Raw genomic sequence first — 55,625 nt, forward strand, 5'->3', positions numbered from 1 at the left:
CGCCGGTGCGGATCACCGCCATCGTCGGCGTCATCTGCGCGGTGCTGGCCGGGTTCGTGGACTTCGGCACCCTGGAGGAAATGGTCAATATCGGCACGCTGTTCGCGTTCGTGCTGGTGTCCGTCGGCGTGGTCGTGCTGCGCCGCAGCCGGCCGGATCTGAAGCGCGGCTTCCGGGTGCCGCTGGTACCGCTCATCCCGATCCTGTCGGTCATCGCCTGCGCCTGGCTCATGTTCAACCTGTCGGTGGAGACCTGGCTGCGGTTCGTCATCTGGATGGCGCTGGGCCTGATCGTGTACTTCGCCTACGGCCGACGGCACTCGGTGATGGCTCGCGCGGAGGCGAAAACCGGTAGCTGATCGGGTGCTCGAGTTCGGTGCTGGTGGTGTGTCTTCCCTACGCCACCTCGTGGAATGCGGTTCAATTGCTCTGAATATTGAGAGTTGTGCCACAAGTTCGGCCCATCAGCACCGTCTCAGCATCCCGAGAGGAACCGATCGTGAGCATGCTCCTCGCTGTGCATGACGCCTACACGACGGTTGTCGCGCAGATCGGCAACCCGACCCCGGAGACCCCACCCGTAGCGGACAAGCTGATGAAGCTGGTCCGGTACTTCACCTGGTTCACCATGCTGTCCGGCGTCACCGCCATCACCTACGGCGGTGGCCGGTTCGCCTGGGAGAAGTGGAGCGGCGGCGGCCTCGAATCACCGAAGATGATCGCCGGAGCGATGATCGGCGGCGCCACCGCCACCAGCGCCGGCACCATCATGAACACCGTCATCGGAAACTAGAACAACTCCCGTAACTCGCGGCCATACCTCCCAAGGCCGTGGGTTTCGCCTCTGAATCCCTTTGGGAGAGCGAGGCTTGCGGGTGCGCCGGAAACCGGCGCACCCGTTGGCTTCTTACTGCTGGCTCTGGCCCAGCATGGTGTTCATCTGGGTGATCTCCTGCTGCTGGGCGGCCACGATGGACTGCGCCAGAGCCTTCGACTCGGCGTTGGAGCCCTGTGCCAGTTCGGTATTCGCCATGGTGATCGCGCCCTGATGGTGCTCGATCATCATCTGCATCCACAGCTTGTCGAAGTCCGGGCCGGACAGGCCCGCCAGCTCGGCCATCTGGTCCTTCGACATGATGCCGGGCATGTCGTGACCCATGTCGCCGCTCGGCGCGGGCTTGCCGAAACTCTGCAGCAGCGTGGTGATCTGCCGCATCTCCGGCGACTGCGCCTGCTCCACGGCCGTGGCCAGGGTGATCAGCTGCTGGTTCTGCGAGCGGGTGGGCACCAGCTTCGCCATCTCCACGGCCTGCGCGTGATGCGGGTACATCATCTGCAGGAACGTGACGTCGGCGGCGTTGAAGTCGCTGCGGGTGGCCGCCGGCGCCGAGGTGCCGGTCGCGCCGTGATCCATGCCGGGCATGCTGCCGTGATCCATGGCCGTGGTGGTCGAGGACGGCGCGGCCTTCGAGGTGTCGCTGTCATTGCTGCTGCAGCCGGCGGCGATCAGGGCGGTGGCCGCGGTGCCGGCGATCAGGGCGAGCTTGATCCGGGTGCTGAACATGGTCGAACTCCTTGGTGGGTACTGGTGAATCGGGAAATGAGCAGGCGAAAACCCGCGTCCGCGTGGGGGATACGCGGCCGCGGCGGCCCATCAGATCCGCAGGATCGCCAGTTCGGCCAGGGAGAGCACCGTCCAGGGTGGTGGACGGGCGTGATGCGCGCGCGGGTGGCGCGGTGTCGAGGCGGCGGCGTCGCTCCGGCCGATGCCGACCCAGGCCAGCACGGCCAGACCCAGTCCGAGCAGCAGCGCGGCGAGCACGAACAGGCAACCGTGCATTCCGGCGTGGCCATTGCCGCAATCGCCGCCACAGCCGGGCATGGACATCTCGTGGTCCTCGCCCGCGGCCATCGCGATCGGGGCGATACCCGCCATGGGCAGAACGGCGTCGTGCAGGTGCTCGGTCATGACGGTCGCCGCGCTCCCGGCGTGGTCGCCGGTCATGCGGTCGTGGCTCATGCCGAGGACGAGCGCGTGCATGGCCACCAGCCCGGCCAGCAGGGCGAGCAGCCCGAAGGCCCGGATGAACCGGGTGCCTCTGGGCTGCTGCTCGATCACGGCGGCCATTCTACGGACCTGCCGCTGCCCCGTGCCGGATACCCCCTGTCGGTATCGTCATGGGACGCGCCCGGCTCGCCATCGCGAGGATCGGCGGGGTGGGCGGTAGCCTGACGGCCGTGTCACAGCGCGAACTGGTCATTCTGGGGACGGCCAGCCAAGTACCGACCAAACAGCGCAATCACAATGGCTACCTGCTGCGGTGGGACCGCGAGGGGTTGCTGTTCGACCCCGGCGAAGGCACCCAGCGGCAGATGAGCTTCGCCGGTGTGGCCGCCAGCGGGATCACTCGCATCTGTATCACCCACTTCCACGGGGACCACTGCTTCGGCCTGCCGGGTGTGCTGGGCCGCATCAGCTTGGACGGGGCGCTGCATCCCGTGGACGTCTACTTCCCGGCATCCGGCGAGGTCTACTACGAACGGCTCATCGATTCCTCGGCGCACAACCGCCGGGTGGAACTGCACCCGCACCCGATCACCGACGCCGGTGAACTGCCGCCGCCGGGAGCCGATTTCACCCTGCGCGCGGAGCGGCTGTCCCACCCGGTCGAATCGTTCGGCTATCGCCTCGACGAGCCGGACAGCCTGCGCTTCATTCCCGAGCGTTTGCGCGAACTGGGATTGTCCGGACCGGTCGTGGGTGAATTGCAGCGGCGCGGCGAAGTCGAGATCGGCGGGCGCACCGTCAGGCTCGACGAGGTGAGCGAGGCGCGGCCGGGACAGAGTTTCGCGTTCGTCATGGACACGCGGCTCTGCGACGGCGTCCACGACCTGGCCCGGGGCGTGGACATGCTCGTCATCGAGTCCACCTTCATCGATGCCGATGAGGACCTGGCGGTCGAATACGGTCATCTCACGGCCGGGCAGGCGGCGCAGGTGGCGGCGCGGGCGGGGGTCCGCACCCTGGTGCTGACCCACTACTCGCAGCGCTACCGCACCCTGGACCAGCATTTGGCCGATGCCCGTGCCCATTTCGACGGTGAGATCGTGGTGGCCGAGGATCTGATGCGCATTCCGGTTCCGCCACGCCGCTGACATCGGAGAAGAAGGCCATAATGGTTCGCGGCCCGTCTCGTTCTGGACTGAGCGGAGCGGAGGAGCGAAGCGGGGGAGCGCAGGGAGGGAAGAACGAGACCTCCAGGCCGCGAACCCGCCCGGAGCGAAGCGGAGGGCAAATTGAACACAGCGCACGAGGAACTCATCGCACTCGCCGACCGGTACTGGGACGCCATGCTGGAGTCCGCGCCCAGCGAGGCGACCCTGTTGGGGGACAGGCGATTCGACGATCGCATCGAGGATCTGTCGGTCGCGGCGGAGGAACGGCTGCTGGGTACCTGGCGGGGGCTGCTGGCCGAGGTGGATGCGCTGGATCCGGCGCGGCTGGGTGACGAGGACCGGACCACGCGGAGCCTGCTGCGCACCGAATTGGCTTCGGCGGTCTCGCATCTGGAGTGGCGGCCCGTCGAGATGGCCTCGGATCAGATGACCGGCGTGCACGCCGGGATGCTGACCATGGCTCCCCTGGTGAACGCGCCCGAACCGGAGAACGCGCAACGGCTGGTGCAGCGCTACCGGCAGTTCGGCACCCTGATGAACCAGGCCGTGGAGCGCTTCCGGGCGGGACTCGCGGCCGGGCGCACCCCCGCGCACATCACCATCGAGCGCTCGCTCAATCAGCTGGACGGCTACCTGGCCTCGGATCTCGCCGACGACCCGTTCGTCACCCTGGCCGGCCCGGCGGGCTGGGATGGCGAAACCGACTGGCGCGCAGAGCTGGCCGAGGTCGCGCGGGAGGTCATCCGGCCCGCGTTCGCCGCCTACCGGGCGGTGCTCGCCGCCGAGCTCGAACCCGTTTCGCGCCCCGATGACCAGCCCGGCCTCTGCTGGCTCGGCGACGACGGCGCGGACATCTACCGCCGCCTATTGCGCCACCACACCACATTGCCCGACCTGGGCGCGGACGAGATCCACCAGCTCGGGCTGGACGAATTGGCCCGCCTGCGCACCGAATACGAGGAGGTGGGCGGCCGCCTGTTCGGCCTCGCCGAGCAGACCGCCATCTTCGCCCGGCTGCGCGAGGATTCGGCGCTGCGCTACGGCGACGGTGCGGAGATCATGGCGGACGCCCGGGCGTATCTGGCCGCCGCCCAGGCGGAGATGGGCAACTGGTTCGGCCGGCTGCCGCGCCAGTCCTGCGACATCCTGCCCGTCCCCGATTTCCTGGCCGCGGACGCGCCCGCGGCCTACTACTTCACGCCCGCGGCCGACGGCTCCCGCCCTGGCGCCTACTACGTGAACCTGCGGGAACCCAAGAGCCGCAACCGCTACGAGACCGCCGCGGTCGCCTACCACGAGGCCATCCCCGGCCACCACCTCCAGCTCACCATCGCCAACGAGCTGGACCATCTGCCGCGCTTCCAGCGCATGTCCTTCTCCAATACGGCCTTCGTCGAAGGCTGGGCGCTCTATACCGAGCGCCTCGCCGACGAAATGGGCCTGTACCCCGACGATCTCACCCGCGTCGGCATGCTCGCCGCCGACTCCTGGCGCTCCTGCCGCCTGGTCGTGGACACCGGCCTGCACGCCAAGGGCTGGACCCGTCAGCAGGCCGTCGACTTCATGTCCGCCAATGCCCCCGTCGGGCTCGAGGAAATCCGGGTGGAGATCGACCGCTACATCGCCATGCCCGGCCAGGCGGTCGCCTACAAGGTCGGTCAGCTGGAGATCCGCCGCCAGCGCGCCCTGGTCACCGACCGCCTCGGATCCGCCTTCGACATCAAGGCTTTCCACGACACGGTGCTCGGCTCCGGCTCGGTCAGCCTCCCGGTTCTGCGCGATCTAGCCGACTCGCTCTGACACGCTGTGGCGGGCAGGCCGGTGGGCGTGGCTCACCGGCCTGCCCACTCGGTGACAGATCGATCAGTGGCAGATCTTGTCCGCGACATCGGCAGGAACGCCGATCTCGGTGCAGTGCAGGGCGCTGCCGAGGTTCACCGGCTTCCAGCCGCCTTCGGCCGCCACGTAGTGGAACAGGACCTGCGCCCGGTTGACCGTGTTGTTGTGGGTTCCGCTGTGGGCCATCGCCCAATCGCCCGAGCAGTCGATTCGATCCTCGAGTTCGACCGGCTGCGCCAATCGTGACTCGATGTCGGTGCCGTGCAACGCCTGGAGCAGAACGGATTTGGTGACCGGGCACACCGGCGGGGTGCCCGCTGAACTCGGATCGGTCACCTCGGCCGGGAAGTCACGATCCGGGGTGACGGTGTGATCGTCGGCGCCCAGGGTGAGCGTGACGGTGACCGGCCCGCCCGAGGGACAGCAGCTGGCGTCCTGACCAGCGAGCCACCGGTACTGGACCTGGACACTGCGATCGGACGAGCCGACCACCTGGGTGTAGGACGTCGACTTCTTGGTCGCGGTGCCCAGATAACCCGCGTGGTTGAACAGCATCACGTGCCACGGTGAGCTGGCCGTGCCGTGCGGAGTCCCGGCCAGCACCCACAGCAGGGCGGGGCAGGAGCCGACGGCGGCATCGGTACCGCTGTCCGCGTAGTAGCCGTCACCGCCGACACCGGAGCCGAGTCGGCCCAGCGCGGCGGTGACCACCGCCGACTTCAGATCGACGCATCTGCCGTTTCCGGCGGTGGCGGGAGCGCCGTCACCGGCGGGCTGTGTGGCGCCCGGCGACTGCTGAGGGGCGGGAGACTGAACCGTTCCCGGTGCGGTCACGGTGGCGGAGCTCGGCACCGACGCCCCGCTGGTCGCAGGTGTCGAACCACCGTCCTGACATGCCGTCGCCAGGGCCACCGCGGCGACCGCCGCGATGATGCCAACGATCCTCTTCATGAAAAATCCCTCCCACTCGGTACTACCGAGCACGTCGAGTCCCGGACGCAGATCGTTGCGCCCCCGATTTCATGGGCACGCCGGTTCGCCGTCGGCGCGACCGCGTGCCGGCCGTTGCGAACCTTCGTGTTTCGCGTCCCGCACGAGCCGGCGCAACCGCACCGGGAATAGCGGCCCGGATGGCGTGTTCGACAGTGGTGGTGAGTTGTGTTGAGGGAAGGGGCTGCCGGTGACGGCTACGGATGTGACGTCGTCGATCGGGTTGCGGTCGGAGCGGGGGCCGATTCTCGCGGCGATCATGTTGTCGACGTCGCTGGTGGCATTGGACTCGACCATCATTGCCACCGCGGTGCTGACGATCACCGATCAGCTCGGTGGGTTCGCGCAGTTCCCTTGGCTTTTCAGCATCTATCTGCTGGCGCAGGCGGTGACGGTGCCGATCTACGGGAAGCTGGCCGACATGGTCGGGCGGAAACCGGTGATGCTGTTCGGGATCGGGGCCTTCGCGGTGGGGTCGCTGCTGTGCGGGCTGGCGACGAGCATGCCCGCGCTGATCGCGTTCCGCGCGGTGCAGGGCATCGGGGCGGGCGCGGTCAGCCCGATCTCGATGACCATCGCGGGCGACATCTACACGGTCCCGGAGCGGGCCAAGGTGCAGGCGTATCTGGCCAGTGTGTGGGCGACCTCGTCGGTGCTGGGGCCGCTGCTCGGCGGCGTGTTCTCCGAGTACATCAGCTGGCGGTGGATCTTCCTGATCAATCTGCCGCTGGCGGCGCTGGCGGCCTGGATGATCCTGCGGAACTTCACCGAAAGCACTCCGCGGCAGAGCCATCGGGTCGACTACCTCGGCGCCGGATTGCTCACCGTCGGAGCCGGGGCGCTGATTCTGGCTCTGCTCGAGGGCGGCCAGGCCTGGGCCTGGGGCTCACCCGCGAGTCTCGCGCTCTTCGCTGGCGGCGGGGTGATGCTGGCGGTGTTCGGGCTGGTGGAGCGGCGGGCCGCGAATCCGATTCTGCCGCTGTGGGTTTTCACCCGGCGCATCGTCGTGGCCAGCAGCCTGGCCTCGCTGCTGGTCGGCGCGATCCTGCTGGGTCTCACCTCGTACGTGCCGACTTTCGCGCAGGGTGTGCTGGGCAGCGGGGCGCTGATCGCGGGTCTCACCGTCGGCGCGCTCACGCTGGGCTGGCCGGTGTCGGCGTCGCAGGCCGGAAAGGTATACCTGCGCATAGGTTTCCGGGCGACGGCGGTGGTCGGCAGTCTGTTCGCCGTGGTGGGCGCGGCGTCGCTGCTGGTGGTGGACGCGCGTTCGAGCCTGTGGCAGTTGGCGATCGGCTGTTTCGTCGTCGGCATGGGGATGGGCCTGGTGGCCAGCCCGACCCTGATCGCCGCCCAGGCGAGCGCCGAATGGTCGGAGCGGGGCGTGGTCACCGCCACCAATATGTTCGCCCGCTCGCTGGGCAGCGCGGTGGGCGTGGCCGTGTTCGGCGCGCTGGTCAATGCCCGGCTCGGGAAGGCCGGCCAGCCGGCCGCGTCGGACCTCGCGCCGGCGGTGCACCTGGTGTTCCTGGGCGTGGCCGCCATGGCGGTGGTTCTCATCGGTGCGGCGGCCGTCATGCCCCGGCGAAGCGCGGGCAACTCGGAAATCCATGCGGCGTGAACACGATCGACATGTGATTTGCGGAATCGCAGATTAGCGCCGGGATCGGTTAATTCCGCAAAAAGGCCGCCGACCGTGCCGAATGGAATCCTTCGGCAATGATCTAGCACACTGTAGGTGTGGTTGAGGTCGAGGACGTATTGGGCCGGTTACGGCGGTATCCGGATGTCGAAGCGGTGAACCTGTACGCGGTCGATGCCGCCGACCGTCTCATGCTGGATGTCGCCGCGGATTCGCTGGCCACCGCCGGGGATGGGCGGGTGGCTGTGATCGACGACGGCTACGGGGCGTTGACGCTCGGGGCCATCGCCGCGCACGACCTGCACGGGGTCCGGGTGCATCAGGATTTGCTCACCGGTGAATTGGCACTCGCCAGCAATGCCCGAATTGTCGGTCTAGCCGATCGCTTTTCGACCCGCGAATTGGGTGCGGGACTGCTCTCCGATGTCCGCGTGGTGCTGTGGCGGCTGCCGCGCGCGCTGTCCGGCCTGGCCGAAACCGCCGAGGCCATCGCGCGCTGGGCCGCACCCGATGTCGAGGTCTTCGCCGGCGGCCGCGACAAGTACCTGACCCCCGCCATGAACGAGGTGCTCGCCGAATCCTTCGGCTCGGTGCGCGCCACCCGCGGCCGCCAGAAATCCCGCATCCTGCTCGCCGCCGAGCCCAAAACCATTGGCGAGCCCCGTTTTCCGATCCGCAACCGGCTCGACGAGCAGGGCTTGGAAGTGGTGGCCCACGGTGCGGCCTTCTCCGGCCCGCGCCTGGACATCGGCACCCGCTTCCTGCTCGACCACCTGAAGCGGATGAAGCCCGATGCCCACGATGCCATCGATCTGGGTTGCGGCACCGGCATTCTCGCGGTCGCACTCGCCAAGGCCCGCCCCGGCATCCGGGTGACGGCGACCGACCAGTCCGCGGCCGCGGTGGCCTCCACCCGCGCCACGGCCGCCGCCAACGGCGTCGCCGACCGCGTCACCGTGCTGCAGGACGACGCCATGTCCAGCGCCCCCGACAACAGCGCCGACCTGGTGCTGTGCAACCCGCCCTTCCATGTCGGCGCGGCCGTGCACACCGGCTCGGCCATCAAGATGTTCCAGCAGACCGGCCGGGTGCTGCGCCCCGGCGGCGAGCTGTGGACGGTCTACAACACCCACCTCAACTACCGGGGCGTCATGGAGCGCATGGTCGGCAGAACCGATGTGATGGGCCGCAATCGCAAGTTCACCGTGACCCGCTCGGTGCGTCCCCTGTGACCCGCTGGGATCCGCCCACTGTGACCCGCTGGGTACCCGGCCCGCGCGACGTCGAATAATCGGGCGCATGGGACGAATCGATCTTCGAATCTTCACCGAACCCCAGCAGGGCGCGTCCTACGACACGCTGCGCACCGTCGCCAAGACCGCCGAGGACCTCGGCTACGACGCCTTCTTCCGGTCCGACCACTACCTGAAGATGGGCGACGCCGACGGTCTCCCGGGCCCCACCGACGCCTGGATCACCCTGGCCGGCCTGGCCCGCGAGACCCGCCGCATCCGGCTGGGCACCCTGGTCACCTCGGCCACCTTCCGCCACCCGGGCGTGCTCGCCATCGAGGTGGCCCAGGTCGACGCCATGTCCGGCGGCCGCGTCGAATTCGGTTTCGGCGCGGGCTGGTTCGAGGCCGAGCACGCCGCCTACGGCATTCCCTTCCCGGCCCGGAGGTTCCCCCGCTTCGAGGAGCAGCTGGCGATCGTCACCGGCCTGTGGTCGACGCCGGTCGGCGAGACCTTCTCCTTTGCCGGCGAGCACTACACGCTCACCGATTCCCCGGCGCTGCCCAAGCCCGCGCAGCCGCGTATCCCGGTCATCATCGGCGGCATGGGCGCCGAGCGCACCCCGCGCCTGGCCGCGCGGTACGCGACCGAGTTCAACGCGCCGTTCCAGTCGGCCGAGGCGAGCGCCGAGCAGTTCGAGCGAGTCCGCATGGCCGCCAAGGACACCGGCCGCGATCCGCAAGACATCACCTTCTCCAACGCGCTGGTCGCCTGTGTCGGCGCGAGTGATGCCGAGGTGGCGCGGCGCGCGGCCGCCATCGGGCGCGAGGTGGACGAGCTGAAGGCCAACGGCCTGGCCGGCAGCCCGGACGAGGTGGTCGAGAAGATCGGCCGCTATGCCGAGATCGCCGGTACCAGCCGGGTTTACCTGCAGATTCTGGATCTGTCCGATCTGGATCACCTGGAGCTCATCGCAACTCGCGTGATGAGCCGGCTGGGCTGAGACCAGCTTGCGGCGCGGCCGGACCGCGGCTTATCGGGCGGCGCATTCAGTAAAGCTAAGGTAAAGTCCGGTTCGTCCGACCTGTGGGGGTTCGGGAACTCCGGGCCCCCACAGCGCGTTGGACGAGTAGCTTCAATGGCCACGACCGACGTGAGCCGCGACTCCAGAAAGGGACGCACGGAAATGCGCTCCACATCCAACCCGGTCTTCCGGAACTTGCAGCCGCAGCAGGGCGGCTACGCCGGCTTCGGCTCGGCGCCTGGAGCCGGACAGTTCCCCAGCAACCCGTACGGTCAGCAGCCGCAGTACCCGGGCTACCAGCAGCCCTACCAGCCGGCCGTACCGACCACCCGCCCGATGACCATCGACGATGTGGTGCAGAAGACCGGCATCACCCTCGGCGTGGTCACCCTGACGGCGATCCTGTCCTACGCGCTCACCTCGGCCAACCACGGCCTGGCCGTGCTGTTCCTCGCGGTCGGCGGCCTCGGCGGCTTCGCGCTCGCCATGATCATGACCTTCGGCCGCAAGCAGGACAACCCGGCGCTGGTGCTCAGCTACGCGGCGCTGGAAGGCCTGCTGCTGGGCTCGTTCTCGTTCCTGTTCACCAATGTTCAATTCGGTGGCGTCGGCGGATCCGGCCTGATCGCGCAGGCGGTGCTGGGCACCTTCGGCGTCTTCTTCGGCATGCTGGTGGTCTACAAGACCGGCGCGATCCGCGTCACCCCGCGCTTCACCCGCATGATCGTGGGCGCCATGATCGGCATCCTGGTGCTCATGCTCGGCAACCTGGTCGCCAGCTTCTTCACCGCCGACGGCTTCGGCCTGCGCTCGGGCGGCACCCTCTCGATCGTGTTCAGCCTGGTGGTCATCGGTGTCGCGGCCTTCAGCTTCCTGCTGGACTTCGACGCCGCCGACCAGCTCATCCGGGCCCAGGCTCCGGAGAAGGCGGCGTGGGGCGTGGCGTTCGGCCTGACCGTCACCCTGATCTGGCTGTACCTCGAAATCCTGCGCCTGCTGAGCTACTTCCAGGACAGATAGTCGAACAGCCGCTTCGCGGCTGAGAGAGATTTTCGGGGGCCAGGCCCCCGAACCCCCAGTTCGTCCGAGACGAAAAGAGTGGGCGGGCATCGGAATCCGGTGCCCGCCCACTGCTGTGTAGCCAGCCTGAGAGCGTTCAGTCGTTGGTCACCACCTCCTTCAGAACGTCGGTGGCGACGTGATTCTCGCCGCAGTCCGCGGCGAGAACTCCGACGCTGGAGCAGTTGCGCAGGCGCAGCGGCAGGATCTCCTGGTAGGCGGCCGACTCGTACCAGTCGGTCACGGCCTGATAGTCGGGGAACTCGATGACGATGACGATCGCACTGGCCGGACCCTCGATCACCCGCTGCGTGCCGCCGTGCACGATGAACTTCCCGCCGTAGGGCGCCAGCGTGCCGTCGATGCGCTCCAGGTATTCCACGATCTCGGCATTGATGTCGACGTCCCACAGATTGGCTATGGCGTAGGCGGGCATTTCGGGCTCCTCGGTCGGATTGCTTTGCTGCCCTTGATATTTCCGCCTGCGGGGAACGAAGTCGATTACTCGCCAGGTAAAGCCGGCTCCTGAGGGGGTGTGGCCCGCCTTCCCCCAAACGAATTGGGCCGCCCGACCGTGAGGTCGAGCGGCCCTACTAATGCCGTAGCTCAGCTACGGGTATCTCGTGCCTCAGCTCAGGCGCTCGATGATCATCGCCATGCCCTGGCCGCCACCGACACACATGGTCTCCAGACCGAACTGCTTGTCGTGGGTCTGCAGGTTGTTGATGAGGGTCGCGGTGATGCGGGCACCGGTCATACCGAACGGGTGGCCGAGGGCGATGGCGCCACCGGAGACGTTCAGCTTGTCCAGGTCCATGTTCAGCTCACGGGCGGAGCCGAGCACCTGTACGGCGAAGGCCTCGTTGATCTCGTACAGGTCGAGGTCGTCGATGGTCATGCCCGCGGTCTTCAGGGTGTTGCGGACCGCCTGGATCGGGCCGAGGCCCATGACCTCCGGGGACAGGCCCGAGACGCCGGTGGCCACGATGCGGGCCAGCGGGGTCAGGCCCAGCTCGCGCGCCTTGACGTCGGACATGACGACCAGGGCGGCCGCACCGTCGTTCAGCGGGCAGGCGTTACCGGCGGTGATGGTGCCGTCGGCGCGGAAGACCGGCTTCAGCTGCGAGATCTTCTCGTAGGTGGTGCCGGCGCGCGGGCCGTCGTCGGTGGTGACGATGGTGCCGTCGGGCAGGGTGACCGGGGTGATCTCCCGCTCGAAGAAGCCGGACTTGATGGCCTCCTCGGCGCGGTTCTGCGAACGCACGCCCCAGTGGTCCTGGTCCTCGCGGGAGATGCCGGTGTAGGTGGCGACGTTCTCCGCGGTCTGGCCCATGGCGATGTAGACGTCCGGGAGGATGTCGTCGTTGCGCGGGTCGGTCCAGGTGGCGTTGGACTCGGCGGTCGCCTTGGTGCGGGCCTCGGCCTCGGCGAACAGCGGGTTGTGCGAGTCCGGCCAGCCGTCGGCGGTGCCCTTCGGGAAGCGCGAGACGGTCTCGACGCCGGCGGAGATGAACACGTCGCCCTCGCCGGCCTTGATGGCGTGGAAGGCCATGCGGGTGGTCTGCAGCGAGGACGAGCAGTAGCGGTTGACGGTGACGCCCGGCAGGGAGTCGTAGCCCAGCTGCACGGCCACGGCGCGCGCCATGTTGAAACCGCCCTCACCGGCGGGCTGGCCGCAGCCCAGGTGCAGGTCGTCGATGTCGGAGACGGCGAGCGAGGGCACCTTGTCGAGGGCGGCGCGCACCATCTGCGCGGCGAGGTCGTCCGGCCGCATGCTCACCAGAGAACCCTTGCCAGCGCGGCCGATGGGCGAGCGGGCGTACGAAACGATGACGGCCTCAGCCATGAGGACTCCTTTTTTGCTGGGGTGATCCTCTTCGAATTTACGACGGGTGTGTTCCGGCTCAAACATCCGGTATGCCCGTATCCCAACTACTGAACTGTGGGATATCGCTCACTCTCGCGGCTCTCGCGCCGCGCTGCCTGCCGGCAGCGCGGCACAGACCGGGTGAGAACGCGGCACAGACCGGGTGAGAACGCGGCACGGACAGGGTGAGAACGCGGCACGGACAGGGTGAGAAATGGGGCAGCGCAGCGATGAAGTTGGCTCACCAGGGCAGGTCGAGGCGCGATATCGGGCGGATCAGGATCTTCGGCAAGTCGATGAAGGTGGGTCACCCGGGGACGTCGAAGGCGCTGTGCGCCGGGATGTTCGGCATGTCGGTGTAGACGGTGACGATGATGTGCCCGGGCCCGGTGTCCTGGAACAGGGCGTAGTGCTCGCTGCCGTAGAAGCCGGCCAGCACGGGAACTCGATATTCGCCGGCCGCGCCGGTGTCCATGTTCCGCCACGCGACGGTGGCCACGGTGATGCACTGCGGGGCGAAGCTGTACTCGCCCGGATCGAACCCGGCGACCGGCAGCGCCTGGATGCTGATGATCGCCCGGCCGGGCCACTGCGGGCCGATGTCGGCCCAGGATCGGATATTGCCGCCACAGATCAGCGCATCGTGATAAACGCTCGGGACCTGCGGGAATTCGACGGTCGCGGCCTCCGCGGGCGCGGCCGCGACGATCATGGTCGCGAGGCCGGAGGCGGCGAGCAGGGAGGCGGCGGGCACGCTCGTCGGCATCCACATAGGGCCGATCGTAGTTCGCGGCGCCGTGATATCTCCGACGTGCGCGTGGGCGCGGATCTCCTTTCTGCAACGATAAGGGGTATGCGCATCGCTAACCATGTCGTCGATCTGATCGGAAACACCCCGCTCGTTCGGTTGAACTCCGTGGTGGGTCCGAACTCGGGACTGGTGGCGGCGAAGGTGGAATACCTGAACCCGGGCGGCAGCTCGAAGGACCGCATCGCCGTCAAGATGATCGACGCCGCCGAGAAGGCCGGGCTGCTGAAGCCCGGCGGCACGATCGTCGAACCGACCTCCGGCAATACCGGTGTGGGCCTCGCCCTGGTCGCGCAGCAGCGCGGCTACAAGTGCGTGTTCGTCTGCCCCGACAAGGTCAGTGAGGACAAGCGGAACGTGCTGCGCGCCTATGGCGCCGAGGTCGTGGTCTGCCCGACCGCGGTCGCGCCGGAGGATCCGGACAGCTACTACAACGTCTCCGACCGCCTGGTGCGCGAGATCCCGGGCGCGTGGAAGCCGGACCAGTACTCCAACCCGGGCGGCCCGGAATCGCACTACGAGACCACCGGCCCGGAGATCTGGCGCGACACCGAGGGCAAGATCACACACTTCGTGGCGGGCGTCGGTACCGGCGGCACCATCACCGGCACCGGCCGGTACCTGAAGGAGATCTCCGGCGGCAAGGTCAAGATCGTCGGCGCGGACCCGGAGGGCTCGGTCTACTCCGGCGGCACCGGCCGCCCCTACCTGGTCGAGGGCGTCGGCGAGGACTTCTGGCCCACCGCCTACGACCCGGCCATCCCGGACGAGATCATCGCCGTCTCCGACGCCGACTCCTTCGAGATGACCCGTCGCCTGGCCCGTGAGGAGGGCCTGCTGGTCGGCGGCTCCTGCGGTATGGCCGTGGTGGCGGCGCTCAAGGTCGCCGAGCGCGATCCGGACGCCGTGGTGGTCGTGCTGCTGCCGGACGGCGGCCGCGGCTACCTGTCCAAGATCTTCAACGACCAGTGGATGAGCTCCTACGGCTTCCTGCGCACCCGCCTCGACGGTGCGGACACCGAGGTGCACGTGGGAGACGTGCTGCGCGGCAAGTCCGGTGAGCTGCCGGACCTGGTGCACACCCACCCGCAGGAGACGCTGCGCGACGCCATCGAGATCCTGCGCGAGTACGGCGTCTCGCAGATGCCGGTGGTCGGTGCGGAGCCGCCGGTGATGGCGGGCGAGGTCGCGGGTTCGGTCACCGAGCGCGATCTGCTGTCGGCCGTCTTCGAGGGTCGAGCCAAGCTCACCGACCCGGTCGCCAAGCACATGAGCCCGGCCTTCCCGCTCATCGGCGCGGGCGAGCCGGTCGCGGCCGCCACCAAGCTGCTGGAGTCCACCGACGCCCTCATGGTCGTCGAGGACGGCAAGCCGGTCGGCGTCATCACCCGCCACGACCTGCTCGGTTTCCTCAGCACCGGCGCCCTCTCCTAGGTCGCAGCCGAGTATTCGCCGCCCGCCGGAACCGCAGCTGGTTCCGGCGGGCGGTCTGCTTTTCGCGGCTGCTCATCTCCCGAATCCGACGGTACGGAACCACCAGAGCGACGCCAGCGTCCATGCCAGCACGAAGCTGGTGAAGACCAGGGCGCCGAGGATCGGCAGCAGCCAGCCCGGCGTCCGCTTCAGCCGCAGCGTCAGCATTTTCGAGGCGAAGGCGCCGTAGAACACCACGCCCGCGACGGAGTGCGCCATGACCCGGCCCGTGACGCCCCGGCCGAACTGGAAGCCGAAACTGTAGAGGCAGTAGAAGGCCACCGGCAGGCTGAGCAGGAAGGCCAGCACGCCGCACAGCCGGTGGTAGAGGTGCACCGATCGCGGCGCGTGGAACCGGTAGATCCAGACGGCGGTCAGCAATTGGCCGCCGATCAGCACCAGCACCACGCTGCTCAGATACGCCTTGAAGATCTGCGGTGCGGAGAAGCCCCAGGTGGGCAGGGGCTGGGCGCCGGGCCAGTAGTGGGTGCCGGCCATCCCGAGCGCGATCGCGACCGCGGCGCCGGCCAGCAGCACCGGCACCGCGATCAGATTGCGCCGAGACGCGGTGAAAACGTCTGTCAGCAAGGACATCTCGCCTCTGTGAATGGTGTAGTCAGAAGGGGCATTGGAGATACCTCGGCGGGTTACAGCCGTCAGGTGCGTCGTCCGCGGTGCGGGCAGCGAGATGCACCGTTGCGGGGTCTTTATATTGCGTGAAGATTGGGACGTATGTGATTTGTGGTAACCAATGTGGATTTGCTGAGCTGTTACTTTTGGAATGTGAAACGCCGATGAACGGCAAGAAATCAGGCAAATATCGGTATATCGCGATCTTGGGGCGATATTTTTCTGTGATCCGAAACACTTTGCGTTTGGAATTGAATCACCAGGTCAGCGCATGTATTAATGCAGGTCCCGGGGCTGCCAGACAGGCCAGTTCACTTTCTGTTCACTTTTGATTCAGGCTGTGTTCACAACACGCAATCAAGCTGTGACCTTGTCGGAAACAGACCGCAAGTCTGAATGGCGCAAGGAGATGTGAACACACATGCGGAACGTGATCACTACATCGGTGCAATGAGGCACCGCGGCCGGAAGGTCGCAAAGGTCTCCACTGCACTCCGCGCAGTGTGCCAAACCCATTGACCCATACCGGGTTTCACAACAGCATCCACAACAGCCCGAGGTACGCAGACGGGGGTCCGTGAGACGCCCGAATGGTCCTGCGCTGCCTTCTTCAGGCCCGCGAGCCCGAAACCGAACAGGAATCCAAATTCGCCATGCCCAAGAATGTTATGACTGCTCTCAGTGACCCTGCTAGACGTAGCAAGGTAGTTGCCACCGCTCGTACGGCCGGCGCCGCCGCCCTCGCTCTGGGCGTCTTCGGCTCCATCATCACCGCCGCCGGCGCCGCCGCCAGCGGAGATGTCCAGCCGGCCGCGCTGAAGGCCTCCCTGGCCGTCGCCGCGCCCGCCGCCGCTCCGGTCAAGGAACAGCCCGCTCCCGCTCCCGCCCCCGCTCCCGCGGCCGAAGTTGCGGCTCCGGCTCCGGCCCCGGCGCCCATGCCGGCCCCGCTGCCCGCTCCCGAGCCGGCTCCGGCCCCCGCGCCGCCCGCCCCCGCCTACGGGGACAACCTGGACGGCTGGATCCGCCACGCGCTGGACATCATGGCCCAGCACGGCATCCCGGGTAGCTACGACGGCATCTACCGCAACATCATTCGCGAATCCAGCGGCGACCCGCAGGCGATCAACCTGTACGACTCCAACGCGGCCATGGGCATCCCGTCCAAGGGCCTGCTCCAGGTGATCGACCCGACCTTCAACGCGTACCACGTCGACGGCACCGCCTTCGACGTCTGGGACCCGGTCGCCAACATCGTGGCTGCCTGCAACTACGCGGCGCACCGCTACGGCTCGATGGACAACGTCTTCAGCGCCTACTGATCCGGTCCGACGACGTACCGGACCACACCGCGATGGCCTGCCCCGTGAGGGGCGGGCCATCGTGTCGTTTCTCGGCTCGCGGTGCCCGTCGCCGGAGTCTCGGCGGCGGTCTTACCGCCATTTAGCTAATCTCAGGCATCTGATTTGGCAACTATTTCGCAAACGAGCGAACTCGACGATCGACCAGGCGTATAACGACCCCGAAGAGCAGTTCCGGCACACGGCCGGAACGGATAGCGAAGGGACGGGGTCATGCACACCTCGAGTTCGGCTATCGATATCCAGATCGGACAGGGGCTCTCGAACGCGTGGAGTTCCATCGCCACGTGGGTGCCCAAATTCGTCGGGTTCCTGGTCATTCTGTTCATCGGCTGGCTCGTGGCCAAACTCGTGGCCAAGCTGGTGACCCGGATCCTGAACCGGGTCGGGTTCGATCGGCTGGTGGAACGCGGCGGCATCAAGGACATGCTGGCCCGCGGCAGTTACGACGCCACCGGCATCATCGCCAAGCTGGCCTACTACGCGATTCTGTTGATCACGTTGCAGCTCGGCTTCGGCGTCTTCGGCCCGAACCCGGTGAGCACCATGCTCAACGGCATCGTGGCCTGGCTACCCCGCTTGGCGGTCGCCATCGTCATCGTCTGTATTGCGGGCGCGATCGCGCGCGTCGTGCAGGACATGGTGTCCAACATGCTGAGCGGTCTGGACTACGGCCGCACGCTGGGACGCATTGCGGCGGTGTTCATCTGGGGCATCGGCATCATCGCGGCCCTCAACCAGATCGGGGTGGGAACATCGGTCACCATGCCGATTCTCATCACGGTGCTGGCCACGATCGGCGGTGTCCTCATCGTCGGTCTCGGCGGTGGCCTGATCCGGCCCATGCAGGAACGGTGGGCGGGCTGGCTCGACGCCATCGAGGGCGAAATGCCCGAGGTGAAGGGGCATGCGCAGGCCTATCAGCGGGGCCGTGAGGATGCGGCCCGCCAGCGGCAGGCGCAGGAGGCGGCCATGTGGGCGCAGCGCTCGGCCACCCGGCCCATGATGGCGGGGCAGGGCATGGGCCAGATGCCTCCGGGCAAGTGGGCCGAGCCCGAAAGCGGCCAGATGGGTTACGGGCAACCGGGATACGGCCAGTATGGCGGCCACGGACCGGGCGGCGGGGGCCAGATGCCGCCGCCGCAGCCCGGCCAGATGCCGCCGCCGCAATCCGGGCAGATGCCGCCGCAGCCCGGGCAGATGCCGCCGCAGCCTGGGCAGATGCCGCCCCAATCCGGCCAGATGCCTGCACAACCCGGCCAGATGCCGCCGCCCGGACCGCCGATGCCGCCCGGACAGCCCCCACGTTCCAGCGGGCAGATGCCGCGGCCCGGCAGTCAGGACCGGGGCGATCGCGACGACATGGGCTGATCCCACGCAGCCGGAAACCGAGCAGCCCCGGGGCTTCCACCCCGGGGCTGCGTCATCGTGAGGTCAGGAGGCGCGGGCCAGCGAGCAGACGCCCGCCAGGCGCAGGTGGAGCCAGTCGGCGTCCTGCCAGTCGAGCAGGGAGTGGGGGAGGACGGCCTCGGCTTCGCGCAGGTCCTCGAGGATGCCGCGGGCGTAGCCGGCCAGCAGGACGCTTGCCGGGACGAGGCCGGAGTTCTCGACGCCGAGGTCGAGGATGTCGCGGATGGCCGCGGCATGCTGGTCGATCGCTGCGGACACACCGGGGAAGACGGCCGCGGCCTCCGCGGCGGGGGCTCCGTGGGTGCGCTGCAGGCGGTTCAGGGTTTTACGCGCCGAAACGACGAGCAGGGCGGAGCCGGGCACAAACACCCGGTGATGCTAGCAATCGACCGGCACCTGGGGGACCGGCTGTGACATATCGCGCAATTCGCCGGAACTGCCGGTCAGCGGAACGCTTTCGCGCCTGTCAGGGCCTCGCCGAGGACGAGCTGATGCACTTCGGCGGTGCCCTCGTAGGTGAGGACGGACTCCAGGTTGTTGGCGTGCCGCAGCACCGGGTACTCGAGGGTGATGCCGTTCGCGCCCAGGATGGTCCGGCACTCGCGCGCGATCTTGATGGCCTCGCGGGTGCTGTTCAGCTTGCCGGCGCTGATCTGCTCGTTGGAGATCTCGTGCCGGTCCTTCAATCGGCCGAGGTGCAGCGCCAGCAGTTCGCCCTTGCCGAGTTCGAGTGCCATGTCGGCCAGTTTGGCCTGGGTGAGCTGGTAGGCCGCCAGCGGCTTGTCGAACACCTCGCGGGTCCGCGCGTATTCGATTGTGGCGGACAGGCAGTCGCGGGCCGCGCCGAGCGCGCCGAAGATGATGCCGAAACGCGCCTCGGACAGGCAGCCCAGCGGCGCGCGGAGTCCGCGGGCCTCGGGCAGCAGGGCGTCGGCGGGCAGCCGGACGCCGTCGAGGGAGAGTTCGGCGGTGATCGACGCGCGCAGCGACAGCTTGTGCTTCATCTCGCGAGCGCTGAAACCCGGTGTGTCCGTGGGCACTACGAATCCGCGGATCACATCCCGCTCACCCTCGCGCGACTGCGCCCACACGACGGCCACATCCGCGACCGACCCGTTGGTGATCCACATCTTCGACCCGTCGAGGATCCAGTCGTCCCCGTCTCGCCGCGCTCGCGTCCGCATGCCGCCCGGGTTCGAACCGAAGTCCGGCTCGGTCAGCCCGAAGCATCCGATCACCCGGCCCGCCGCCATCTCCGGCAGCCACCGCAGCTTCTGCTCCTCGGACCCGTACTTGTGGATCGCGGTCATGGCCAGCGACCCCTGCACCGAAACCATGCTGCGCACACCCGAATCCACGGCCTCCAGTTCCAGGCAGGCCAGCCCGTACGCCGTGGCCGAGGTCCCCGCGCACCCGTACCCGTCCAGATGCATCCCCAGCAGCCCGAGCTTCCCCAGCTCCGGCGCCAGCTCCCGCGCCGGAAACGTCCCCGCCTCGAACCACTCCGCCACGCGCGGCCGCAATCGCTCCGCGGCGAAGGCGCGCACCGTATCCCGGATCGCCCGCTCCTCGTCACTGAGCAGGGAATCGATGGCGAACAGCTCGTCCACGGTGACCATGGGCCCACCCTAGAACCGCCGCCGCCGGACTCACAATGCCGCGCCGGGTCGACAGCGCCGGGCCGGGCGACGGCCGGCAGCGCCGGGTCCGGTGCCGACGGCTCCGGCACCCCGCTCGCTCTGCGGGGTGGACCAGGGGTTTCCGCTCCGAGCAGGGTGTCGGCCGTGGTCGTTCGACGCGCGGGCAGCGGTGGCGGCGGTGCGGGCCCCGACCCGGGGCATGGGCGAATCTGCAGCTTCCTTAGGCTGTTCGCATGAGCGAGCTGGGTTTCTCCACACGGGCGGTGCACGCTGGGTTCGATCCGGACCCTCAGACCGGTGCGGTGAACGTGCCGATCTATGCGAGTTCGACGTTCGCCCAGGACGGTGTCGGCGGGATGCGCGGCGGGTACGAGTACGCGCGCACCGGGAACCCGACCCGCACGGCGCTGGAGGCGAACCTGGCGGCGCTCGAATCCGGTACCTACGGGCGGGCTTTCGCCTCGGGTATGGCGGCCACCGACTGCGCGATCCGCGCGAACCTGCGGCCCGGTGACCACATGGTGATCCCGAACGACGCGTACGGCGGCACCTTCCGGCTCATCGACAAGGTGTTCACCCAGTGGGGGATCGAGTACTCGGTCGCGCCGGTGTCGGATGTGGACGCGGTCGCCGCGGCCATGCGCCCCAACACCAAGCTGGTGTGGGTCGAGACGCCGACCAACCCGCTGCTGAACGTCGGCGATATCGCGGCGCTGGCCGAGGTGGCGCACGCGGGCGGCGCGAAGCTGGTGGTGGACAACACCTTCGCCTCGCCCTACCTGCAGCAGCCGTTGCTGCTGGGCGCGGACATCGTGCTGCACTCGACCACCAAGTACCTGGGCGGGCACTCGGATGTGGTGGGCGGCGCGCTGATCACCGACGATCAGGAGATGGACGCCAAGTTCGCGTTCCTGCAGAACGGTGCGGGCGCGGTCCCCGGCCCGATGGACGCCTTCCTCACCATGCGCGGCATCAAGACGCTGGCCCTGCGCATGGACCGGCACTGCGACAATGCCGAGACCATCGCCGAATTCCTCGCGAATCACCCCAAGATCGCACAGGTCATCTACCCCGGCCTGCCCGAGCACCCCGGCCATACCGTGGCCCAGAAGCAGATGCGCCGCTTCGGCGGCATGATCTCGGTGCGCGTCCACGGCGGCAGGGATGCGGCCCTCGCCTTCTGCGCCAAGACCAAGATCTTCACCCTCGCCGAATCCCTCGGCGGCGTCGAATCTCTCATCGAGCACCCCGGCGCCATGACCCACGCCTCCACCGCCGGCTCGGCCCTCGAGGTCCCCGCCGACCTGGTCCGCCTCTCCGTCGGCATCGAGGACATCAGCGACCTGCTGTCGGACATCGAGCAGGCCCTGGCTTGACCGCCTCCCCGCGCCTTTAGCGGGCGGCCGGGTGCCGTGCTCGGTCACGCACCCGTGCCGGCGGTCTGGATCCGAACCGATTTCGGGGGTACCCGGTGAGTTACCACGGGCCTCCCGAAATCAGCTGTCGCGTTCCGAAAAACAAAGCGCCGCACCATTTTTGGTGCGGCGCTTCGCTGTTCGCGGCCGGTACCGACAAACATTGCGGCCCCGGAGTCCGGGTGGACCGGGGCCGCGAATCCGTCGGTCGTAAATCAGCTGTGGTAGGGCTCCGCGGAGACCAGCGTCACCTTCATGGTGTTGCCATTGGGCAGGGTGTATTCGCGGGTTTCGCCGACCTTGGCGTTGATGAGGGCGCCGCCCAACGGGGAGTTGGGGGAGTAGGTCTCGAGGTCGGCGCTGCCGAGGCCCTCTTCGCGGGTGGCGATGAGGAAGGTCTCGGTGTCGGTCTCGTCGCCGTCGTAGTAGACCTTGACGACCGAGCCGGGCAGGGCGACGCCGGACTTGGTGGGCGCGACGCCAACCTTGGCGTTGTTCAGCAGCTCCTGCAGCTGGCGAATGCGCGCCTCCTGCTGGCCCTGCTCCTCACGCGCCGCGTGGTAACCGCCGTTCTCCTTGAGGTCGCCCTCTTCACGGCGCTCGTTGATTTCGGCCGCGATGACGGGACGGTTGGCGATGAGCGCGCCGAGTTCGCTCGTGAGCCTCTCGTGCGACTCCGGGGTCAGCCAAGTCACGGTCTCAGTCATCTCGATCACTCCCTAGTAGTTGTCCCCGGCAAGCCGGGATTCCCTGATGCCCGCTACCGTGGCCATCCGGAGATGGGCACAGCAGCCAGTGGACAGCCAGAGCGATCCCTGGGGAGAGTCCCGACAGCGCCGGCCGTCAATGCAGCAAACACGGCTCCGAACGTCGGAACCGTGTATCGCGTCATTTTAGCACGATTCGGAAAGGCGCAGGTAGAAGCGTCAAAGCGGGTCGCTTAACGGACGATTCACCCGGCGCGCAGATAGGCCGGCACATGGTCGGTGCACCCGTAGACATTGCCGGCGCCGGCCCGTCGGGTGGTCTTGATCGTGGTGACCACGCGGACGGTGCCGGAGTCGGAGCCGGGCACCAGAATCTCGCGGCGGCCGACCTCGTCGGAGTCGCCGTCCATGGCGCGCACGAAGCAGACGACCGCCTGGCCCGGATCCTTGCGTGTCACTTTGAAATCCACGCTGACCGTGGAGTCGTCGACGATCGTGTAGCCGATCCGATCCGGTTCGATGGCCTGCGGCCCGTAGGTGCGGTAGCCCAGATAGGCGACCCCGAGCCCGGCGAGGATGACGACCGCTCCGAGGGCGTAGGGGAGCCAGCGGCGGGTCTTCCGAGGCGCAATCCCGTACCGGTCAGCCGGTCTTTCACTCATGTCGGGGACGCTCCCGGGGGGTAGGTCGGAACAAACAACGATCGGATGGAACTATAGGGAATGCATATCTGATGCCTGTGTCTGGACTCGGCACGTGCGGTCAGGGTCCGGAGGCGGAAGCTTGCGTACCCACACAGGACCCCTGCACGTGCCAATTGATACAGCTCGACGCTACGAGGTGAAAAACGTGATCGGTGAGGTGAACGAGAAGTGAGTGGTCTTCGCCTCATGGCGGTGCACGCGCATCCCGACGACGAATCCAGCAAGGGCGCGGCGACGACCGCGCGCTATGCCGCCGAAGGCAATGACGTGCTGGTCGTCTCCCTCACCGGTGGGGAACGCGGCGACATCCTGAACCCCGCCATGGACACCCCCGGCATCAAGGACCGCATCACCGAGGTCCGCCGCGAGGAGATGGCCGCCGCCGCCGAGGCGCTCGGCGTCCGCCAGACCTGGCTCGGCTTCGTGGATTCCGGTCTGCCGGAAGGCGATCCGCTGCCGCCGCTGCCCGAGGGCAGCTTCGCGCTGGTGCCCCTGGAGGAGGCCACCGAGGCGCTGGTGCGTGTGGTCCGCCAGTTCAGGCCGCACGTCATGACCACCTATGACGAGATGGGCGGTTACCCGCACCCGGATCACATCATGTGCCACAAGGTGTCGGTCGCGGCCTTCGAGGCGGCGGGCGATCCGGAGCGGTTCCCCGACGCGGGCGAGCCCTGGCAGCCGCTCAAGCTGTACTACAACCACGGCTTCAGCCTCACCCGGCTGGAGGTGTTCGCCGACGAGTACGCGCGCCGCGGCGAGCCCTTCCCCATGCAGGACTGGATGGACCGCATGCGCAAGTACGCCGCCGAGCGCGGCGACATCATGGCGCGGGTCACCACCCAGGTAGAGTGCGCCAAGTATTTCCCGCAGCGTGACGACGCCCTGCGCGCCCACGCCACCCAGATCGACCCCAACGGCGCCTTCTTCGCGATTCCGCTCGAGATGCAGCAGCGACTGTGGCCCACCGAGGAGTTCGAGCTGGCCAAGACCCGGGTCAAGACCGCGATCCCGGAGACCGACCTGTTCGCGGGAATCGACGAGGCCGATTCCGGCTTCGACGCCGCCGACACCGAGGACACCGACCGATGATGCTCACGCTGCTCGCCCAGGGCACCAACTCGCCCACCGGACCCGAGTTCGGCAAGGCGTCCCCGCTGGGTCTGGTCATCGTGCTGGTGCTGCTGGCCGGCACCATCCTGCTCATCCGGAACATGAACAGGCACATCAAGAACCTGCCCGCCGAGTTCTCCCCGGAAAATCCGGAGGCGGACCAGGAAGCCGACGAGGGCACCGAGCACGGCATCGCGGCGCGCGAGGATCACGAGGCCGCGCAGGCGGAGGACACCGAGTCCGAGCCGCGCAGCGAGACCAAGCCGGAAGCCACCAACGGCACCGCCTGAATCCCCTCGGCATCCCACGACCCCGGTCCGGTGACCGGGGTCGTGGCATGTCCGGGGGCCGCCGGAACAAACGGCGAATTGGTGCTGAATCGTGCTGATCCCCGAATTCCTTCGGCCTCACCGCTTTTCGCTGACCCGGCCGGTTTGCCGCTGCTGCTGATCCAGGTCGGCACGGCCGAACTGCTGCTCAGTGATTCCGAGGGCTTCGCGGCCGCCGCGCGGGCCGCGGGCGTCGATGTGACGCTGTCGCCCGGTGAGGCGGCGGCCGCCACCGACGAGATCGCGGCCTTCCTGCGCAAGCATCTCGGCTGAGGCCGGGATTCAGACCAGCGTCCCGGTCTCGTACGCGGGCAGCCGGTAGTCCTCGGCCTTGGGCTCGAACAGCTTCCGGGTCAGCGGGAGCATCGGGCCCGAGGTCATGATCCGCATATTGAGCCGGCCCAGGGCGGTCAGGACCTTCGACTTCGGGAGCATCATCTGGATGCCACCGCCGGGAAGTTCCTTGGCCGCGTCCAGGAACGGGGTCACCCGCTCCTCGTAGCGGGCCAGCGCGCCGGTCAGATCGTCCGGGGTGGCGGCGATTTCGCCGGTCAGGATGTACGCACCCACCAGCGCCATCGCCGTGCCCATACCGGTCAGGGGGGAGCCGCAGTAGCCCGCGTCGCCGGCCAGGGTGACCCGCCCGGCGGCCAGGGTCGGCATGTCGATGCGGGCCAGCACGTCGAAGTAGAAGTCGGGTGCGTCGGGCATGGCCGCGAGCGCGGTGGGCGCGTGCCAGCCGGCCTCGGCGAGCATGTCGGTGATGAGGCGCTGCTGGGCGGTGACATCGCGGCGCAGCGCGGGGTTCTCCGCGGTGCGGAGGGTCAGGATGGCCTTGGCGGTGCGCGGGTCGCGGTCGGGGCGGATGCCGACGGCGGCGCTGGGCACCGAGTGCATGGCGAACCAGCCCGGCTTGGCGTCGGCGGGGGTGGGCATGGTGAAGAAGGCGGTGTAGCCGCCCAGGTACGTGGAGAACTGTTCCTCCGGGCCGAAGGCGAGGCGACGGACCGGCGAGTGCACGCCGTCCGCGCCGACCACCAGATCGAAGCGCCCGGTCGCGCCGGAGCCGAAGCCGACGGTGACGCCGGTGTCGTCCTGGTCGAGGGTCTCGATCCACTCGCCGTAGCGGTAGTCGAGCTTGCCCGGAGTTTCGGCCAGCAGATCGAGCAGCACCTGGTTCAGATCGCCGCGGGTGATCTCGATTTCGGCGATCGGGCCCTTGCCGTCGAAGGCCTCCATCGACAGGGCGGCGTATTCGGTGCCGTTGCGGTCGACCCAGGCCATGCCCAGCTCTTCGAGCTGGTATTTGCGGATGCCCGGCATCAAGCCCATGCGCTCGGCGACCTCCTTGCTGGCGGCGCGCAGGTCGACGGCCTGGCCGCCGGGGCGGGGCGCAGTGGCGCGCTCCACGACGGTGACCCGTGCTCCGGCCCGGAGCAGTTGCAGCGCAACGGCATTGCCGGCGATGCCGCCGCCGGAAACGAGGATGTGCAGCGAGTTGGCGGTGGTCTTCATGGTGTGTCGGGCCCTCTCGGTTGGCTCTAACGTCTAAGACAAATGTACTAAATCGCTGGCACGCTTGTCTAGTACAAATGTCTCAGGCATGCCTACCTGGAGATATGTGCTTCCGGGAAGGTACTCAGCCGAGGGTCGGGGTGTCGTAGACGGTGAACCCGCCCTTGCCGTCGGTGTCCATCCCGAGGAATCGATCCGCGTGGAAGGGGTTGTTGGCCAGCAGCCGCACCACGGTGTCGTCGGGGTCGGCGAGATCCAGGATCGCGCCGTACGGGCCGCGATCGATCACCTCGCCGCGGGTGTACTCCAGTTCGTCGGCGCGGGCGGCGAAGGCGTGCAGGTCGTCGACCGAGTCCACCTCCAGGGCGAAGACATCGAAGCCGCGGAAATCCGGTGTGCCCGCGCAGTATTCGCGCTCCCACAGCGTGATGCCGAAGCCGGACGGGTGCATGAGCTGGGCCCCGCGCAGCTCACCCTCCTCCCGGAACTCGCCCGCCAGGCGCAGATCCAGCAGGTCGCAGTACCAGGCGACACTGTGCGCCAGGTCGCTGACCGGCAGTTTGACGTGGCGGATGCGGACCAATCCGGCCATGGTGCCTCCTGATCGGGGTGCGACGAGCGGGGCATGAACCCCTGAAGGATGCCACTTCACCATGCCGCTGACGCGGAACGGCACTCTCCTGGCGCGAGTGGCCACCGCCCGGATGGGTCGCCGGCTCTCAACCGTTTTTGGTGGCCACGCCCGTGATCAGCGGTCGAACGATCGGGGGCATTGCCCGCCACGGCATTTCCTGGACGTCTTCGAGTTCCAGCCCGGACGCCCGGATCAGTTCGAGGGTGGCGCGGTTGCAGTGGCAGCCCTCGGCGAACCGGCGCCACGGCTCGGCGAGACGGTCTTGCCAAGCGGAAAGTCGCGGCGACTCGGAACGCACGTGCTCGAGAAACAGCAGCTGGCCGCGGGGATGCAACACGCGTTCGATCTCCCGCAACACCGGATCAGGGTCGTCGACAGTGCACAGCACGAGCGTTGAGACGACCGTGTCCACGGTTCCATCCGCGAACGGCAGTTTTTCGGCCGATGCGTCGAGCACGCGTGCGTGATGTCGGCTGCGACGCAGCCTCCGCGCCAACCGCGTCCGCATCGCGGCCTCCGGTTCGGTCAAGATCAGCTCGTCCAGGCCGTCCGGGTAGTACCCCAGGTTGAGGCCGGTGCCGCTGCCGAGCTCGACAGTCCGCCCCCTCGCACGGCTGAGTAAATTTCGCCGGCGAGTGCCCATCCCCGCCCTCTCGCCCATCCACAGCAGAGGGTCGTACAGCGTCGCGAAAGCCCGGGCCCACAGGTCCGAGCCCTCCGCCGCTGCCGCCGGGACGGCGTCACTGCTCACAGACTCGACAGTACGCCGGACGGGCATCATCGCCTATGCCCAGCTCCTCCAGCAGGGCGGTGGCGGTTCCCGATGCGCTTACTCTGCGGGTCGGCGCAAGGGGAATACGTACCGAAAGGTCCGAGTTAACGGGAGTCTCGGCGCAATTCCGTGAGAAGGTGGCAGAGATGGCGACTACGGTCCTGGACCCGTCCGGCAATGCGGTCAATACCGTCTCGTCCCATGTGGTGGGGGTGATCGCGGACGCGGCCCGGCGGGCGGGCGCCGAGACGGAGCAGATCGCCCAGTTGCTCGGTCGTGATCCGGCACTGCTGTTCGACGACACGATGCGTATCCCGACCGCGACGGCGTCGCGGCTGTGGGAGCTGCTGCACCGGCTGGCGGGACCCGAGGCCGGAGTGCTGGCCGCGGACGTGGCCGAGCTGGGGCGGCTGCACGTGTGGGACTACCTCATCGGCAATGCGCCCACACTCGCCGAGGGCCTGCGCGACGCGGCGCGCTACAACAACACCATCTGCGACCGCCGGGTCGATCTGGAGGTGGTGGAGGACGGATCCCTGCTCACCGCACGCTATCTCGATCTGCCGCATCGGGGCGCGGCCGAGGCCGCCAACAAGGAATTCGTCATGGCGGTGATGGTGCGGCGGGCGACGGAGAGCTTCGGCGACGCGGGCCGGCCGGTGCGGGTCGACTTCTCGCACCGGGGTCCCGACCATCGTGCGCACCTGATCCGTGCCCTCGGCACCGGGAACATCCACTTCGGTCAGGACCGGGACGCCATCACCTTCCTCACCACCGCGGAGACCCGTGGCCGGACGAATGATCCTGTCCTGCAGGGGATTCTGCGATCGCACGCGCAGCAGCTGATCGACTCGATCGGGCCCGGACCGGCCTGGCTGGATGTCTTCCGCGCGGCGCTGCACGCGGCGCTGCCGGAGTCCGGCGGCGACGGGGTGGGTTTGGCGGAGGTGGCCACCGCCCTCCGGATCAGCGACCGGACCTTGCAGCGCCGCCTGGCCGAGCACGGCACCAGCTGGCGCGCGGAGCTCGAGATCGTGCGCCGGGACACGGCGATCGCCCTGCTGCGCGACCACACGGTGCCGGTGCGGTCGGTGGCGTTGCGCCTCGGGTACCGCGATCACCGGGTGCTGGCCCGGGCTTTCCGCCGCTGGACCGGGCAGTCACCCGCGAGCTTCCGCCGGGATCAGCCGCGGTGACCGCTGGCGCGGAGGCGCACCGCGGCCCGCTCAGCTCACGTCGGTCCAGCGTTGCTGGGCGCGGCGCAGCGACCTCGGATCGGAGTAGCCGAGGCGGCGGGCGCGCTCGGCCTGGGTGAGGCCCAGCGGCTGGTCGAGAACCTGTCGCCTGCGGGCCTTTTCGAGCTCGTACCGCCAGGAGGTGCGCTCCTCGGCGAGGCGGCGCTGCAGGGTGCGACGGCCGGTCAGCAGCCGGCGGGCCACCGCGTCGATGGTCACCGCGCCGTCGATCAGCATCGACGCCAGCTCCTGCTGCAGCCGGTCGGACCAGGTGGTGATGCGCGGTGGCGCCGTCATCTCGGCCTGCTGCACCAGGATTCGGTTCAGGACCGGGTCGGCGCGCAGCAGCGGCAGCGCCAGATCGGCGTTCCGGAAGGTGACGCGATTGGTGGCCGCCCCGAAATCGATTCGGGGCGTACCGAACAGCTCGGTGAGCGCGGTCAGCTCCGCCCGGCCCTTGGGCGCCCGCTGTCGCAGTCGCACGTCCACCGGCACCACGTGCTGCCCGGTGGCCGTGCGCATTTTCACGATCATCCCGCACAGGCCGGTGTGCATGGCCAGTTCGCTGCCGCGGCCCTCACCCCGGGTCAGGCCGGTGTACACCGTCGTCACACCGTCCGGATCGGCGTCGGCGACCGCCCGGAACTCCCGGTTGGTCGAGCACGCGTCCATGAATCGATCGGTGAGCGCGAGTCCCGCACCCAGGGTGGGTGCGGTGAGCAGCAGGTAGTCGATGATGCCGAGCTGTCCCGGCGTGTACTCGAGTGCGGTGCGGACGGCGATGGCGGGATCCTGGGTTTCGTGTTCGACGAGTTCCCACAGCCGCAGATACCGCTCGCTGGGCACCATGGATTCGGGCGAGGTCAGCAGCCAGCCCGGCAGGTCCGCCGCGAGGGCCAGGCGATGTCGCGTGTCCTCGCACACTCCGATCGTGCTCAGCACATAGCCCGGCAGCAGCACGGTGTCCATCACCTGTGCGTCGGGGTCGAGCCCGGCCCCGGCGGGGGCGTGAATACCGGTGGGGTGGATGGTCATTGGGATCCCGGGAGTGGAGCGTCATCGACGGGCGGTGGCATCGTGTTGCACTCACGGTGCAATGCACGAGGGTCCAAATTAGACTGTGCGGTGCGGTTTTTGAAACAGGACGCACGACGTGGGTGACCTCAGCGTCCGAGGTGACGGCGGGCCGGCCGGTCAGCGGCCGGGCAGCAATGGTCGGGTCGCGGTCCCGAAGGTCCCGTTCAGAAGTAATCGGTGGTCGCTAAGCTGCGGCGATGATCGGCAATACCATTTCGTCGCGGCTGGCGGCCCTGGTTCGGGAGGCGGCGCTGCGGGCGGGAGCGTCGGCGCCGCAACTCTTCAGCGCGCTGGAGCTGGGGGCCGATCAGCTCGGCGATGATCTGGTGCGGGTTCCGACCGGCTCGGCGTGGCGGCTCTGGGAGCTGATCTATGCGGCCGCGGGGCCGACGGGAGGTCTGTGCGCGGCGGCCACGGCCACACGGGGGAGCCTGTCGGTGTGGGATTACCTGTTCTCGAGCGGGCCGACGCTGGCCGAAAGTCTGCGCAGCGTGGTCGAATTGCGCGCCGTCGTCGCGGATCCGCTCGGCGGCGGCCAGGTGCTGGAGAGCGGCGGGTTGCTCGTCGTCCGGGATACGGCGACCGTCGAACCGGGGCCGATCCTGGGGCTGGTCGAGGAGTTCACGCTCGCGGTGATGCTGCAGCGGGCCCGTGAGGCGACCGGGCATCCGCTGGTTCCGGTCCGGGTGGCGTTCCGGCACCGCGCGCCGCGCAATCACCGGCATCTCGTCGAGGCGTTCGGTACCAACCGGATCTGCTTCGAGGCCCCCCACTCCGAGCTGACCTTCCTCGATGCGGCGGCCCTGCCCACCGGGGGCGACCCGAACCTGGGCCGGATCCATCGCGGCTACGCCGAACTGCTGCTCGCCAGTGCGCGTCCCGTGCCCAGCCCGATCGGCAGGATCCGGGAGGTGCTGCTGGAGGCGATGGCGGGCGGCGAACTCGAACTCGATCAGGTCGCCGCCCGGCTCGCCATCAGCCCGCGCACCCTGCAACGTCGTCTGCAGGAGCTGGGCACCAGCTGGCGTGCCGAGGTCGACATGGTCCGCCATGAGCACGCGTCGGATCTGTTGCGCGGCACCGATCTTCCCATGTACGCGATCGCGGCCCGGCTCGGCTACACCGACCCGAGGTCGCTGCGGCGGGCGTTCCGCCGTCGGGCGGGGCAATCCCCGGACGAGTTCCGCCGGTGGGCGGCCACCGGTTCGATATCCGGGTAGCCGGCGGTCGTCAGGGGCGGTCGGTGGTGAGGTGGAGGTAGGCGGTGTCGAGGGGGATGTCGACCGCGAACCAGGCTGCGGGCCGGTCGTCGTCGCGGGGGCACCAGGCGGTCGCGATGCAGAGCCGTGCCACCTCCGTGGTGGCGAGACCGGGTAGCCGCCACTGGATTCCGGCCGGATCCAGGTAGCGCACACCGTATTCGGAGTCGTCGTCATTGCCGTCGGCGGGCAGCTGGTCCGCCCAGTCGGCGGGCATGAGCCGGCCGTCGGCGGCCTGCATGGCCAGCAGTTCGGAATCCGGGCCGCCGATCGACACCGAGAAGCGGTCGTTCTCGGCGGTCACGGCGGCGAGGCATTCACCGGAGTCGGGACCACAGAACGTGTCCGCGGACAGATCGGTCAGTTCGGCCGAGAAGGACAGTGCCGGGACCGCCGAATGCGCCTGCACCTGCCAGATTCCCGCCCACATGGGTACGGCCGCGCCGCCGTCCCAGGCCGGCATCTCGATGCGGCCCAGGAGCAGATCGACCGTGGCGTCCCGGTGCCGCCAGCGGTGCAGGTGCGAGCCGTTCGCCAAGCGCCACACGGCATCCGGACCGGTTGGTACCCGTTCCGAGCCGAGCGCGACAGCGAACACGACGGTGCCGAGCGGCGTATCGATCACGGCGGGATGCCGGTCGACCTGGTGCAGGCGGTCGGTGGGAAGCATGCGCCCCATCATGCACCCCGGCGAATGGGCGCCCGATCTCCGGTGCGGGCGAACGGCCCGGCGGGGTGGGTTCCCGTCGGGCCGTTCATGTTTCCGATCCGGCCGGGTCCCGTCACACTCCGGCCGCGACCGCCCGGGCGCGCCGGGCCGGTGACCGGAAGGTGGCCAGGGCGAGCGCCGCCGCGGCGACCGCGATGACCGCCGCCGCGACGAAGGCCGCGGAGAAGCCGCCGGTCAGTGCGTCCGTATCCCCGAGGCGGTCGGCGCCCGCGTGCGCGGCGATGGCGGTGACCGCGGCGAGGCCGAGCGCGGAACCGATCTGGTAGCCGGTGTTCACGATGCCCGAGGCGAGACCGCCCTCCTGCGGCGGCGCGGCCGAAATGGCCGTCTGCAGGGTGGGAATGAACGCGAGCGACATGCCGAGCGCGGCCACCAGCGAGCCGGGCAGGACGTCGATCCAGAAGTTGCCGTCGGGTCGGATGAACGACAGCCAGACCAGGCCGGCCGCGAGCAGCAGCAGACCGGCGACGGTCATGGTGCGAGCCCCGAAGCGCGCGAACAGTTTCGGCGAGATCGCGATCATGCCGACCATGATCAGCGCGGTCATCGGCAGCAGCGCCGCGCCGGACGGGAACGCCGAATACCCGAGCACCTGTTGCAGATACAGGTTCAGGAAGAACCACATCGGCACCCACGCCGCACCCAGCAGCACCTGCGCGAGATTGGCCGCACCCAGATCCGGGGCCCGGAAGATGCTCAGCGGCATCAGCGGTTCCTTGCGCCGGGCCTGAATCGCGACGAACGCGCCCAGCAGCACGGCGGCCGCGAACAGCACCACCCAGGTCGAGCTCGCGGCCCAATCCGCCCGCACCACACCGAACACCGCGGCGCCCAGGCCCAGGGTGGCGGTCACCGCATCGAGGAGGTCGACCGAGGCGTGCGGCGCCATCGCGCCGTCGGGCACGAGGGCCGGCGCGGCCAGCAGCGCTGCCAGCGCGATCGGGATATTGATGTAGAAAACCCAAGGCCACGAGGCGTATTGGGTGATCAGCCCGCCCAGGAACACGCCTGCGGTGCCACCGGCGGGCGCGGCGGCCCCGTACACGGCGAACGCCTTGGTCAGCTCGCCCGGATTGCTGCCGAACAGCATCATGAGCAGCGTCAGCGCCGACGGGGCGATCAGCGCGGCCCCCGCGCCCTGCACGCCACGCCCGATCAGCTCGACCGCGGCGTTCCCGGCCAGCCCCGCCACCAGTGACCCGATACCCAGTACGCCCCAGCCGATCCGGAATATCCGCCGCGCCCCTGCAATGTCGGACAGCTTGCCGCCGAGCAGCAGCAACCCGCCGAAGACGACGACGTACGCATTGAACACCCACGACAGATTCCCCTGTGAAAACCCCAGGGCACCCTGCATTTCCGGCAGCGCGACGCCGATGATCGAGGTGTCCATGATGACCATGAACTGGGCGAGGGCGATGAGCCCCAAGGCGATCCAGCGTCGCGACGGCGGCGGCGCGGAGTTCCGGGTGGACATAGGAATCACTCCCCTGACAGAGATCTCGGGCGGCCGGTCGGCCGCTGGCAGTTCCAACCCGTCCATTGATACCCCCAAGGGGTATATTGGAACAGCTTTGACAGCTGTGACCTATCCCATACCCAAGGGGGGTATGTGACATCTAGTGCGAGTCCTGCTCGTCGCGAGAAGGTGGGTGGTTGCCCTGCTCGGAAACCAAGGTCCTCTGCGACTGCGGTGTGGCTCGCAAACCCTGATGGGCGACGGTGCGGCCGCCTCATCGCACGGTTGCCGCGATGTAGCCTCGTCCGGCCCTGTCTTGCGTTACCGATATCGAATCGATTTCGGTCTCGAATTTGGCGCTGTTACGATCTCGAATCGTGTTCGAAAATCTGTCGACACCTCGGGCTTCCACCCGCCCTGCTCCGGTCCAGCGCCGAGGAGTCAAGCGTGTGCAGGCCATTCTCGACGCCGCCGAGGCATTGCTCGGTGAGCGGGGCTACGAGGCTGCCACCCTCAAGGCGATGGGCGAGCGAACGGGCATTCCGGTGGCCTCGGTGTATCACTACTTCGCCGACCGGCATCAGGTCGAAACCGAGCTGGCGCAGCGGTATCTGCGCGAACTCGACGAAGGTCTGCGTGCCGCATTGGGTCGCAGCGAGCCGGGCACCCTGCGCGACGCCTGCGATACGGTCGGCGACCTGTATCTCGCGTACATGCGCGAACATCCGAGCTTCGGCGAGCTCTGGTTCTCGGGGCGTAGCTCGTTGCTCAGCGAACTGGCACAGACGTTCGACGCGTCGCAGGCGCGGCACCTGTGGCGCTACCTCACCGAGCAGGCCCTGATTCGTCCCGATACCCCGCCGGTCGTTGTCGAACTCGCCTTCGAGGCCGCCGACAGGCTCTTCGATGTCGCCTTCCGGCGCTCTCCGGAGGGGCATGACGCCACGATCGACGAGGCGCGTCGCCTGGTCGCTGCGTACCTGGGGACATACGCGCCACCGGGCTGAGGCGGAAAGTCCCGACCCTCGCGCACGTCGGCCGGATGTTGACAAGCTCGCGCCACGAGCCATAAAGTCGAATTCGATTCGATATCGAATAGCATCGCGGAGGCTGCCGGCCGCGTTGTGCGAAGTCGCCGTGCACACGACAACACCACGAGGACGGAGTGGCCTGATGGCCAACTGTGCTGACGTCGTAGACATCAGCGATGCCGAGGCGATCGCATGACCGCGCGCTGGGTTGTCCTCATCGGTGCCGCGCGGACCTGTCCCGGTGCCGACGCTGGACGAGAGCGATACGCGCGCAAGCGCTTTCGCGCCCGAGGACTGGGCCGGACCGAAGGCGCTCTACGACGCCGTGGAGCAGGTCGGCACCCCGCGCGCCGAGATCGTCGAGGCCGTGGTCCAGCGGGCCATCCTGTGCCGAATCGGACTTCCCCCAGCGATGACAGAGGAGAGATCACCATGATGTCCGTAGCCGACTCGCGCCGCCGCCCGGAGGCCGCCGAATGACCACCGCGATCATTGAAATAACGCGCTCGCGCAACCCTTTCGACCAATCGGCGTTGACCAGAGACGCGCTGGGAATCGCGCACTACACCGATGTGCCGGCGACGTTGCCGGACATGGTGCGCGCGCATGCCGACGCGCACCCCGATGCCGAGGCGGTTGTCGAGATCGGCGGCGATCGGCTGACCTATGCCCAGCTGTGGGAACGCGCGTCTCGGGTGGCCGGTGGGCTACGGGCGCTCGGCGTGCGGCGCGGGGATCGAGTCGCCCTGCGATATCCGGCCGGTGCGAACTGGGTGCTGGCCTTCTGGGGCACGGTGTTCGCGGGCGGTATCGCGGTGCCGGTCAATACGCGCTCGGCTCGACCGGAGGTGGAGTTCGTGCTCGACGACGCCGATGTGACGGTCGATCTGGCGGCCGATACTCCACTGCCCGACGGTGATCCGTACGTGGCGGAGGGTCTCGACGCCGGTGATGTGGCAGCGCTCTTCTACACCTCGGGTACGACCGGACACCCGAAAGGCGTTCCGACGACACACGAGGCATTCATCACCAGCGCCGAGAACATGATTCGCTGTTCGGGCATCTCCCGTGACGCCGGCCCGGACCTGCGCACCCTCATCTCCGTGCCCCTGTTCCATGTGACGGCCTGCAATTCACAGCTGCTGGTCGCCGCGTACGCCGGCGGCACCTCGGTGATCCTGCCCGCACTCGACCTGCCCGCCTTGATCGAAGCTATTGCCGCGGAACGCATTTCCTTCCTCGTGACGGTGCCCGCGGTGTACTCCCTGCTGCTCCGCCATCCGAATTTCGCCGACGCGGACGTGTCCCGGGTCCGCATAGTCGGGTACGGTGGCGCGCCGATCGCGCCGTCGCTGGTACAGGCGTTGCAGGCGGCGTTCCCCCAGGCGACCGTGATGAACGGCTACGGCATGACGGAGACGGCGTCCTTGATCGCCGTGCTGCCGGACCGGGACGCGATCGAGCACGCCGATTCGGTCGGCTACGCGGTGCCGTCGGTGGATCTGGGCATCGTGCCGATCGACGGTGAACCGGGCACGGGAGAACTGGTGGTCCGAGGTCCGAATGTCACTGCGGGATACTGGAACCGAGCGGAGGCGACCGCGGAAACGATGGTGGACGGCTGGCTGCGCACCGGCGATGTCGTCCGGATCGATGATGCCGGACGCGTGCGCATCATCGACCGGATCAAGGACATCATCAACCGCGGCGGCGAGAACATCTCGAGCGTGGAGGTGGAGGCGGTACTGCTGTCCGCTCCCGGTGTCGCCGACGCCGCGGTGCTCGCCGTACCCGACGACGTGATGGGGGAGAAGGTCGGCGCCGTCCTGTTCGGAGACCGGGCGCCGATCGATATCGCCGCCGTGCTCGCGCATTGCCGAAACCATCTCGCCGACTTCAAGATTCCGCAGTACGCCACGGTTGTCACCGAGGCGCTACCGCGCAATGCCGGGGGCAAACTGCTCAAGAACCATCTGCGCCGGCAGGTGCGGTGGGGTGCTCCGTTGCGATGAAGACCCACCGGGACCGACCAGTGGATCTTGTGGTTGCGCCGGGCGAGATCGCTACCGGCGCAACCACATAGGGCTGTCAGGATGCGGGAGCCGGTGCGTTCTCCATCTGGAAGAACTGGATCGCCGAGGCGATGCCCACCGGCACGCCCAGCAGGATGATGCCTGCCGCCGCCCCCAGCGCGGTACCGATCGCCGCGCCGGCGATACAGCTGCCGACCCAGCCGGGGACGAAGATCGGCGTCATCAGGGCGGCGCCGACCACCGCGCCCAGGATGCAGCCACCGCCGAGTCCGACGATGGTGCCGAGGAGGGTCCCGACGCCCGTGGCCAGGCCGAACTGGGCAGCGGCGCGGCCCAGATCGGCGTCGAACTGGGCATCGACCGGCTGCAGCGGATCGGCGGGCAGGGTGATCATGTCGACCGGGGCGGCCGCGGCCGGGTCGGTGCTCGGGGTCAGGGTGGCGGTATTGCCGTCGATCTTCGCTGCGATCGGGAACCGCAGGCCGCGTATGTCGTAGCTCAGTGGCAGACCGGCGACGATCTTTCCGGTCGAGTCGAGGACCTGGAACTGGCCGCCGTCGGTGGCCAGTGAGCCCAGATCGGTCGTGACGACCACGGAGTCGCCGACGCGGTCGGCGGTCCAGCGGATACCGGACTGCTGTGCATCGACCGGACCGGCCGGGGCCGGGATCGGCTGCGCCGGAACGGCATTGGAGTCGGGTATATTGCAGATGAGCACGCCGAGTGTGACGGCGGCGGCGACGGTGTAGGCGGTGATCTTCCTCATCGGTGAACCGAACCTTCCAAGAAACGCGAATTGAACAGTGCCGCAGGGTTATCGAGCGGCAACACTGGGGTCGTCGTTGGTTCTGCTGACTTGTTTGCCGACTAGATTTGGTAGAGCGTTGGAACCTCCGTTCCGCTGAAGCCCCCCGCAAATGAAGGGCTTTCAGCTGCTGCCGCAGCGGCTCGCCGACGAGTGGGTCGGCAAGTGTCAGAGCGTGGTGAGGGCCTCGGTCACGGCGCGCTCGGCCGCGCGGACGGCGCCCTCGAGGTAGCCCTCGAACTGGGGTGCGGCCTCGGTGCCGGCCCACTGGAGGTTGAGCGCGCGCCCGCCGACACGCTCACCGGCCTCGAGGACCGCCACCGAGCGCCCCTTCCGTACCAGCTGGTGGGCGGCGGTGAGGCCGGAGAGTCCGGCGCCGACGACGACAACGTCGATGTCCCGTACCTCGCTGTGATCGGCTGCCATGACCTTCTCCGTTCCGGCCGCTCATCGAGTTGAAATGGAACTCGACTCGAATTCGACTTTATGAAGAAGTGTGATCTATGTCAATGGGGGAGGCGTCGGGATCTGAATGAAGGATCGAGGAGTGCGCAGCCGGTCGGATCCCGGGTTCGGCGCATCGTCAGCGCGGGAGGTCGTGGCCTGACGGGGGGTAATCGGGGCGCGACTTCGGACCGCGAGGCGTTACCTGGCTCCAGGCCGCCGCGCGGTGTGAAAGGTGGTCGGATCTTGCCGGCAGGTCAGTCGGACTTCGGGGCGTACGACTCCAGATAGAGACCGAGCAGGCGGCGTGCCTCGGCGATGGTGGCGTCGTCGCCGGTGTTCGGTGTCCGGCGGAATGCGACGTCGAACAGGCGGTTGCCGACCTCGAAAGCCAGCTGAATCACCAGCGGGGGCGTGTCCGGCCGGAGCAGTTCGCGTTGGACGCCCAGCTGAAGCGTTCGCTCGGCAGTCGATTCGTCGAAGGACTGCACGAGTTCGGCCACCGCGTCGCTACGCCCGGAGAACCACAGCTGAACGCAGCTCGGGTGGGTACGAAAATAGGTGAGCATCGGATCGATCACCGCATCGACGACATCCTGTACCGAGTCCAGCCGGACATCGCCGTCGAGCGAAGTCGAGAGCTGCTGATCCAGTTCGGCAATGTGGCGACCGATGATCTCGGTGTCGACCTGGTGGCGGTCCGAGAAGTAGTGATAGACCGACGCGATCGGGATGCCGGCCCGCTCGCCGATGGCCTTGAGGGTCGCGGCCTCGTAGCCTTCTTCGGCGAGCAGACTCTCCGCCGCGTCCAGGATGGCCTGGACGCGTTCGGCGCCGCGGCGCTGCAGGACGGCGTCCGGGCGTGCGGGTGCCTGGTGCTTGTTCGCGCGGATGCGATCGGCCGCCGGCGCGGCCTTCGCGTTCGGCTTCCTGGTCGAAGCCGAACGCTTGGGGGAGCGGGCAGTCTCAGCCATGGATACTGCCCTCAGCCGGAAAGTCGATCACAATTCGACACATTATCAGCGGAGCACCCGGCCGAAGAACTCGAGCTGATCGGCGAGCGCACGTCGTTGCCACACACCGTCATAGACATCGAAGTGATCGACCGGGTACTCCTTGACGACAGCGTGATCGCCGAGTTTCCGCGCCATGCGATGGGCCGCGGCGACCGGGACGACACGGTCGGCCTCGCCGATCTGGACGAGTACCGGGCAGGTCACCTGTTCGGCGTAGATCGTCGGTCGGTTGCGGGCGACCTCCAGCGCATGGCGGGCACCGATCTCGTTGCGCCACGTGGGTCCGGCGAACGATGTATAGGCCTCCTTCGCACCCGTCACGGTGATCATCGCCGTGCTGCCGGGTTGTCCCACGATGGGCACCATGCGCGGCCGGCCGCCGGTGATCACGGTCGCCGCATCGGCGAGTCCCCGTGCTGCGAGGCGAGCCAGGCGGCCGACCCCGTCCTTGCGCGCGATCAAGGCGAGGCCGGCCAGGCCGTCGGTTGCCGGTGTCAGCGAGACCACGGCCGCGATCCGACGTGACTGTGCGGCGACCGCGATCGCATGGCCCGCCGAGTACGAGGTGCCCCACAGGGCGATTCGATCGGGGTCGACGCCGGGCAGGCGGCGCGCGGCATCGATCGCGGCGTGGTAGTCCTGTCGTTGCCGGCGGTACGAAATGAGCTGTCGTGGCGTGCCTTCGGAATCGCCGAAGCCGCGGTAGTCGAAGACGAATGCGTCCAGCCCGGCTGCCGCGAACGACTCGGCGTAGGGCAGCAGGCCGGTGTCCCGGGTTCCGCCGAATCCGTGTGCCAGGACAACGCACGGCCGCCCGGAACGCCGTTCGAAGGCAGTGCTCGTGGCGGGGATATGCCATGCGGCACAGGTGATTCCGTGACTGGTGAATGAGAGATCTTTGCGTGTCATCGAATTCGTCATCGCTTTCTCAACGGCTCCCGGCTCGGGCGAAGGCAGACTTGCGCACGGTGGTGAAATGGAGGGCAGGATCGTCGACGGGACCACGGCGCAGGCGCTCGACGTCCTTTTCGTAGACATGTTCGAGGGTCCACGGCCCCTCGTCGCCGGCCCGGGGGAATGCGCCGATTCCGCGGTTGACGTAGCCCGCCTGGAGATCCAGGATCGGGAACCGCTCCATGCCCGGATTGTCCAGGACCGGGACGACGGTGTCGTAGCCGAAAGCCTTCATGTGGTCCAGCAATCGGCAGAAGTGCTCGGCAACCAGCTCGACTTTGAGGGTCCAGGAGAGATTGCTGTAGCCGACGGCGTAGGCGAGGTTGGGAATCCCCGAGAGCATCATCGCCTTGAAGGCGACCAGGTCCGGGAGATGGGCCTGCTGCCCGTCGACGCTGAGGGTGATGCTGCCGAACGGGAGCATATTGAGTCCGGTGGCCGTGACGACCACGTCCGCGACCAGCTTTTGGCCCGACCGGAGCCGGATGCCGTTCTCGGTGAACCTGTCGATGTGGTCGGTCACCACCGACGCTTTCCCCGAGGAGATGGCCTTGAACAGATCGCCGTTCGGCACCATGCACAGGCGCTGTTCCCACGGCTTGTAGCGCGGCGTGAAATGCGTGTCGACGTCGAAGTGCTCGGGCAGCTGAGCTCGAACCTGTGCGATGAGCAGCTTGCGCATCAACCCCGGCGCCAGCTTGCTCGCTCTGAAGAGTCCCCGGCCGAGTGCGATGTTCTTGCGCCGGCTGATCCGGTGTGCCCGCTCCGGTCCGACGACCTTGTTCAGGAGGTGGGCGGTGACGTCCACGCCGGGGGCCGAGAGCACGTAGCTCGGCGAGCGTTGGAGCATGGTGACGTGCTTGGCCAGTGGCGTCATCGAGGGGATCAGGGTGACGGCCGTGGCGCCGCTGCCGATCACCACTACGCGCTTGTCGGCGTAGACGAGGTCGTCGGGCCAGAACTGCGGATGGACGACCCGTCCCTTGTACTCGCCGATGCCCTCGAAGTCGGGGACGAAGGCGGACTCGTAGTCGTAGTAACCGGTGCTGAGGAACAGGAAGCGCGAGGTGAAGGTCGCGGGACGCCGACTGCCGGTCCGGTGGACCGTTACCGTCCACAGCCCTGAGCCGGTGTCGAAGTCGGCGGCAACCACCTTGTGGCCGAAGCGAATTCGCTCGCGAATCCCGCATTCTTCGGCCGTCTTGCGCAGGTATTCGAGGATGTACGGCCCTTCGGCGATCGACAGGGGGCTGGTCCACGGCTTGAAGCTGTAGCCGAAGGTGGGCATGTCCGAGTCGGATCTGATTCCCGGGTAGCGGAACAGGCTCCAGGTGCCGCCGATCTCCTCGCGCGCCTCCAGGATCGCGAACGACGTCCCTGGACGTTCACACTTCAGATGGTGGGCGATGCCGATTCCGGAGATCCCGGCGCCGATGACCAGGACGTCGACGTGCCTCGAACGGTGTTCCGTGGAGCGCCCATTGCGCTTGATGATCATGCTTGTCAAATCTCCTGGGGCTGGGATACACGGGGTACGTGCGGTGCGCCGCGGCAGCTTCGATACCCTGAAGTAGAACTCAATTCGAGTTTGAGTATGGAGTCGGCCGGCAGGTCCGTCAATGCCTTCCGTGGAGTCCATTGACACCCGATGGATCGTGACTTAGCTTACTTCGAAATCGAATCATATTCGAGTTTGCTGAGACAGCTGGCGTCCCTTGGAGAAAACGATGGCCCACAATCACCAGGCGTTCGATATCGCCAGCCTGATGGCACCACCCCCGCCGAGCGCGGCATCGAAGCGTCTATCGCTCATCGGCGTCGCGGCGCTCCTCGCGACCGTCACCAACGCGGTCACGTTCATGCTGCCGCCGCTGCTGCCGTTGATGCAGGCGAGGTTCGCACTCGGCCTGTCGGATGAGACCTGGATCTTCACGGCCTTGACCCTGGGTGGCGGTGCTGGATTCGTCCTGCTTCCACGGCTCGCCGACGTCCTCAGCGACCGCACCACCGCACTGCTGTCGGGCAGCGTCCTGACACTGGGGGCGCTGATCCCGGCCATCGGAAACTCGTACCCCACAATCGTTCTCGGCTGTGCCCTACTGGGATTCGGCAGCTCGGCGCAGCTGTTGCCGATCGGATTCCTGCGCCGGCACCTTCCCGGAAGCAAGGTCTCGACCGCCGTCAGCGTCCTGATCATGGCGACCGGCACCGGTGTCGTCGCCGGCATGATCGGCGGCGGGCTGACGGTCCGCAGTCTGTCGATCGCGAGCTTCTTCTGGATCCTGGTGCTGGTCTCCGCGGCGACGACGGTGGCCCTGATGATCATCGTCCCGTCCGCGAAGCCGGAATCGGCCGGCAAGATCGGCGTTCTCGGCACCGTCTGGATGCTCGGCTGGCTCACTGCCGTGCTCCTCACCTTCACTCAGGGGCTGGTGTGGGGCGACGTCGTGCTGGTTCCGCTGGTGGCCGGGATCGTCGGCGGCATCACCTGGATACGCGCGCAACGGCGTTCGGCAACAGCGGTTTTCGATCTGAAGCTGCTCAAGATGCCGTTCGTCGGGGTCGCGTTGCTGTCCGCGGGTCTGTTCGGTGCCGTGGACGCCGGGTTCCTCCTGCTGGTCAGTTACTACACGCAGACACCGAGGGGCGCCGGTTACGGGCTCGGCATCGATGCCCTGGGCACCGGTCTGCTGATGCTTCCTTTCGCCCTGACGATGTTCATCAGCGGCAAGGTCGCGGAGAAACGTGTCGCCAAGGGCCGTCCGGGCGAGGTGCTCGTCCTCGGCGCGTCGATCTCCGCTTGCGGGCTCGCTTTTCTGGTCGTCGCCCATCGGCAGTGGTGGGAGTACCTCGTCGGCGCCGCCCTCATCGGACTCGGCAGTCGCGCCGGATACAGCGGCGCCTTCGCGGTGCCGCAGCTGCTCGTGCCGGAACGCAAGGCCGGGATGGCCGCGGGGATGGCGGGCACCACGATGGCGATCGGCATCGCCTTCGGCTCCGCGTTGATCACCGGCGTGCTCAGCGCCGGCACCGACCCGGCCACCCACCTGCCGACGGCATCTCTCTACACGGTGGGCTACCTGGTCACGCTGGCTTGTGCGCTGCTCATCCTGGTCGCCACGCTCGTCTCTCAACTACGTCATCACGGCGAGTTCAAGGCCCTGCTCCGGCAGTCGGGAGTGCTCGCATGAGCGACCGGGCTCTCAACACCATCACTGGCGCTGACAGGTGCGGCGTGGCACCCGCGGCGACAGCCATCCGAATTCGACACAGAGGATAATCTTGCAGACTCATAGCAGAACCGGCGCTGACACAAGCCGATTCGATCTCACCGGCCGGACCGCGATCGTCACCGGCGCCTCCCGCGGCATCGGTCTGGCGGCGGCGCACGCGATTGCGGCAGCCGGCGGCAACGTGGTCGTGACGTCGCGCCGGCAGGAATCCGCGGATGCCGCGGCGGCCGAGATCGGCGGCAATGCAATCGGTTTCGCCGCGCACGCGGCCGACGAGGACGAGGCCCGGTGCTGCATCGACGTGGCGTTGGAACGGTTCGGCAGCGTCGACATCCTGGTCAACAATGCGGCGACGAACCCGGCCTATGGACCGGTCTGCGACCAGGACTACGCCCGATTCGCCAAAACCTTCGAGGTGAACCTGTGGGCGCCGATCCTGTGGACCTCGGTGGCGACCCGCGCGTGGATGGGGGAGCACGGGGGCGTCGTGGTCAATACGGCGTCGATCGGCGGGATGGGTTTCGAGGCGAACCTCGGTGTGTACAACGCATCCAAGGCCGCACTGATCCATCTCACCAAGCAATTGGCGCTCGAGTTGTCGCCGCAGGTGCGAGTGAATGCCGTCGCGCCAGGCGTGGTGCGGACGAAATTGGCCGAAGCGCTGTGGAAAGAGCAAGAGGACCAATTGAATTCGGCTACCGCGTTGTCGCGGATCGGTGAGCCCGACGACGTCGGCTCCGCGATCGCGTTCCTGGTTTCGGACGCGGCGAGCTGGGTGACCGGGGAGACCTTCGTCATCGATGGCGGGCAGCGGCTGGGTGACGCCGGGCTCTTCCGGACGGCGGGTGCGATCAATGTCTGACAACCGGCAGCCTTCCGACCTGGACGTCCAGGCGCCCCCGGGCCTCGACCTCGAGCGACTCGGTACCTGGTTCTCCGCCCAGATCCCCTGTGCGGGAAGCCGATTGCGGGCGTCCCTGATCGCCGGGGGCAGGTCCAATCTGACCTACGGGGTCACCGACGGCGCGTCGAGCTGGATCGTTCGCCGGCCACCGCTCGGCCACGTGCTGGCCACCGCGCACGATATGGCCCGCGAGTACCGCGTGATGTGGGCGCTGCAGCAGACCGCGGTGCCGGTGCCGATGGTGTACGCGCTGTGCCAGGACGACGCCGTGATCGGTGCGCCCTTCTATGTGATGGAGCGCTGCGCCGGTGTGCCCTACCGCCGGGCCGCGGAGCTGGAATCGCTCGGCGTCGAACGCACTCGCCTGATCTCGACGCATCTGGTGGACACACTGGCCGCACTTCACCGCGTGGACCCGCCGGAGGTGGGCCTCGCCGAATTCGGCAAGCCGGAGGGCTATCTCGCACGCCAGGTGCATCTCTGGAAGAAACAGCTCGACGCCTCGTACAGCCGGGATCTTCCCGCGGCCGACGCGCTCTACGAGCGCCTGGCCGCCGACGTGCCGCAGGAGTCGGCCACCGGCATCGTGCACGGTGACTACCGGCTCGACAACCTGCTCGTCGACTCCGGCGATCAGGTCACCGCGGTGCTCGACTGGGAGATGGCGACGCTCGGCGACCCGCTGACCGACCTGGCGCTGATGCTCACCTATCACCGGCTCGGTGAATTGCTCGGTGGTGAGGTGGTCGCCGATGCGGCTTCGGCTCCGGGCTTCCTCGATGAGAAGGAGATCATCGAGCGCTACGCCCGGGCCAGTAGCCGTGACCTGTCGCGGTTCGGTTTCTATCTCGGTCTGGCTTCGTTCAAGCTGGCCGCGATCCTCGAGGGCATTCATTTCCGGTATCTCAACGGCCAGACGGTCGGGGCGGGGTTCGACAAACTGGGGGCGGCGATCCACCCGTTGCTCGACGCCGGTCTCGACGCGTTGCACGAGGTCCGCTGATGTACTTCGCCTATGACCCCCTCACCGCGGAGCTGCGGGAGACGATGCTCGAGTTCATGAACGACCACGTCTACCCGGCGGAGAAGGTCTTCGCGGAACAACTGGCCCAGCTCGACGACAAGTGGGCCTGGGACTCCGTGCCGATCATCGGGGAGCTGCGGGCCGAGGCCCGCTGGCGCGGGCTGTGGAACCTCTTCCTGCCCGGCGAAGAGGGAGCGGGACTCACCAATCTGCAGTACGCCGCCGTCGCGGAGATCTCCGGCCGCAGTCACTTGGCTCCGGCGGCGATGAACTGCGCCGCCCCCGATACCGGGAACATGGAGGTGCTCTCGCTCTTCGGCAGCGGACAGCAGCGCGAGAAGTGGCTCGAACCGCTGCTCGAGGGCGAGATCCGTTCCGCCTTCGCGATGACCGAGCCGGATGTGGCCTCCTCCGATGCCACCAATATCGGGACCCGGATCGAACGGGACGGCGACGAGTACGTCATCAATGGCCGCAAGTGGTGGATCACCGGCGCGATGAACCCGAACGCCAAGATCTTCGTCGTGATGGGCAAGACCGACCCCTCCGCCCAGCGGCACCGTCAGCAGTCGATGATCCTGGTCGAACGGGATACCCCGGGATTCGAGATCCATCGGGCCATGCATGTCCTGGGTTACGACGACCATGACCACGGTGGCCACGCGGAACTCTCGTTCACCGATGTGCGGATCCCGGTCGAGAACCTCATCGCTGACGAGGGCGACGGGTTCGCCATCGCGCAGGCCCGGCTCGGACCCGGCCGGATCCACCACTGCATGCGGTCCATCGGCGTCGCCGAGCGTGCGCTCGCGTTGCTGTGCGCGCGGGCGGACGAACGGGTCGCATTCGGAAAACCGCTGTCCGAGCAAGGCGTGGTGCGGGATTGGATCGCCGAGTCCAGGGTCCGTATCGAGCAACTCCGGCTCTTGGTGCTGAAGACCGCGTGGCTGATGGACACGGTCGGAAACAAGGGCGCGCACACCGAGATCCAAGCGATCAAGATCGCCACCCCGGCCACCGTGCAGTGGATCCTGGACAAGGCCATCCAGGTATTCGGCGCCGGCGGCCTGTCCCAGGACTTCCCGCTGGCCGCCGCCTACGCGAGCATCCGCTCCCTGCGGTTCGCCGACGGACCGGACGAGGTGCACAAGAGCACGCTCGCACGCACCGAGCTGCGCAACCAGAGGGCGGCCCGATGACCGCCGGCCATCGGGTGGCGGCGCGGAACATCGCCGAGATGTCGCACACCGCCGGTGCGTAGAGTCGGTGGTCTGCGCTGCGCGATGTCAGGATTTGCGCGGGGCAACCAGGCCTGATTCGTATGCGAGGACCACGAGTTGGGCGCGATCGCGGGCGTGGAGCTTGGTCATGGCTCGGTTGACGTGGGTTTTCGCGGTGAGCGGGCTGATGACCATGCGGCCCGCGATCTCGTCGTTGGACAAACCCTGGGCGACGAGGGTCACGGCTTCGCGTTCGCGGGTGGTCAACTCTTTCGGCCCGGTGCCGGTACCGATATCGAGCGGCTGGGAGATGGAATGCCGGCATTCACCCTGCCGGGGCCGTCGGTACTGGTCGGGCCGCGGTCGCAGAAGGATTCGGCTGACAGGAGAGGGGTTTCGACGTGTCCGACAACCGCACTTGGCGAGCCCGGCTGATCGCGACGTCGGCACCGGCGGCGGTGATCTGGATCCGCGTCTACGTGGGCGTAGTGTTCCTCACGGAGGGCATCCTGAAGTTCACCCGCCCCGACACTCTGGGCGCCGGCCGGTTCGACAAGGCCGGCATCCCGGCTCCGGGGTTCTTCGCCCCTGTCGATGGGGTGTTCGAAATCGTGTGCGGTGCACTGATTCTGGCCGGACTTGTCACCCGTCTCGCGGTTGTGCCGATGATCGTGGACATGGTCGGCGCGCTGCTGATCACGAAACTTCCTATCGTGTGGGGCGACGCGCCGCTGTTCGCCCGCGAATCCGGGTTCGGTGATTTTCTGCACGAAGCCCGCCTGGATTTCGCGCAACTGTGCGGCAGCGTATTCCTGCTGCTCGTCGGTGCCGGGTCCTGGTCGGTGGACGCGCGCCTGACGGCCACCGCGAGATCGGCTGCGTCACACTGAAGTTCAATCCTCGCCGAGGACTTCGCGGGCGAGCCCGCGCAAGGCGCGCCGGTCCTCGGCCAGCGCGGTGCGTCCGGGTGCGGGCCGGTATCAGTGTCATGACCGCGCTGGGCCGGGTGGGGCAGCCTGCCGATATCGCCGATGTGGTGGCCTTTCTCGCCTCCGAGGACGCCCGCTGGATCACCGCCAATGTGGTCGATGTGAGCGGCGGCACCGCCGTCAGCCCGGCCATCGGCGCACAGTAGCGGCCGTCGATCGATAGATGACCAGCGCGACAATGATGAACGAGGATCGCGTTGTAGCAGAGCGGTATTCAGGAAGCGGCGGGCTCGTCGGCCCAGCCGGTTGCGGTGCGCACCTCGGCGACCAGTCGGGAGATCAGGCCGACCGGGCCCCGGGGCAGCCACAGGGCGGCCATGTAGGCGGGTTCGGCGTCGGTCACCGGCAGCCAGCGCACTCCGGGGACAGCGGCCGCACGGCCGAACGGTTCGGGGGCCAGGACTATGCCGCGACCACGAGCTACCAAGAGGATCGCGTCGTGTAGATCGTTGAGCATGGGTACCCGAGCGGCGGCCGCGGTGTCCGGGGCGGCCGTTCGGCGGCCGCGGGCGTCCTCGGGGAGGAAGAGTTCGGGCATCACGACCGGGTCGTCGGCGAGGTCGGCCAGTGTCACGGCCTCGCGATGTGCGAGGCGGTGCTTGCCGGGTAGCGCGACCATGCGGGTATCGGCGCGGACATTCGCGCGTTCCAATTGATCATGGTCGGCTGGTGGCCACATGAATGCGACGTCGGCCGCTTCCGACAACAGCAATTGCCAGCCGTTCTGCGTGGCCGGAATGGTCAGTAGGTCGACACGCAGGCCCGGGACCGCGATTTCGAGGGCATCGGCGATATTCGTGGCGAAGTCGGTTGCCGCGTAGGGGCAGCAGGCCACGCGCAGCCGCCCTTCCTGACGCTGGGCCACGGTCTGGACACGCAGTGCCAGTGCGTTCAGGTCGGTGAGGATTTCCGCGCCGCCCGTGGCCAGTTCCGCGCCGGCCGGAGTCAGCACCACACCCCGTGGTGTCCGGATCAGCAGGCTCACACCGAGACTGCGCTCCAACTGCTGGACGTGCAGCGAGACAGCCTGCTGTGTCAGGTGGAGCTTCGCGGCGGCACGGGTGATGTTCGATTCCTGCGCGACGGCCACGAAGGAGCGCACGTGCTGGGTGTCGAGGTGGGGCACACCGGGATCGTAGAGCGTCAGGACTGTCGAGGCGGTGCGCAAGCCCGTCTCCGCTGTGCAAAGGGTTGCCACAAGCCTGACTTGTGGACCGGCCTCGGATCCTTGTTTCTCAAATCGGTTGCAGGCCAGCACAATTGCATCGTGGCCGGAACGACGGCCGGGGCGTCGGCAATACGGTGCCAGCGGATGCGGTGCGACCGCATCCGACATTTCGAGATCGAGGAGTACCTCATGAGCACGATCGTTGTTTCGCACGGCTTGGGGGCGCGTGACGACAGCGTGTGGTTCCCTGCCTTCGAGGCCGAGCTCGAAGGCAGGGGGCACCGCGTCGTGATCCCCAACCTGCCCGGCACCGACGCGCCGCGGCTCGATCCGTGGCGCGAGACACTCACCGCGGCGGCGGCGGGCCCGGCCCGGGACATCGTGCTCGTCGGTCACAGCATCGGCGCGGTCAATGTCCTGCGTATGCTCGAAGCACACGACCCGGGCACCGGGGTTTTCGCCGGCGTGGTCCTGGTCTCGGCGTCGGTGCACGAGGTCGGCTACGACCTGCTCGCGGAATTCTTCAAGGACGATTTCGACTGGTCGCACATCCGCCGGACGGCCGGGCAGTTCCGCGTTCTGCAAGCGATCGACGACCCCGTCAATGCCCCGGACCCGCTCGAGCACGTCAATGTCCTGGTCCGCGAGCTCGGCGCCACCGCCCTGATCCTGCCGACCGGCGGCCACCTGGGCGCCGCCCCCGATGACCACATCCAGCTCCCCGAAGCCGTCCGGCTGGTCGTCGACTGCCTGGACGCCGGTCGATGAACCAGCCCGTCCGCTGGAAGCTGTGGCTGCTCACCGTGTGCGGCATCTATCCGGTAATCACCGTTCTGGCAACGATTCTGGGCCCGGTGCTCGCATCCTGGCCGACGCCGCTGAGGCTCGCCCTGCTCATCCCGATCAGCGTCGCGGCCATGGTGTGGATCGTCATGCCGTTCCTCACCCGCCGCTTGGGCGGCTGGCTCGCCCACTGATCCCGACCCGCGCGAGGTCGCCTCCGGGTCGTGTTGCGTGAGCGCCGGGTGTGGAAGGGTGGGGATATGAACCGATTGGGCAGCGCGACATCGCCTTACTTGCGTCAGCATGCTGGGAATCCGGTGCACTGGCGGGAGTGGGATGCGGAGGCGTTGGCCGAGGCGGCCGAGCGGGATGTGCCGATTCTGCTGTCGATCGGGTACGCGTCGTGCCACTGGTGTCATGTGATGGCGCACGAGTCGTTCGAGGACGAGGCCACGGCGGCGGTCATGAACGAGAACTTCGTGTGTATCAAGGTGGATCGGGAGGAGCGGCCTGATCTGGACGCGGTGTACATGAATGCCACCGTGGCCATGACCGGGCAGGGTGGGTGGCCGATGACCTGCTTCCTGACGCCGGAGGGGGAGCCGTTCTATTGCGGGACGTATTACCCGAAGACGCCGCGGCACGGGATGCCGTCGTTCACCCAGGTGCTGACGGCGGTGAGCGAGACGTGGCGGAACCGGCGCGACGAGGTGAACACGGCGGCGGCGCAGGTGGCCGACGCGCTGCGGCAACAGACCGCGGGGCTGCCGGATGCGGAGATCGGGGTCGGGCCGGAGTTGCTCGAGCATGCGGTCGGCGCCGTGTTGAAGGATGTGGACGGCCGGCACGGCGGGTTCGGGGGCGCACCCAAGTTCCCGGCGTCGGCCCTGCTGGAGGGACTGCTCCGGCATTACGAGGTGACCGGCAATCCGACCGTGTTGCAGACTGTTTCGTTCACCTGCGAGTCGATGGCGCGCGGCGGCATCTACGACCAGCTGCGGGGCGGGTTCGCGCGGTACTCGGTGGATGCGGCGTGGGTGGTGCCGCACTTCGAGAAGATGCTCTACGACAATGCGCAGCTGCTGCGCGTGTACGCGCATCTGGCCCGGCGGGGGTTTGACGAGTCGGCCGATGAGCGTGCGACCGATGCGTGGGAACCGCTGGCGCTGCGGGTGACTCGTGAGACCGTGCAATTCCTGCTGACGGACCTCGGTACCGAGCAGGGGGCCTTCGCCTCGGCGCTGGACGCGGACACCCACCTGGAACCGGGCGGGCCCGGGGTTGAGGGAGCCACCTACGTGTGGACGCCCGCCGAGCTCAACGGCGTGCTCGGCGCGCTCGACGGTGCCTGGGCGGCAGAGGTTTTCAATGTCACCACGGCGGGCACCTTCGAGCACGGCACCTCGGTGCTGACCCGGTACACCGATCCGAAACCGGCCGATTACGAGCGGTTCGAGGCGATCCGGGCGAAGCTGTCCGCCGCCCGTGCGCGCCGCCCGCAGCCGGATCGGGACGACAAGGTGGTCACCGCCTGGAACGGCATGGCCATTGTCGCGCTCGCGGAAGCCGGTGCGGCACACGGATATCCGGAGTGGATCGCGGCCGCCGTCCGGTGCGCCCGCTTCCTGCTCGACACCCATATGAGCGGCGGCCGCGTCTGCCGCGCCTCGCTGGGCGGCGTGCCCGGTGCGGCTCCGGGCGTGCTGGAGGATTACGCGTGGCTGGCGCTGGGGTTGCTCGCGCTGCATCAGACCGCCGAGGGCGACTGGCTGGACGCGGCGCAGGATCTGCTGGACGCCGCCATCGCCCACTTCGCCGATCCGGAAACCTCCGGCAGCTGGTTCGACACCGCCGACGACGCCGAGACCCTGCTGACCCGGCCACGCGACCCGCTGGACGGCGCGACCCCGTCCGGCACCGCGGTTCTCGCGGAGGCACTGCTCACCGCGGCCGCCCTCATCGATCCGCAGCGGGCCGACCGCTACCGGCAGCTGGCCGATCACACCTTGACCCGGGGTGCGGTGCTGCTGGCTCGCGCGCCCCGCTCGGCCGGCCACTGGCTCGCCGTCGCCGAGGCCGCCCTGCGCGGCCCGATCCAGGTGGCCGTGGTGGACGGCCCGGACGGCGAATCCGGCTGGGCCGCAACGCTGGTGGCGGCCGCCCGCGCCGCCGCACCGGGCGGATCGGTGATCGTGTCCGGCCCCGTCGGCTCCCAGCCGCTGCTGGCCGACCGGCCGCCGGTGCGCGACACCTCCGCCGCCTACATCTGCCGCGGTTCGGTCTGCGACCTCCCGGTCACCACGGTCGAGGATGTGCGCGCCGGACTGCTGCCCCCGCCCACCGCCTGATCGCCGCTGCCGGCACGGCCGGCGTTCAGGTCGCGTTGTCGACGCGGTGCCCGGCCTTGACCGCGGCGGGCACCGCGACGAGCACCGCGATGATGTGGGCGGCGCGAAACAGCCCGAGTATCACCGCATTCGGGGTCCAGTGCGTGAAGAGGTCGCCGAGGTGCTCGGCCGTCAGCGCTGCCCGCAGCGGCTCGACCGCCAGCGAGGCCAGGCCGAGCGTGCCCAACCCCACCACGAGAATCCCTCGCGCCCACAGGTTTCCGGCCAGCATGCGGGCCGCCAGCGCGAAGACCGTCAGATAGATCGCCGCCCGGATCGGCAGCCCGAGTGCGAGGCCGGCCAGGTGGGCCCCGGGCTCATCGAGGGCGAGCGCGACGCGTCCCAACGTCTCGCCCACGCCCGCGATCAGCGCGACCACGATCGCTCGATAAGCCAGTACCGCCCGCTGCGGCCGCGCCCACACCGCCGCCGAAGTCCGCTCGAACGCGCCGATTTCATTCATAGCGCTACTGTCCGGCGTCCCGATCCGCACCGAATCCCCCGCGAGTACGACAAGCGCCCAGTCCTCAGGTACGACACCGCGATTCGATGGGCCGAGCCCGGCCGTGCCGCCGGTGCTTAATCCGTTGCCGCCCGGAGCGGGCGGTCATACAGTCCCGGAGGTGTTCGGTTCAAGTTTCTCACCGGAGAATTGCCAGGTCCCGCCAGGTGCAATGCCGACCCTTGCGCGGGTTGATGATTAGCGATCCGCGGCCCGGCCGGCGGACTCCGAAGACGGGGGTGCGGCCGGTCGGGGGCCGGCCTGCGGGGCACTGCCGTTGCGGTGGGGCGCTGCGGGGGACACCACGTCGGTCCAGCCCGGAGTGGGTTCCTTGCGGCCGCGGAGGTGGAGAGTGTCGTGCAGGATCCACTGCGTGCGCTCGGCGTCGCAGGCGGCGTCTATGACCGCCTGACTGGCCAGAATGCGGCGCGGCACCAGTTTGGCCTCGGTGGTGAGGCGGGCCGCCTCGTTGACCGCGTCGCCGATGACGGTGAACTCCAGCCGGGTGTCGGTGCCGACATCGCCGGCGAACACCAGCCCGCGCGCGATGCCGATGCCCACATCGAGCTCGCCCAGCGCGGCCACCTCGTCGCGTATGCGGCGGGCGGCCCGCAGCGCCGGGGTGGCATTGTCGTCGAGCGCGATGGGTGCGCCGAAAATGCACAGCGCCGCATCGCCTTCGAACTTGTTGACCAGGCCCTGGTTGTCCTCGGTGGCCGCCACCACGATGGACAGCAGCCGATTCAGCTTGGCCACGAAATCATGCGGGGCGAGCTCGGTGGCCATGGCCACCGACCCGGTCACGTCCACGAACAGCGCGGTCGCCACCCGCATGTCGCCGGTCAGGCTGGGGCTGCCCGACAGCGCCCGCTCGGCCACCTCGGTGCCCACGTGCCGGCCGAAGACGGTCCGCATGCGCTCGCGCTCACTGAGATTGGCGGCCAGCTCGTTCACCGAATGCTCGAGCCGCCCGATCTCGCTGGTGCTGTTGATCGTCACCCGGGCGTCGAGATCGCCGCGGGCGATCCGGTCCAGCGCGTCGCGCAGCGTGTGCATGGGCGTGGCCACCGCCCGGGCCAGCGCCGCCGTCGCCACCGCGCCCGCGGACAGGCCGACGATGGCCATGTAGATCCCGGTCCGGATGCGGTCCTGGGCATCGGTGGACGGGTCGGCCAGCACGGTGATCAGCATGAACAGCGGCACCGCGCCCGCTACCGCGAAGGTGACCAGCACCCGGGCCAGCACGGTATTGCTCCAGTGCGCGGTCTCGTCCAGCACCTCGGCCACCACCGGAATGGTCGGCCGGGTCAGCCGGTCCACGATCAGGAAGGTGAGCGCCGCCGACTCCAGCCCGCCCAGGGTGAACATCGACAGCACCACCGGGAAGCTGCGGTCCTCGGTGGCGTGCGCGAAGACGAACGCGGCCACGAACACACCCGGCAGCCAGATGGCCAGGGCCCGTCCGGTGATCGCGACCGGCAGCCGCAGCAGCCGTTTCGCCTCGACCTCGGTCGGTGGCCGGTGCTGGTCCAGCCAGCTGAAATAGTGGTGCCGATCCCGCACCGCGAGCATGATGCCGACCAGCGCGCCGATGGCCGGATAGATCGATACCTGAATGAAGGTGGCCATCCAGTCCGGTCCGAGCCGGCTCAGGAAACCACTCAGGAAGAGTTCGGTGGTGATCACCGCGAGGCCACCGAGATTGCACGCCATGACGACAGCAGACAGACCCCCCGGCGCCCGCAGCGCCCACAGGATGAGTCTGCTGGTCACGTCGCAGACTTTAGAGAACGTTCGCCTCGGATTGCACGTTTGTGAGTAATTGCTCGGATCAGCGCAACAGCACGAACCAGATGGCAACGTAGTGGCACAGCCACGCGACCACCGTTGCCGCGTGGAAGAACTCGTGATGCCCGAAGACCTCCGGCCACGGGTCCGGCCAGCGCGACGCGTACAGGATCCCGCCCACGCTGTAGGCGATACCGCCCGCGAGCAGCAAGATCACCGGCGTCCAGCCGACATGCCCGATGAGCGTCCCGGCCACCGGCACGATGGCCCACCCCAGCAGCAGGTACAGCGGCACCCCTACCCAGCGGGGGGCGGTGGGCCACAGCATCTTCAGCGCTACCCCCGCCAGCGCCCCCGCCCAGACGATGGCCAGCAGGATGGTCCCGGCGCTGCCCCGCACCCCGAGCAGGGCGAACGGCGTGTAACTGCCCGCGATGAACAGGAAGATCATGGAATGGTCCGCCCGCTTCATCCACATGCGGGCCCGCGCGGTCTTCCAGTTCACCCGGTGATAGGTCGCGCTGATCCCGAAAACCCCGCACACCGTGATCCCGTAGACCAGCGTCGACCAGGCGGCCTGCGCCGACACGGTGATCGCCACCGACACCAGCACGATCACCGCGATGGCGGCGACGCCCACGGCCCAGGCGTGAATCCATCCGCGCATGCGGGGCTTGATGAGTTCCAGCTCCTCGCGGACGGTTTCGATGATCCCCACCGCCGGATCGACCGGCTGTACTGCCTCGGTCATCAGTTTCCTCCTCGGTAACCTACGGTAGCGTAGGTTGGCGGTGGGCCACCTCTCATAGTGGCTGTCGTCACGACGGGCCCCGGGTGTTTCGCTGGTCTGTCCCGGTCGCTCCGCCATTCGTTCCGGGGGCGTAGGGTTGCGGCCGTGAAGATTGCGAGTCAGGTGCGTGGACTCCCATATCGCATATACGAGTCACGGCTGTCCAGGCAGCTGGCTGGCAAACAACATCCCCGGCACGTCGCCGTGATGTGCGATGGCAACCGGCGGTGGGCGCGGGAGAACGGGTTCAGCGATATCAGCCATGGCCATCGAGTCGGTGCGCTGAAGATCGCCGAACTCGTGGGCTGGTGTGGCGAGGCGGGCATCGAGATGGTGACCCTCTACCTGCTCTCCACCGAGAATCTGCGCCGCGACTCCGACGAGCTCGAGACCCTCTTCGAGGTCATCACCGACGTCGTCGACGAACTCTCTGCGCCGGAACAGAATTGGAGCGTCCGCATCGTGGGCGCCCTCGATCAGCTGCCCGCCGAGTTCGCCCGGCGCCTGAGCGAGGCGGCCAAGAGCACCGAGGGCCGCACCGGCGTGCACGTCAATGTCGCCATCGGTTACGGCGGCCGTCAGGAGATCGCCGACGCGGTGCGCTCGCTGGTCCGCCAGGAGATGGACGCGGGAGAGACCGGCGAGGATCTGGTCCAGTCCATCACCGTCGACGCCATCGGCCAGCATCTCTACACCTCGGGCCAGCCCGACCCCGATCTCGTCATCCGCACCTCCGGTGAGCAGCGGCTGTCGGGATTCCTGTTGTGGCAGAGCGCGTATTCGGAGATCTGGTTCACCGAGGCGTACTGGCCGGAATTCCGGCGCGTGGATTTCCTGCGCGCCCTGCGCGATTACGCGGCGCGGCACCGCCGCTTCGGGGTGTAGAACACGGCGAATCAACGGTTCCATTGCAGTGCAATGGCTTCCGTGTTCGCGGGACGGTCGCTGCCGTACCGTCGGGGAGTATGAGCGAGCTGCGTGAAGGGCTGAGTGGCCCGGCCGAGAGCCAGGTCGTGGCGGTGCCGTACATCAGCTACGAGGACTTCGGCCGCCGATTCCTGGAATACGCCGCCTCCACCGAGCGGATAGCGGGGGCGTTCGAGAAGCTCACGGGGGAGGCGTTCGAATTCGGGCCGATCGGGGCGGGCCCCGGCAAGCTCGCGAAACTCTCGGCCGCCGTGCGGCTCGGGCGGCCACGGCTGAATCGCGAAGTGGACGACCTGATTTCGTTCGACCTGGTGATCCCGCTCAAGGTCGACCTGCTCATCGACCTGGCGGTGGACCGGTATCCGTTCCGGGTGGACGGCACCATTCACCTGCACCTGACCGTCCGCACCGCGGAGCCGCTGCGGGTGCTCATCGAAATCGACGAGCCGCAGCCCAGCAATGTCCGCATCAATGTCGCCAGCGCGACCCGCCGCGGCGAATTGCTGCGCATTCTCGCCAGCGTCGACCACGAGAT

The 55,625-nt window shown here is 68.1% G+C and carries 57 protein-coding genes and 2 pseudogenes (2 of these 59 running past the window's edge); 31 read left to right on the forward strand and 28 right to left on the reverse strand.

Features of this window, described 5'->3' with window-relative positions:
* Positions 1–359, forward strand: the 3' end of a protein-coding gene (locus ABZV44_RS08130) for an amino acid permease (RefSeq protein WP_354834056.1). Its footprint begins 1,159 nt before the window's first position; the window shows 359 of its 1,518 coding nt (coding positions 1,160–1,518); the start codon falls outside the window, past its left edge; its stop codon occupies positions 357–359.
* Between the two features lie 146 nt (positions 360–505).
* Positions 506–793 carry a hypothetical protein gene (locus ABZV44_RS08135; RefSeq protein ID WP_354834057.1) on the forward strand — a complete coding sequence of 96 codons (288 nt, stop codon included), beginning with the start codon at positions 506–508 and terminating at the stop codon, positions 791–793.
* Between the two features lie 114 nt (positions 794–907).
* Here ABZV44_RS08135 and ABZV44_RS08140 read toward each other — a convergent pair whose 3' ends face one another.
* Both ABZV44_RS08140 and ABZV44_RS08145 read right to left on the reverse strand, forming a co-directional pair.
* On the reverse strand, positions 908–1,564 hold the full coding sequence (locus tag ABZV44_RS08140; RefSeq protein ID WP_354833337.1) for a DUF305 domain-containing protein: 657 nt from the start codon (positions 1,562–1,564) through the stop codon (positions 908–910).
* Between the two features lie 90 nt (positions 1,565–1,654).
* Entirely contained in the window at positions 1,655–2,119 is a 465-nt protein-coding gene (locus tag ABZV44_RS08145) for a DUF6153 family protein (RefSeq protein ID WP_354833339.1), read from the reverse strand.
* Positions 2,120–2,238: 119 nt separating this feature from the next.
* Between ABZV44_RS08145 and ABZV44_RS08150 the strand changes: the two genes are divergently transcribed.
* Together ABZV44_RS08150 and ABZV44_RS08155 are read left to right on the forward strand one after the other, a co-directional pair.
* A complete protein-coding gene (locus ABZV44_RS08150; protein ID WP_354833340.1) occupies positions 2,239–3,156 on the forward strand; it encodes a ribonuclease Z in 918 nt (305 codons plus the stop codon).
* Between the two features lie 141 nt (positions 3,157–3,297).
* A complete protein-coding gene (locus ABZV44_RS08155) occupies positions 3,298–4,977 on the forward strand; it encodes a DUF885 domain-containing protein (RefSeq protein WP_354833342.1) in 1,680 nt (559 codons plus the stop codon).
* 63 nt (positions 4,978–5,040) lie between these two features.
* On the opposite strand, the gene ABZV44_RS08160 is transcribed toward ABZV44_RS08155, so the two are convergent.
* Positions 5,041–5,967: an LppP/LprE family lipoprotein gene (locus ABZV44_RS08160; protein WP_354833344.1), complete on the reverse strand. Its 927-nt coding sequence runs from the start codon at positions 5,965–5,967 to the stop codon at positions 5,041–5,043.
* 229 nt (positions 5,968–6,196) lie between these two features.
* On the opposite strand from ABZV44_RS08160, the gene ABZV44_RS08165 reads away from it, so the two are divergent.
* The 4 genes from ABZV44_RS08165 (at position 6,197) to ABZV44_RS08180 (ending at position 10,921) form a co-directional block, all read left to right on the forward strand.
* Entirely contained in the window at positions 6,197–7,624 is a 1,428-nt protein-coding gene (locus tag ABZV44_RS08165) for an MDR family MFS transporter (RefSeq protein ID WP_354833346.1), read from the forward strand.
* A gap of 119 nt (positions 7,625–7,743) precedes the next feature.
* Positions 7,744–8,877, forward strand: coding sequence for a methyltransferase (locus ABZV44_RS08170; RefSeq protein ID WP_354833348.1), 1,134 nt, complete (start codon positions 7,744–7,746; stop codon positions 8,875–8,877).
* A 76-nt stretch (positions 8,878–8,953) separates the two neighbouring features.
* Positions 8,954–9,880: an LLM class F420-dependent oxidoreductase gene (locus ABZV44_RS08175; RefSeq protein ID WP_354834059.1), complete on the forward strand. Its 927-nt coding sequence runs from the start codon at positions 8,954–8,956 to the stop codon at positions 9,878–9,880.
* Positions 9,881–10,063: 183 nt separating this feature from the next.
* Positions 10,064–10,921, forward strand: a complete 858-nt coding sequence (locus ABZV44_RS08180) for a Bax inhibitor-1/YccA family protein (RefSeq protein WP_354833350.1) — start codon at positions 10,064–10,066, stop codon at positions 10,919–10,921.
* 136 nt (positions 10,922–11,057) lie between these two features.
* On the opposite strand, the gene ABZV44_RS08185 is transcribed toward ABZV44_RS08180, so the two are convergent.
* From ABZV44_RS08185 to ABZV44_RS08195, 3 genes are all read right to left on the reverse strand, one after another.
* Positions 11,058–11,396 (reverse strand): DUF1330 domain-containing protein, encoded by a 339-nt coding sequence (locus ABZV44_RS08185; protein ID WP_354833352.1) that lies wholly within the window; start codon positions 11,394–11,396, stop codon positions 11,058–11,060.
* Positions 11,397–11,588: 192 nt separating this feature from the next.
* The gene (locus ABZV44_RS08190; RefSeq protein ID WP_354833354.1) at positions 11,589–12,806 is read right to left on the reverse strand and encodes an acetyl-CoA C-acetyltransferase; all 1,218 of its coding nucleotides are present in this window, start codon (positions 12,804–12,806) and stop codon (positions 11,589–11,591) included.
* A gap of 328 nt (positions 12,807–13,134) precedes the next feature.
* Entirely contained in the window at positions 13,135–13,599 is a 465-nt protein-coding gene (locus tag ABZV44_RS08195; protein WP_354833356.1) for a hypothetical protein, read from the reverse strand.
* Positions 13,600–13,680: 81 nt separating this feature from the next.
* On the opposite strand from ABZV44_RS08195, the gene ABZV44_RS08200 reads away from it, so the two are divergent.
* Positions 13,681–15,069 carry a cystathionine beta-synthase gene (locus ABZV44_RS08200; protein WP_354833358.1) on the forward strand — a complete coding sequence of 463 codons (1,389 nt, stop codon included), beginning with the start codon at positions 13,681–13,683 and terminating at the stop codon, positions 15,067–15,069.
* A 72-nt stretch (positions 15,070–15,141) separates the two neighbouring features.
* Here the strand turns inward: ABZV44_RS08200 and ABZV44_RS08205 are convergent, their stop codons facing one another.
* The gene (locus ABZV44_RS08205) at positions 15,142–15,702 is read right to left on the reverse strand and encodes a DUF6529 family protein (RefSeq protein ID WP_354833360.1); all 561 of its coding nucleotides are present in this window, start codon (positions 15,700–15,702) and stop codon (positions 15,142–15,144) included.
* Between the two features lie 704 nt (positions 15,703–16,406).
* Between ABZV44_RS08205 and ABZV44_RS08210 the strand changes: the two genes are divergently transcribed.
* Together ABZV44_RS08210 and ABZV44_RS08215 are read left to right on the forward strand one after the other, a co-directional pair.
* Entirely contained in the window at positions 16,407–17,057 is a 651-nt protein-coding gene (locus ABZV44_RS08210) for a transglycosylase SLT domain-containing protein (protein WP_354833361.1), read from the forward strand.
* 252 nt (positions 17,058–17,309) lie between these two features.
* Positions 17,310–18,467 (forward strand): hypothetical protein, encoded by a 1,158-nt coding sequence (locus ABZV44_RS08215; RefSeq protein WP_354833363.1) that lies wholly within the window; start codon positions 17,310–17,312, stop codon positions 18,465–18,467.
* Between the two features lie 63 nt (positions 18,468–18,530).
* Here the strand turns inward: ABZV44_RS08215 and ABZV44_RS08220 are convergent, their stop codons facing one another.
* Both ABZV44_RS08220 and ABZV44_RS08225 read right to left on the reverse strand, forming a co-directional pair.
* Entirely contained in the window at positions 18,531–18,875 is a 345-nt protein-coding gene (locus ABZV44_RS08220; RefSeq protein WP_354833365.1) for a DUF6401 family natural product biosynthesis protein, read from the reverse strand.
* Positions 18,876–18,949: 74 nt separating this feature from the next.
* Positions 18,950–20,125: an acyl-CoA dehydrogenase family protein gene (locus tag ABZV44_RS08225; RefSeq protein WP_354833366.1), complete on the reverse strand. Its 1,176-nt coding sequence runs from the start codon at positions 20,123–20,125 to the stop codon at positions 18,950–18,952.
* A gap of 254 nt (positions 20,126–20,379) precedes the next feature.
* Between ABZV44_RS08225 and ABZV44_RS08230 the strand changes: the two genes are divergently transcribed.
* The gene (locus ABZV44_RS08230) at positions 20,380–21,522 is read left to right on the forward strand and encodes a cystathionine gamma-synthase (protein WP_354833368.1); all 1,143 of its coding nucleotides are present in this window, start codon (positions 20,380–20,382) and stop codon (positions 21,520–21,522) included.
* Positions 21,523–21,776: 254 nt separating this feature from the next.
* Here the strand turns inward: ABZV44_RS08230 and greA are convergent, their stop codons facing one another.
* On the reverse strand, positions 21,777–22,268 hold the full coding sequence (gene greA / locus ABZV44_RS08235; RefSeq protein WP_354833370.1) for a transcription elongation factor GreA: 492 nt from the start codon (positions 22,266–22,268) through the stop codon (positions 21,777–21,779).
* 245 nt (positions 22,269–22,513) lie between these two features.
* Positions 22,514–22,930: a DUF4307 domain-containing protein gene (locus ABZV44_RS08240; protein ID WP_354833372.1), complete on the reverse strand. Its 417-nt coding sequence runs from the start codon at positions 22,928–22,930 to the stop codon at positions 22,514–22,516.
* 228 nt (positions 22,931–23,158) lie between these two features.
* Here ABZV44_RS08240 and mca point away from each other — a divergent pair, with 228 nt between their 5' ends.
* The 3 genes from mca (at position 23,159) to ABZV44_RS08255 (ending at position 24,684) form a co-directional block, all read left to right on the forward strand.
* On the forward strand, positions 23,159–24,061 hold the full coding sequence (gene mca, locus ABZV44_RS08245) for a mycothiol conjugate amidase Mca (protein WP_354834062.1): 903 nt from the start codon (positions 23,159–23,161) through the stop codon (positions 24,059–24,061).
* Entirely contained in the window at positions 24,061–24,372 is a 312-nt protein-coding gene (locus ABZV44_RS08250; RefSeq protein WP_354834065.1) for a hypothetical protein, read from the forward strand. Before mca ends, ABZV44_RS08250 begins: the two co-directional genes overlap by 1 nt.
* A gap of 81 nt (positions 24,373–24,453) precedes the next feature.
* Positions 24,454–24,684: an alpha/beta hydrolase fold domain-containing protein gene (locus ABZV44_RS08255; protein WP_354833373.1), complete on the forward strand. Its 231-nt coding sequence runs from the start codon at positions 24,454–24,456 to the stop codon at positions 24,682–24,684.
* Positions 24,685–24,693: 9 nt separating this feature from the next.
* On the opposite strand, the gene ABZV44_RS08260 is transcribed toward ABZV44_RS08255, so the two are convergent.
* From ABZV44_RS08260 to ABZV44_RS08270, 3 genes are all read right to left on the reverse strand, one after another.
* On the reverse strand, positions 24,694–25,926 hold the full coding sequence (locus tag ABZV44_RS08260; RefSeq protein WP_354833375.1) for an FAD-dependent monooxygenase: 1,233 nt from the start codon (positions 25,924–25,926) through the stop codon (positions 24,694–24,696).
* A 124-nt stretch (positions 25,927–26,050) separates the two neighbouring features.
* Entirely contained in the window at positions 26,051–26,518 is a 468-nt protein-coding gene (locus ABZV44_RS08265) for a VOC family protein (RefSeq protein ID WP_354833377.1), read from the reverse strand.
* A gap of 127 nt (positions 26,519–26,645) precedes the next feature.
* Positions 26,646–27,311: a class I SAM-dependent methyltransferase gene (locus ABZV44_RS08270; RefSeq protein WP_354833379.1), complete on the reverse strand. Its 666-nt coding sequence runs from the start codon at positions 27,309–27,311 to the stop codon at positions 26,646–26,648.
* A 167-nt stretch (positions 27,312–27,478) separates the two neighbouring features.
* Here ABZV44_RS08270 and ABZV44_RS08275 point away from each other — a divergent pair, with 167 nt between their 5' ends.
* The gene (locus ABZV44_RS08275) at positions 27,479–28,528 is read left to right on the forward strand and encodes an AraC family transcriptional regulator ligand-binding domain-containing protein (protein WP_354833381.1); all 1,050 of its coding nucleotides are present in this window, start codon (positions 27,479–27,481) and stop codon (positions 28,526–28,528) included.
* Between the two features lie 30 nt (positions 28,529–28,558).
* Here the strand turns inward: ABZV44_RS08275 and ABZV44_RS08280 are convergent, their stop codons facing one another.
* Entirely contained in the window at positions 28,559–29,602 is a 1,044-nt protein-coding gene (locus tag ABZV44_RS08280) for an AraC family transcriptional regulator ligand-binding domain-containing protein (RefSeq protein ID WP_354833382.1), read from the reverse strand.
* Positions 29,603–29,841: 239 nt separating this feature from the next.
* Here ABZV44_RS08280 and ABZV44_RS08285 point away from each other — a divergent pair, with 239 nt between their 5' ends.
* Positions 29,842–30,864: a helix-turn-helix domain-containing protein gene (locus ABZV44_RS08285; protein ID WP_354833384.1), complete on the forward strand. Its 1,023-nt coding sequence runs from the start codon at positions 29,842–29,844 to the stop codon at positions 30,862–30,864.
* A gap of 10 nt (positions 30,865–30,874) precedes the next feature.
* Here ABZV44_RS08285 and ABZV44_RS08290 read toward each other — a convergent pair whose 3' ends face one another.
* Entirely contained in the window at positions 30,875–31,573 is a 699-nt protein-coding gene (locus ABZV44_RS08290; RefSeq protein ID WP_354833386.1) for a hypothetical protein, read from the reverse strand.
* Positions 31,574–31,685: 112 nt separating this feature from the next.
* Positions 31,686–33,110, reverse strand: coding sequence for an MFS transporter (locus tag ABZV44_RS08295; protein ID WP_354833388.1), 1,425 nt, complete (start codon positions 33,108–33,110; stop codon positions 31,686–31,688).
* A gap of 431 nt (positions 33,111–33,541) precedes the next feature.
* On the opposite strand from ABZV44_RS08295, the gene ABZV44_RS08300 reads away from it, so the two are divergent.
* From ABZV44_RS08300 to ABZV44_RS08310, 3 genes are all read left to right on the forward strand, one after another.
* The gene (locus tag ABZV44_RS08300; protein ID WP_354833390.1) at positions 33,542–34,099 is read left to right on the forward strand and encodes a TetR/AcrR family transcriptional regulator; all 558 of its coding nucleotides are present in this window, start codon (positions 33,542–33,544) and stop codon (positions 34,097–34,099) included.
* A gap of 265 nt (positions 34,100–34,364) precedes the next feature.
* On the forward strand, positions 34,365–34,559 hold the full coding sequence (locus ABZV44_RS08305) for a hypothetical protein (RefSeq protein ID WP_354833392.1): 195 nt from the start codon (positions 34,365–34,367) through the stop codon (positions 34,557–34,559).
* A 52-nt stretch (positions 34,560–34,611) separates the two neighbouring features.
* A complete protein-coding gene (locus ABZV44_RS08310) occupies positions 34,612–36,135 on the forward strand; it encodes an AMP-binding protein (RefSeq protein WP_354834068.1) in 1,524 nt (507 codons plus the stop codon).
* A 76-nt stretch (positions 36,136–36,211) separates the two neighbouring features.
* Here the strand turns inward: ABZV44_RS08310 and ABZV44_RS08315 are convergent, their stop codons facing one another.
* The 5 genes from ABZV44_RS08315 to ABZV44_RS08335 all read right to left on the reverse strand — a co-directional run bounded on the left by ABZV44_RS08315 (position 36,212) and on the right by ABZV44_RS08335 (position 40,873).
* Positions 36,212–36,922 (reverse strand): hypothetical protein, encoded by a 711-nt coding sequence (locus tag ABZV44_RS08315; RefSeq protein ID WP_354833393.1) that lies wholly within the window; start codon positions 36,920–36,922, stop codon positions 36,212–36,214.
* A gap of 207 nt (positions 36,923–37,129) precedes the next feature.
* Positions 37,130–37,387: an FAD-dependent oxidoreductase gene (locus ABZV44_RS08320; RefSeq protein ID WP_354833395.1), complete on the reverse strand. Its 258-nt coding sequence runs from the start codon at positions 37,385–37,387 to the stop codon at positions 37,130–37,132.
* Between the two features lie 275 nt (positions 37,388–37,662).
* The gene (locus ABZV44_RS08325; protein ID WP_354833397.1) at positions 37,663–38,379 is read right to left on the reverse strand and encodes a TetR/AcrR family transcriptional regulator; all 717 of its coding nucleotides are present in this window, start codon (positions 38,377–38,379) and stop codon (positions 37,663–37,665) included.
* Between the two features lie 45 nt (positions 38,380–38,424).
* Positions 38,425–39,330, reverse strand: a complete 906-nt coding sequence (locus tag ABZV44_RS08330; protein WP_354833399.1) for an alpha/beta hydrolase — start codon at positions 39,328–39,330, stop codon at positions 38,425–38,427.
* Positions 39,331–39,349: 19 nt separating this feature from the next.
* Positions 39,350–40,873: an NAD(P)/FAD-dependent oxidoreductase gene (locus ABZV44_RS08335; protein ID WP_354833401.1), complete on the reverse strand. Its 1,524-nt coding sequence runs from the start codon at positions 40,871–40,873 to the stop codon at positions 39,350–39,352.
* Positions 40,874–41,102: 229 nt separating this feature from the next.
* Between ABZV44_RS08335 and ABZV44_RS08340 the strand changes: the two genes are divergently transcribed.
* From ABZV44_RS08340 to ABZV44_RS08355, 4 genes are all read left to right on the forward strand, one after another.
* Entirely contained in the window at positions 41,103–42,566 is a 1,464-nt protein-coding gene (locus tag ABZV44_RS08340) for an MFS transporter (protein ID WP_354833403.1), read from the forward strand.
* Positions 42,567–42,657: 91 nt separating this feature from the next.
* Positions 42,658–43,470, forward strand: coding sequence for an SDR family oxidoreductase (locus tag ABZV44_RS08345; RefSeq protein WP_354833404.1), 813 nt, complete (start codon positions 42,658–42,660; stop codon positions 43,468–43,470).
* Positions 43,463–44,515, forward strand: coding sequence for a phosphotransferase family protein (locus ABZV44_RS08350; protein ID WP_354833406.1), 1,053 nt, complete (start codon positions 43,463–43,465; stop codon positions 44,513–44,515). Before ABZV44_RS08345 ends, ABZV44_RS08350 begins: the two co-directional genes overlap by 8 nt.
* Complete coding sequence (locus tag ABZV44_RS08355; RefSeq protein WP_354833408.1) at positions 44,515–45,735, forward strand: acyl-CoA dehydrogenase family protein; 1,221 nt, start codon at positions 44,515–44,517, stop codon at positions 45,733–45,735. Before ABZV44_RS08350 ends, ABZV44_RS08355 begins: the two co-directional genes overlap by 1 nt.
* A gap of 87 nt (positions 45,736–45,822) precedes the next feature.
* Here ABZV44_RS08355 and ABZV44_RS08360 read toward each other — a convergent pair.
* Positions 45,823–46,026: pseudogene (locus ABZV44_RS08360) on the reverse strand (helix-turn-helix transcriptional regulator); the annotation flags it as partial.
* A gap of 131 nt (positions 46,027–46,157) precedes the next feature.
* Between ABZV44_RS08360 and ABZV44_RS08365 the strand changes: the two are divergent.
* A complete protein-coding gene (locus tag ABZV44_RS08365) occupies positions 46,158–46,646 on the forward strand; it encodes a DoxX family protein (RefSeq protein WP_354833410.1) in 489 nt (162 codons plus the stop codon).
* A gap of 3 nt (positions 46,647–46,649) precedes the next feature.
* Here ABZV44_RS08365 and ABZV44_RS08370 read toward each other — a convergent pair.
* A pseudogene (locus ABZV44_RS08370) lies at positions 46,650–46,736 on the reverse strand (PadR family transcriptional regulator); the annotation flags it as partial.
* An 8-nt stretch (positions 46,737–46,744) separates the two neighbouring features.
* Between ABZV44_RS08370 and ABZV44_RS08375 the strand changes: the two are divergent.
* Positions 46,745–46,891, forward strand: a complete 147-nt coding sequence (locus ABZV44_RS08375; RefSeq protein WP_354833411.1) for an SDR family oxidoreductase — start codon at positions 46,745–46,747, stop codon at positions 46,889–46,891.
* Between the two features lie 68 nt (positions 46,892–46,959).
* On the opposite strand, the gene ABZV44_RS08380 is transcribed toward ABZV44_RS08375, so the two are convergent.
* Positions 46,960–47,871 (reverse strand): LysR family transcriptional regulator, encoded by a 912-nt coding sequence (locus tag ABZV44_RS08380; RefSeq protein ID WP_354833413.1) that lies wholly within the window; start codon positions 47,869–47,871, stop codon positions 46,960–46,962.
* A 231-nt stretch (positions 47,872–48,102) separates the two neighbouring features.
* Between ABZV44_RS08380 and ABZV44_RS08385 the strand changes: the two genes are divergently transcribed.
* The 3 genes from ABZV44_RS08385 to ABZV44_RS08395 all read left to right on the forward strand — a co-directional run bounded on the left by ABZV44_RS08385 (position 48,103) and on the right by ABZV44_RS08395 (position 51,044).
* A complete protein-coding gene (locus tag ABZV44_RS08385) occupies positions 48,103–48,681 on the forward strand; it encodes an alpha/beta fold hydrolase (RefSeq protein ID WP_354833415.1) in 579 nt (192 codons plus the stop codon).
* Positions 48,678–48,890 carry a hypothetical protein gene (locus tag ABZV44_RS08390; RefSeq protein WP_354833417.1) on the forward strand — a complete coding sequence of 71 codons (213 nt, stop codon included), beginning with the start codon at positions 48,678–48,680 and terminating at the stop codon, positions 48,888–48,890. The genes ABZV44_RS08385 and ABZV44_RS08390 overlap by 4 nt, the downstream gene beginning before the upstream one ends.
* A 66-nt stretch (positions 48,891–48,956) precedes the next feature.
* A complete protein-coding gene (locus ABZV44_RS08395; RefSeq protein ID WP_354833419.1) occupies positions 48,957–51,044 on the forward strand; it encodes a thioredoxin domain-containing protein in 2,088 nt (695 codons plus the stop codon).
* A 25-nt stretch (positions 51,045–51,069) separates the two neighbouring features.
* Here the strand turns inward: ABZV44_RS08395 and ABZV44_RS08400 are convergent, their stop codons facing one another.
* The 3 genes from ABZV44_RS08400 to ABZV44_RS08410 form a co-directional block, all read right to left on the reverse strand.
* Positions 51,070–51,546 carry a hypothetical protein gene (locus ABZV44_RS08400; RefSeq protein ID WP_354833421.1) on the reverse strand — a complete coding sequence of 159 codons (477 nt, stop codon included), beginning with the start codon at positions 51,544–51,546 and terminating at the stop codon, positions 51,070–51,072.
* A gap of 237 nt (positions 51,547–51,783) precedes the next feature.
* Positions 51,784–53,358: an adenylate/guanylate cyclase domain-containing protein gene (locus tag ABZV44_RS08405; protein WP_354833423.1), complete on the reverse strand. Its 1,575-nt coding sequence runs from the start codon at positions 53,356–53,358 to the stop codon at positions 51,784–51,786.
* A gap of 58 nt (positions 53,359–53,416) precedes the next feature.
* The gene (locus ABZV44_RS08410; protein WP_354833425.1) at positions 53,417–54,124 is read right to left on the reverse strand and encodes a hemolysin III family protein; all 708 of its coding nucleotides are present in this window, start codon (positions 54,122–54,124) and stop codon (positions 53,417–53,419) included.
* A 144-nt stretch (positions 54,125–54,268) separates the two neighbouring features.
* On the opposite strand from ABZV44_RS08410, the gene ABZV44_RS08415 reads away from it, so the two are divergent.
* Positions 54,269–55,048, forward strand: a complete 780-nt coding sequence (locus ABZV44_RS08415; RefSeq protein ID WP_354833426.1) for an isoprenyl transferase — start codon at positions 54,269–54,271, stop codon at positions 55,046–55,048.
* A gap of 80 nt (positions 55,049–55,128) precedes the next feature.
* Positions 55,129–55,625: the 5' portion of a hypothetical protein gene (locus ABZV44_RS08420; protein ID WP_354833428.1), read on the forward strand. The gene runs 109 nt beyond the window's last position; only the first 497 of its 606 coding nucleotides appear in the window; it begins with the start codon at positions 55,129–55,131; its stop codon lies beyond the right edge, outside the window.

The organism is Nocardia sp. NPDC004860, from assembly GCF_040609015.1.
GTDB lineage: Bacteria > Actinomycetota > Actinomycetes > Mycobacteriales > Mycobacteriaceae > Nocardia.

Coding starts and splice junctions, on each gene's coding strand:
- ABZV44_RS08135 (WP_354834057.1), top strand. CDS start 506: ATGCTCCTCGCTGTGCATGACGCCTACACGACGGTTGTCGCGCAGATC.
- ABZV44_RS08140 (WP_354833337.1), bottom strand. CDS start 1,564: ATGTTCAGCACCCGGATCAAGCTCGCCCTGATCGCCGGCACCGCGGCC.
- ABZV44_RS08160 (WP_354833344.1), bottom strand. CDS start 5,967: ATGAAGAGGATCGTTGGCATCATCGCGGCGGTCGCCGCGGTGGCCCTG.
- ABZV44_RS08180 (WP_354833350.1), top strand. CDS start 10,064: ATGCGCTCCACATCCAACCCGGTCTTCCGGAACTTGCAGCCGCAGCAG.
- ABZV44_RS08185 (WP_354833352.1), bottom strand. CDS start 11,396: ATGCCCGCCTACGCCATAGCCAATCTGTGGGACGTCGACATCAATGCC.
- ABZV44_RS08190 (WP_354833354.1), bottom strand. CDS start 12,806: ATGGCTGAGGCCGTCATCGTTTCGTACGCCCGCTCGCCCATCGGCCGC.
- ABZV44_RS08195 (WP_354833356.1), bottom strand. CDS start 13,599: ATGTGGATGCCGACGAGCGTGCCCGCCGCCTCCCTGCTCGCCGCCTCC.
- ABZV44_RS08200 (WP_354833358.1), top strand. CDS start 13,681: ATGCGCATCGCTAACCATGTCGTCGATCTGATCGGAAACACCCCGCTC.
- ABZV44_RS08205 (WP_354833360.1), bottom strand. CDS start 15,702: ATGTCCTTGCTGACAGACGTTTTCACCGCGTCTCGGCGCAATCTGATC.
- ABZV44_RS08210 (WP_354833361.1), top strand. CDS start 16,407: ATGACTGCTCTCAGTGACCCTGCTAGACGTAGCAAGGTAGTTGCCACC.
- ABZV44_RS08215 (WP_354833363.1), top strand. CDS start 17,310: ATGCACACCTCGAGTTCGGCTATCGATATCCAGATCGGACAGGGGCTC.
- ABZV44_RS08225 (WP_354833366.1), bottom strand. CDS start 20,125: ATGGTCACCGTGGACGAGCTGTTCGCCATCGATTCCCTGCTCAGTGAC.
- ABZV44_RS08230 (WP_354833368.1), top strand. CDS start 20,380: ATGAGCGAGCTGGGTTTCTCCACACGGGCGGTGCACGCTGGGTTCGAT.
- greA (WP_354833370.1), bottom strand. CDS start 22,268: ATGACTGAGACCGTGACTTGGCTGACCCCGGAGTCGCACGAGAGGCTC.
- ABZV44_RS08240 (WP_354833372.1), bottom strand. CDS start 22,930: ATGAGTGAAAGACCGGCTGACCGGTACGGGATTGCGCCTCGGAAGACC.
- mca (WP_354834062.1), top strand. CDS start 23,159: ATGGCGGTGCACGCGCATCCCGACGACGAATCCAGCAAGGGCGCGGCG.
- ABZV44_RS08250 (WP_354834065.1), top strand. CDS start 24,061: ATGCTCACGCTGCTCGCCCAGGGCACCAACTCGCCCACCGGACCCGAG.
- ABZV44_RS08260 (WP_354833375.1), bottom strand. CDS start 25,926: ATGAAGACCACCGCCAACTCGCTGCACATCCTCGTTTCCGGCGGCGGC.
- ABZV44_RS08265 (WP_354833377.1), bottom strand. CDS start 26,518: ATGGCCGGATTGGTCCGCATCCGCCACGTCAAACTGCCGGTCAGCGAC.
- ABZV44_RS08275 (WP_354833381.1), top strand. CDS start 27,479: ATGGCGACTACGGTCCTGGACCCGTCCGGCAATGCGGTCAATACCGTC.
- ABZV44_RS08280 (WP_354833382.1), bottom strand. CDS start 29,602: ATGACCATCCACCCCACCGGTATTCACGCCCCCGCCGGGGCCGGGCTC.
- ABZV44_RS08285 (WP_354833384.1), top strand. CDS start 29,842: ATGATCGGCAATACCATTTCGTCGCGGCTGGCGGCCCTGGTTCGGGAG.
- ABZV44_RS08290 (WP_354833386.1), bottom strand. CDS start 31,573: ATGCTTCCCACCGACCGCCTGCACCAGGTCGACCGGCATCCCGCCGTG.
- ABZV44_RS08295 (WP_354833388.1), bottom strand. CDS start 33,110: ATGTCCACCCGGAACTCCGCGCCGCCGCCGTCGCGACGCTGGATCGCC.
- ABZV44_RS08315 (WP_354833393.1), bottom strand. CDS start 36,922: ATGAGGAAGATCACCGCCTACACCGTCGCCGCCGCCGTCACACTCGGC.
- ABZV44_RS08320 (WP_354833395.1), bottom strand. CDS start 37,387: ATGGCAGCCGATCACAGCGAGGTACGGGACATCGACGTTGTCGTCGTC.
- ABZV44_RS08325 (WP_354833397.1), bottom strand. CDS start 38,379: ATGGCTGAGACTGCCCGCTCCCCCAAGCGTTCGGCTTCGACCAGGAAG.
- ABZV44_RS08330 (WP_354833399.1), bottom strand. CDS start 39,330: ATGACACGCAAAGATCTCTCATTCACCAGTCACGGAATCACCTGTGCC.
- ABZV44_RS08335 (WP_354833401.1), bottom strand. CDS start 40,873: ATGATCATCAAGCGCAATGGGCGCTCCACGGAACACCGTTCGAGGCAC.
- ABZV44_RS08340 (WP_354833403.1), top strand. CDS start 41,103: ATGGCCCACAATCACCAGGCGTTCGATATCGCCAGCCTGATGGCACCA.
- ABZV44_RS08350 (WP_354833406.1), top strand. CDS start 43,463: ATGTCTGACAACCGGCAGCCTTCCGACCTGGACGTCCAGGCGCCCCCG.
- ABZV44_RS08355 (WP_354833408.1), top strand. CDS start 44,515: ATGTACTTCGCCTATGACCCCCTCACCGCGGAGCTGCGGGAGACGATG.
- ABZV44_RS08375 (WP_354833411.1), top strand. CDS start 46,745: ATGACCGCGCTGGGCCGGGTGGGGCAGCCTGCCGATATCGCCGATGTG.
- ABZV44_RS08385 (WP_354833415.1), top strand. CDS start 48,103: ATGAGCACGATCGTTGTTTCGCACGGCTTGGGGGCGCGTGACGACAGC.
- ABZV44_RS08390 (WP_354833417.1), top strand. CDS start 48,678: ATGAACCAGCCCGTCCGCTGGAAGCTGTGGCTGCTCACCGTGTGCGGC.
- ABZV44_RS08395 (WP_354833419.1), top strand. CDS start 48,957: ATGAACCGATTGGGCAGCGCGACATCGCCTTACTTGCGTCAGCATGCT.
- ABZV44_RS08400 (WP_354833421.1), bottom strand. CDS start 51,546: ATGAATGAAATCGGCGCGTTCGAGCGGACTTCGGCGGCGGTGTGGGCG.
- ABZV44_RS08410 (WP_354833425.1), bottom strand. CDS start 54,124: ATGACCGAGGCAGTACAGCCGGTCGATCCGGCGGTGGGGATCATCGAA.